Here is a 57,671-nt window from a genome sequence, read left to right as displayed (position 1 = left end):
TTGAGGGGAAACATCTGAAACACATGCCACATTTCGGGCCAGACCTCCAGGCGGCAGGGGACACCGGCCTGGACCAGCCGGTCCCGGAGGCCCTCCGAGTCGGAGAGCAGGATTTCGTTGGCGCCGGCCTGAATCAGGATCGGGGGAAAGGACTGAAAGTCCCCGAAGAGGGGGGAGAGGAGGGGGGCGCGCCAGTCCTGCCCCGGCGCGTAGGCGGCGCGGACGGCCTGGATGTAGTCCATGGTGAGCATGGGGTCGTCCTCCCGGTGCTCCAGGTAGGACTTGCCGCTGGCCGTCAGGTCGGTCCAGGGGGAGAGGAGGACCAGCCGGCCGGGCAGGCGGCGGTTCTCCTCCCGGAGGCGCATGGTGAGCACCAGGGCCAGATTGCCGCCGGCGGAGTCTCCGGCCACCACCACGTCCCGGGCCCCGCAGCCCAGGTGCATCAGGTAGTCCCAGGCCCGCTGGGCGTCCTCCAGGGGGGCGGGAAAGGGGTGCTCCGGGGCCAGGCGGTACTCGAAGGCCAGAACCTCATAGCCGGTGGCGTTGGCCAGCTTGGCGCCCAGGATGCGGGCGTAGCCCAGGTTGCCGCTGGTGTAGCCACCCCCGTGGCAGTACAAGATGACGTGCCGCTTGTCGTGGCCCCGCTCCGGCCGGACCCAGGCGGCGGGCATTCCGTCGATCTGGAAGGGCTCCCAGCTCATACCCAGCATGGGGGCAGCCAGCCGGCCCAGCAGTTCCTGGCCCTTGCGCTGGCGCTCAAGGTCGGCGGGCTCCATCGAGTCCGGCGAGGCGGCGGAGTGAATGGCCTTCAAAGCGCCCATCATGGCGTGAATACGCTTGCGCTCCGCCTCCTGGCGGTCCACCGGGAGACGGAAGAGGCGCTTTTTTTGTTTGTTCGGTTTTTGTTCCATAAAGATTCCTCCATACAGGGGGGATGGCGCTCCGCCGCTACACGGTCGGGCTGGCGCAGGCCTGGCGTTTCCGCCGGCGGACCTTCCGCCGGCGGCGGCTGGAGCCCTTACAGACGTGGATGCGGCCGCTCAGGGCGGCCCGATAGGCCTCCAGCAGGTCCGGCGTCAGGGGCGGCACCGCCACCCGGCCCCGCCAGGCCCCGTCCTCCATGGGCGTCAGGGTCATCCGGCAGAGAAAGCGGCCGTGGGCGGGACAGGAAAAGACCGCCAGGTACTGCCGTCGGGAGGCGCGCTGCCACTGCTGGACCCAGGCCCGCTGGCCACACAGGGGGCAGGCCGGCCGGCGGGCGGGCCGGGCGTCCAGGACCGCCTCCGGGGAGGGGAGGGGCCCCACCCGGAACCGGGGCTGGGCGGGGAAGGGCTCCTCCGAGAACCGGGGCAGCTTTTTCCGGGAGTCCGCCGGATCCGGCACATAGCGCAGGGACTCCTCGCTCAGCCACTCGGAGACGGCGGCGGTGTAGACGGCGTCGTTCAGGGCGTTGTGGAAGGTGAAGGTGTCCGGGATACCGCAGTAGGCCGCCGCCCGCCACAGGGCCACCTGCTGCCCCTGGGCCCCCACCAGATAGCCGAAGGCCCGCTGGAGGTCATAGGTCTGGTGGAGCAGGGGGACCGGGAGACCCCAGTAGTCGCAGTTTTGCTGGAGGACCCGGAAGTCGTCGCCGCCCCAGGCCGCAAACTCCGTCTCTCCGCCGCACCAGTCCAGGAAAGCGGACAGGGCAGTTGCGAAGTCCAGCTCGGATGTCCTGGAGCACTCCAGTTCCGGCAGCACTTTGGCGCCCGGGCCGAAGCGCTTGTGGACCTGGGGCCGGATATAGGCGTTGAAGGTGTCCAAAATGGGGCCGCCCAGCTGTGAAACCCGGACCGCCCCGATTTGAAGAATCTCGTCCAGCGGCTTGTTGTCATAGCCGCGGTTCCACTCGAAATCAATCAGCAGCATCGCATTCCAGTCTTTCTGAGGTAGTTTTTCCGGGGGTACGGGGCCCTATGGGGCGGGGAAGAAGCGCTCCAGGCAGGCCCGGACGGCGTGGTGGGCATTGGAGCAGACCACCGCGCCGGCCACAGCCTTGAGCTCGGGGGCTGCGTTGGCCACGGCCACGCCGGTGCCGGAGCGCTCCAGCAGCTCCCGGTCGTTGGGGGCGTCGCCGATGGCCACCACCTCCGCCGGGTCGATGCCCTCCCGCTCCAGGAGGTAGGCCAGGGCCGTCCCCTTGGAGACGCCCAGGGGCAGAATCTCCAAATAGGTGTCCTCGGAGAAGACCGTCCGGCCCAGGCCGGAGAGCCGGGGGTCCAGCCAGCGGCGGACCTCCTCCAGATAGGCGTGGTCCTCAGTCATCAGGACCTTGTTCCAGGGCTGTGGGGATGCCTCCACCGTGCAGAGGGGCGCCGGACGCCGCTCCTTCTCCACAAGGCCCTCCACCAGCGGAGTCACCCGGAAGGAGAAAAAGCTGTCCAGCCCGTGGTAGGCCACGGCCCCCATCTCCGGGAACCGCTCCAGGACCCCGGCCACCAGGGGCCGGATCTCCAGGGGCAGAACCCAGCTTCGCAGAACCTTGTCCCCGTCCGCCAGGTCCACCACCTGTCCCCCGTTGCCGGTGATGGCCGGGAGGTTGATGCAGGGCAGCAGCTCCGGGAAGACCCGGATGGCCGCCGGAGCCCGCCCGGTAGCCACGGTGAAGAGGCCGCCCCGGCCCACAAAGGTCCGGATGGCCTCCAGATTCTCCCGGCTGAGGCGGGCGTCCTCGTCCAGCAGGGTGTGGTCCATGTCGGAAACCAGCAGACGGTTTTTCACAGGCGGGCCCCTCCTGTCTCGCCCCGCTGGGCGGCCCGGCGGGCCAGCTTGATCCCGGAGAGCAGAATGGCGAAGACGAACCAGAAGATGACCATAACCCGGGGGTAGATCCACAGGTAGTCGGCCATGCAGTCCAGCAGCACCCCCGCTACCCCGGCGGCGGCCCCGATGGTGACGAGGCGCACCTCCCGGGGGCATCGGAGCTTGCAGGCCTTGGCCCCCGCCTTCAGGGTGGAGATCATGGCAGCCAGATAGGATAGGATGCCGATGAGCCCCGTCTCCAGCCAGATCTGGAGGTAGAGGTTGTGGGCATGGACAAAGGGGGCGGCGCCGTGGTATAGGTTCTTGTGGTCCAGGGCCAGCTGCACCGCGTCAATGCCCAGGCCGGCCCCCCGCACCGGCCGCTCCCAGAGCAGGGCCAGGGCCGCCTGGTAGAGGGGGAAGCGGCTGGAGGTGGAGGTGTCCTCCAGGTTGAAGATGGTGAGGATGCGGTTGAAGATGGTGTCCGGCAGCACCGGCAGGGAGCAGATCCCCAGCAGCAGCAGGCCGGGGATGAGCTTCCGGTTCCAGAGGAAGACAAAGACCACCAGGGCGAACACCAGACCAATATAGCTGGCCCGGGAGTAGGTTATGGCCAGGGCCACGGTCCCCACGCCGGCGGCGCAGAGGGCCCCCAGCCTCCCCCACAGGGAGCGGCTGCCCAGCGCCAGGGCCAGCCCCAGGGGGATGAGCATCACCAGCACCTCGGCAAAGGAGTTGGGGTTCTCATAGACCGAGAAGACCCGGCCGGGCATTCCCTCGTTCAGGGACATATCCACATAGGAGTAGTTGATCTCCACCCCCTGGATGCGCTGAACCACCCCGTAGGCCGAGGTGCAGAACATGGCGAAGGATGCAAAGCCCGCCAGGCGCACCAGGTCCCCGGTGCGCTCCACAGCGCTCACTGTGACCAGCACGCAGAGCATACAGGTGATGTGGAAGAAGACGAACCGCTGGGAGAGAATGGAGGAGTAGGAGACAATCCAGCTCAAAACCACCGCCCCGGCGAAGATCACCGGGTAGGGCCCCACGCTCCCCAGGTCCAGCCGGAGGGCGCGGTTCCGCATCCCCCCGGCCAGGAAGAGAAGAAACATCAGGGCAAAGCCCAGGAGGGAGTAGCGGTTGTCCCAGTTCTCGTAGGGGATGACCATGATGACCAGCATGAGCCAACCAATGGCCGAGGGGGTCTGTTCCCCCATGCCGAAGGCCAGCTGGGCGAAAAAGCTGTGGTCAAAGAGGGGCTTTCCCTTCCGGTAAATCCAGTGGAGGAGGGCGGCGGGCAGGTTGATCAGGGTCTCCCCCAGCCGGCAGAAGAAGCCGTTCCGCCAGGCCCGGGGGAAGATGCCGTCCCGGACCAGGAGGCTCATGAGGGCGCTGCCGTGGAACCAGCGGCTCCATAAGCCGGAGATGCCCCGCAGCAGGACCCGCAGGGCGCTGCCCTCATACCAGCCGCAGAGGAGCCGCCACAGGGGCAGCAGGAGCCTGCCCAGCAGGCTGTTCTCCAAAATTTCCATGTAAAGGGTCCTCCTCTAAGGGCGGTTTTTGAGGGTGTAGAGCAGGGAGAGCAGGCCAAACCAGCGGCGCCGCACCAGGCCGGCCACCAGCTGCTTGTTCCGCCCCAGGCCCCGGGGCCGGAGCGTGCGGATGGCGCCGGCCATTTCCTTTTCCAGGGTAAAGGCCCGGACCCGCCGGACCTTTTCCCCGCAGGTTGCTGGGTTGCCGGGGGCAAACTCATTGCCGATGGCGATGAGGAGCCCCGCCCAGCAGGTACTCTGCCGCCACTGGGGGTCGTCCCCGTCCAGGCCGTACTGGACCGCCAGGGCCTCCTTGGCCTGGTAGAATTTGCGGAAGGTGTCCATGTAATCCGGCAGGTAGTTCCGGGTCACCGACGCCGGGTTCTGGAGATAGAAGTAGAGGGGCGTGTCCACCATAGCCAGCTTTTCCGCCAGGCAGAAATACTCCAGCAGAAAGAGCTCGTCCTCCAGGTAGGCCCCGGAGAAGCGCAGGCCGTGGCGGACGATGAGGTTCCGGGAGAAGAGAAAGCGCCAGATGAAGCCGTTGAGGACCTCCCCGGGCTTCCCCAGCCGCCGACCCAGGAGGCGGTCCACCACGCCCCTGCGGATCTCCTCCCGGCCATAGACCCCGGCGGGGAGGGCCCCCGGTTCGGCCCACTTGCGGCCGTCAGGGGTGATGTTCCAGTGGGCGCAGCCGGCGGAGTCGGCCCCCGCCCCCTCCAGGGCCTCCAGAAGGGTCTGGCAGGCCTCCGGGGCAATCCAGTCGTCGGCGTCGATGAAGAGGAGATAGTCTCCCGCGGCCTCGGCCATGCCCAGGTTCCGGGCGGAGCTCACGCCCCCGTTGGACTTGTGGAAGACCCGGACCCGGCTGTCCCGGGCGGCATAGCCGTCGCAGAGCTTCCCGCTGCCGTCCGGGGAGCCGTCGTCGATGAGCAGGAGCTCCCAGTCCGGACAGGTCTGGGCCTGGACCGACGCCACGCAGGTCTCCAGCACAGCCTCGGCCTTGTAAACAGGAACAATCACGGAGAGTTTTGGCATAAGCGGTCTCCTTGCAGGCGGTATCCCTGCCTTAAATATCTATCCATATGGGACCATGTCCCGGGGACCGGCCGCAGCGCGGCGGTCCAGCGGACCTTATTATACCGTTCTTTGACAGAGATTGCAACAGGGAGCGCCGAAGAAACCCCCGGGCGGGAGGCTGCGTCCCGTCCGGGGGTGCGGAGATTCTCACTCGAACTGGCTGTAGTAGAGGGCGGCGTAGGCGCCGTTTTGGGCCAGGAGGGTCTTGTGGTCCCCCTGCTCCAGGATGTTGCCGTGGTCCATAAACAGGATCAGGTCGGCGTCCCGGATGGTGGAGAGCCGGTGGGCGATGACAAAGCTAGTGCGGCCGTGCATCAGGGCTGTCATGGCCCTGCCGATCTCCCGCTCGGTGCGGGTGTCCACGCTGGAGGTGGCCTCGTCCAGGATCAGGATGGGCGGGTCACACAGGAAGACCCGGGCGATGGTCAACAGCTGCCGCTGCCCGGCGGAGAGGTTGGCGGCCTCGTTGTCCAGCGGGGTGTCATAGCCCTGGGGCATGGCGCGGATGAAGGCGTCCGCCTTGGCGGCCTTGGCGGCGGCGGAGATCTCCTCCCGGGCGGCGCCGGGCCGGCCATAGGCGATGTTCTCCGCTACGGTGCCGCCGAAGAGCCAGGTGTCCTGGAGGACCATGCCGAAATTCTGACGCAGGCCGGCGCGTGTCATCCCGGCGGTGGACACCCCGTCCAGGGTGATCCGGCCGCCGTCCACCTCATAAAAGCGCATGAGCAGATTGATGAGGGTGGTCTTGCCCGCGCCGGTGGCCCCCACCACCGCCACCTTCTGGCCGGGGCGGACAGTGAAGCTGATGTCCCGCATCAGGGGGCGGTCCGGGTCATAGCCGAAGCTGACGTGCTCGAAGGCAATGGCGCCCCTGGCGTGGGCCAGGGCGGCGGGCCGGGCGGGGTCGGGGCGCTCCTCCTCCTGGTCCAGCAGGTCGTAGATCCGCCGGGCGGAGGCCAGAGCGGCCTGGAGGGCGTTGATCATATAGGATGCCTCGGTGAGGGGCTCGGCGGTCTGGTTGACATACTGGAAGAATGCTTGTACCACCCCCACCGTCATGGTCCCCCGGAGCATGGCCCAGCCGGAGAGGACGGCGATGACCACCTGGGCCATGCGGTTGAGGAGGCGGATGAGGGGGTTGACGCAGTTGAGCAGGAAGTCCGCCCGCTGGTTGGCGGCCTGGTTGGCCTCGGCGGCCCGGACCACCCTGCGGAGGCTCTCCGTCTCACGGTTGTAGGCCCGGATGACGTCCCGGCCGTGGTAGTACTCCTCCACCACGGCGGTGAGGTCCCCCAGGGTCTCCTGCCGCTGGGCGGCCCGGCGCAGGTTCTTCCCGGCCACCACCCGGGTGATGGCCATGTTGACGGACATGAACGCCAGGAAAATGCCGGTGAGGGCCGGACTGTAGCGGAGCATGACCCACAGGGAGCCGAGGATGGTGCCGATGGCCACCACCAGCTTCAGCAGGCCGGTCTGGAGGGTTTCGGAAATTTTATCCAGGTCGCTGGTGACCCGGCTGAGGACCTCGCCGGCCTTGCTCTGGTCGAAGAACCGCAGAGGGAGCCGGTTGAGCTTCCGGGCCACCTGGCTGCGCAGGGAGAGCACCAGACCCTCGGCCACACTGGCCATGAGATAGGACTGGAGGTAGTAAAACAGCCAGGTCAGCAGGTATTGGGCGGTGAGCTGGATAAGCTCCCGGCCCAGGGCGCCGCCGAGGGAGAAGGGGTCACCCTCCCGCCAGGCGTCCTGGACGCGCTGCCACAGGTGGTCCACCACCACGGCACTGAACATGGGATTCCAGATGTTAAAGGTCACATAGAGGACAATGGACGCCGCCACCACGATAAGGCGGGGCCACTGGCCGCAGAGCTCGCCGAAGAGCCGCGCGGCGGTGCTCCGCCTGGGCCGGATGGGGGTCTCGGGCGCCTGGCGCATTAGGCCTCCACCTCCTTGGTCTGGGATTCGTAGATTTCCTGATAGACCTTACAGGTCTCCAGCAGCTCCTCGTGGGTGCCGATGCCCGCCATGCGCCCCTCATGGAGGACGATGATCTGGTGGGCGTGGCGGATGGAGCTCACCCGCTGGGCCACGATCAGCACGGCCGCGTCCCGGGTCTCGGCGGCCAGGGCGCGCCGCAGGGCGGCGTCGGTCTTGAAGTCCAGGGCGGAGAAGCTGTCGTCAAAAATGTAAAGGGCCGGCTGCTTCACCAGGGCCCGGGCGATGGAGAGCCGCTGCTTCTGGCCCCCGGAGAAGTTGGCGCCCCCCTGGGCCACGAAGGCGTTCAGACCGTCGGGCAGGGAGCGGATGAAGTCTCCGGCCTGGGCCACGTCGGCGGCGTGCATCAGCTCGGCGTCGGTGGCCTCGGGCCGGCCATAGCGCAGGTTCTCGGCGATGGTGCCTGAGAAGAGCCAGGCCCGCTGCTGGACATAGGCCAGGTGGTCCCGCAGGTATGCCTGGGTCATCCGGCGAACGTCGGCGCCCTCCAGCTCGATGGCGCCCCCGGAGACGTCGTGGAAGCGGAGGATCAGGGCGGCCACGGTGGACTTTCCGCTGCCAGTGCCGCCGATGACGGCGGTGGTCTCCCCCCGGCGGCAGACGAAGCTCAAGTGGCTCAGGGCGTCCTCCCCGGCGTCCTGGAAGCGGAAGGACACGTCCCGGAAGGCCAGGACCTCCCGGGTCCCGGGGCTGGCCGGGGGATTCTCCGCTGCCAGGTCCACGATTTCCGGGCGGTGGTCCAGCACCTCCTGAATGCGCTGGCAGCACTCCAGGGCCCGGGGCAGGGTGAGAATGACCATCTGGGCCATCATCAGGAAGAACAGGACCAGGATGGAGTATTCGATGACGGCAGTGAGGTCGCCGATCTGGAAGGCCCCCGCGCTGACCCGTCCCCCGCTGAGCCAGTAGACCGCCACAATGAAAAAGTTGATGCAGAAGAAGGAAAGACCGTCCAGATTGGCAAAGAGCCGGTTGGCCTTGATGGCAGTGGAGGCGTAGTCGCGAAAAGCCCCGGTGAGCCGGGCCTCCTCCCGGTCCTCGCTGCGAAAGGCCCGGACCACCCGGACGCCGGTGAGGTTTTCCAGCAGAATGGCGCTCATACGGTCCAGCAGCTTCTGAAGCCGCCGGAACAGGGGGGCGGCGCTGCGCATAATGCCCCAGGCCAGCAGCAGCACGGCGGCCACCACGCACAGCAAAACCCCGCCCATCACAGGGTCCAGCCGGAAGGTCAGGGCCAGGGCCAGCAGGCAGATGATGGGCACGGGGATCACCATTTGCAGGGTGCTGGTGAGGGCAAACTGGAGGGTGGTGACGTCCGAGATGGTCCGGGTGGTGATGGAGGCGGTGCCGAACTGCCGGAAGTCGTAGACCGACAGCTTCAGGGACTTGGCGTAGAGGGCCTCCCGGATGTCCCGGCCCACCCGGGCGGAGAGGGAGGCGCAGGCGTAGCCCCCCAGAATGGCGCACAGACCCGCCGCCAGGGAGACGGCGGCCATCCGCACTCCGGTGTGCCAAATGGCCTCCAAGGAGGCCCCGGAGGTGCCCTGGTTGAGCATCTGGGCTACCATGGTGGGGACAAACAGCCCGCCCGCCACATCCGCGACCAGCAGTACAACAGTCAGGGTGCATAATTTCCAATGGGGCTTGAGAAACCGCAGGATTAGATTCATGGTCCGCTCTTCCTCCTTTAAAAGCACAGAAAATGCGCCCGGGCCTCTCTCGCGACCGAGCGCACTCGACATCTTCTCCGACCCATGTGATTGCGATCACAGGTCCTCCGATGAACCGGCATTGGATTGTTCCAGGGCTCCCAGCAGGGCGGCGGTAAACTGCCGGGTCAGGCCGACCAGGGTCCCCCGGTCCGCCTCCGAAAGGGACAGCCAGGCCGCCGCTTCCGCCGCCTCCGCCCGGGCCAGGGGGCCCGCCAGCAGGCGCTCCCCCGCCTCGGTGAGGCTGGCCCGCTTGCTCCGCTGGTCCCGCTCCAGGGGCTCCAGCCGCACGAGGCCCTTGCCCACCAGTAGCTTGAAGGCCGAGTTCAGGGTCTGGCGGTTGAGGCTGAGCCGCTGGCTGATCTCCCGCTGGGTCTCCACCCCATCGCGGATGAGCATCAGGGACCAGTACTCCGGCTCGGAGAGGCCGCAGGACTTGGCCAGCAGGGCGTAGGCGGCGTCCAGCTCCTTATAGGCGTCCCAGAAGGCATGCAGGTCGGGGAACGCCGGGTGGGGATCGTTGGGCATGTGGGTCAGCTCCCTTCCATAGTCCGATATCATATTTTATGAAATCAGACTGATGGGAAGGGTACCACAGAATTCTGCCCTTGTCAAGGGCAGAATTCCAAAAAAGCGGCGGGCCGGACCCTCCGCCGGGAAGCTGCAAAACAGGCCCGCCTAAAATTTTGTGTAAGGGCCGTATACGGTGCAAAAAGAGCTGCCCAAAGTGACTATCCGAAGTTTACTATGCCTATTATAAGACGGACGTGCCGCTTCCCTGTCCGGCGGGCGCTATTCCAGCGCCGCGTCGCAGTAGGCACAGCAGTTCACCCTCCCGTTCTGCTTCACCAGAGGGGGCAGGTATCCCTCCGACTGGGTGACGCACCGGGGATTCCGGCAGACCGGCCGGACGCCGATCTCCACAGCGCCGGGGTCCATCCGGGGCTGGTTGGCCAGGTCGGTGAGCAGGGCCATCCGGGCGAACATCCCATAGCGGGCCTGGGCGAAGTAGACCGCCCGGGGGTCGTCGTCCACGTCCAGGGCGATCTCGTCCACCCGGGGCAGGGGGTGCATCACCAGCAGGTCCTTCTTGGCCCGGTCCAGCTTCCGACGGGTCAGGACATAGACCCCCTTGTTCCGCTCATACTCCAGGGGGTCCACAAAGCGCTCCCGCTGAATGCGGGTCATGTAGAGCACGTCCAACTGGGGGATCACCGACTCCAGGCCGGTGACCTCGGTGAACCGCATTCCGTTTTCCCGCAGAAAGACCCGGATGTACTCCGGGACGGCCAACTCCCGGGGGGAGATGAGGAAAAACTGGATGCCGGTGAACTTGGCCAGAGCCTTGATGAGAGAGTGGACGGTGCGGCCGTTCTTCAGGTCCCCGCACAGCCCCACCGAGAGGCCGTCCACACTGCCCCGCAGCCGGGTGATGGTGGTGAGGTCGGCAGTGGTCTGGGTGGGGTGCATATGCCCGCCGTCCCCAGCGTTGATGACCGGTACATCGGAGTAGAGGGAGGCCGCCTTGGCGGCCCCCTCCAGGGGATTGCGCATGACTACCACATCGGCGTAACCGGAGACCATCTTAATGGTGTCCTTGAGGGTCTCCCCCTTGGCCACCGAGGAGGACTGGGGATCGGCAAAGCCGAAGACCGAGCCGCCCACCCGGAGCATGGCGGTCTGGAAGGAAAAATTGGTGCGGGTGGAGGGCTCGTAAAACAGGCTGGCCATGACCTTGCCCCGGCAGGCGTCCAAAAAATCAGCGGGGTGGTCCATAATCTCGCTGCAACGCTGGTACAGCGCGTCCCACTCCGCCCGGCTCAGGTCCCCAAAATCAATCAGATGCCGCATATGCTGGCTCCCCTTCAGAATTTTCTCCATTTTATCACATCCCAGGGGATTCCACAAGGGTGGAGTTCCCCCTTTTTCCCGGCGTTTTTCCAGAAAATGTCCGAATGCTTTGGCTTTTCTCTGCCCATGATAAGGCACAGAAGCCAATCGGGGGGAGAAAACCGCCATGAGGGAATGGTTCTGGTATGCCGTGTTCTACAGCTTTTTGGGCTTTCTGCTGGAGGTGGCCTACGCCCGGGCCGCCCGGCTGGACAAGCGGGACCGGAAGTGCTTCTACTTCCTGCCCTTGTGTCCGGTCTACGGGCTGGGAGCCCTGCTGATCCTGGCCCTCGCGCCGCTGCTGGCGGGACGGCCGGTGCTTCTGGCCCTCTGGTCCGCCGCCGCCGCCACCGGGGCGGAGTACGCCATGAGCCTCTTCTACGAAAAACTCCTCCGGGTCTCCTTCTGGGACTACTCCGGGCTGCCCTGGAACCTGGGCGGACGGGTCTGCCTCCCCTTCTCCCTGTGCTGGTGCGGCCTGGGGCTGCTGACCGTCTATGGCCTCCATCCTCTGGCCGCCGCCCTGGCGGCGGCCATCCCGGCCTGGTTGACCCTGCCGGCGGCCCTGCTGCTGGGGGCGGACGCCCTGTGGACGGCGGTGGTCCTTCACCGCACCGGCAGCACCGACGCCCTGCTGTGGTATGCCCGCCGGCCCCGACGGCAGGCTCGAGCGGTCCGTGGAGATAAAAAATCGGGAATTATTGGAATATAATTTTGTTTATTATATCTCCTTATTTCTATCTTGACATATTGCCGTGTGCGGTGCTACACTATAGACAGGTGATCCACATGAATGAACGCATGGAATATAATCCCTATGCCTTTGCCCGCCCGAAGGTCCGGCCCTGCGGGGAGAAGGCGCGGGACCCCTACGACGGCCTGCGGCCCTGGTCCGCCATCACCCACGGGATGGGGGCGGCCCTGGGGGTGTTGGGTACGGTGCTCCTCCTCTGGCGGGTGGCGGCGCTGAACCAGGGGGGCGCCGCCTTTGGGGCTTTCCTCCTCTACGGGCTGAGCATGATCGGCCTCTATACCGCCAGCACCCTCTACCACTGCCTCCGCACGGGGGTGAAGGGCCGCATTGCCCTGCGGAAATACGACCATATCTCCATCTATTTTCTCATCGCCGGGAGCTACACCCCCATCTGCGCCCTGATGCTTGTCCAGGACGGGGGCATCCCCATGCTGGCGGCGGTGTGGACCGTGGCGCTGGCCGGGACGGCCCTGGCGGTGGCTTGGATCAGCGCCCCCCGGTGGCTGACCTCCGCCATTTACCTCCTGATGGGCTGGATGGCCCTCTTCCTGCTCCCCGGCCTGTTGCGGAACATGCCGGTGGAAGGGATGCTTTGGCTGGTACTGGGGGGCGTGCTCTACACGGTGGGGGGCGTGCTCTACGCCGTCAAGTGGCCGGGACGGAACAATCCCCGCTTCGGCTGCCACGAGATTTTCCACGTCTTCATCCTCCTGGGCAGCGTGGCCCATTTCTTCCTGATGTACCGGGTGGTGGCCATTTCCTGACTGCCCGATCAACCGCTCCCATCGGCCCTGTTCACGGCCGGCGGGAGCGGTTTTCTGATGGCTGGAAGGGGGAGGGCGGAACTTCCTCCGCAGGCTTGTCTCGCGCTCCTCTTTATGCTATAATGTGGCGGACGACACACAGAACTGCACCACCGATTGGAGGATTTTCATATGATTCAGATCACCAACACCCCTGTCCTCTACCAGGGCGGGGCCTTTGTCCCCACAGCCCCCCGCCCCGCAGCGGAGCGGACCGGCACCATGGCCCGGACCATTCTGGAGGCCCACAATACCTCCAGCAGCCCCGAGCGGCTGGCCCTGAAATTCGACGCCATGGCCTCCCACGACATCACCTATGTGGGGATCATCCAGACCGCCCGGGCCTCCGGGATGCGGGCCTTCCCCCTGCCCTATGTGCTCACCAACTGCCACAACTCCCTGTGCGCCGTGGGCGGCACCATCAACGAGGACGACCACGTCTTCGGCCTCTCGGCCGCCCGGAAGTACGGCGGAGAGTTTGTCCCCGCACACCAGGCTGTCATCCACTCCTACATGCGGGAGCGGTACGCCGCCCCTGGGCGGATGATCCTGGGCTCCGACTCCCACACCCGCTACGGCGCCTACGGCACCATGGCCATCGGAGAGGGCGGGCCTGAGCTGGCCCGGCAGCTCCTCCAGAAGACCTACGACATCGCCTATCCCAAGGTGGCGGCCATCTACCTCACCGGGGCCCCTCGGCCCGGCACCGGCCCCCAGGACGTGGCCCTGGCCCTCATCGGGGCAACCTTTAAAGCGGGCATCGTGAAAAACGCCGTCATGGAGTTCTTCGGCCCCGGCGTGGCCAGCCTCTCCATGGACTACCGCTCCGGTATCGACGTCATGACCACCGAGACGGCCTGCCTGTCCTCGGTGTGGTCCACCGACGGGATCACCAAGGACCACCTGGAGCGCCTGGGCCGGGGGGACCAGTTCCGGGCCCAGGCTCCCGGGGAGGGGGCCTACTACGACGCCCTCATCCAGGTGGACCTCTCCACCGTGGAACCCATGATCGCCCTGCCCTTCCACCCCTCCAACGCCTATTCCATCCGGGAGTTCAAGGCCAACCTGGCCGACCTGCTCCACCAGGTGGACGTGGACGCCGCCGAGCAGCTGGGCGTCAAAAACGCCCCCTCCCTGACCGAGAAGATTGTGAACGGCCAGTTCCAGGTGGACCAAGGGGTCATCGCCGGGTGCTCCGGCGGCACCTACCAGAACCTGGTCCGGGCGGCCGAGATTCTGGGGCGGCACCCCATCGGCTCCGGGGAGTTCTGGCTCTCCTGCTACCCCGGCTCCATGCCCATCAACCTGGAGCTCACCAAGAAGGGCTACCTCGCCTCCCTGATGGCCGACGGGGCCTCCATCCGCTCCTGCTTCTGCGGGCCCTGCTTCGGGGCGGGGGATGTGCCCGCCAACGGAGCCTTCTCCATCCGCCACTCCACCCGGAACTTCCCCAACCGGGAGGGCTCCAAGCCCGGCGAGGGCCAGATCTCCTATGTGGCTCTGATGGACAGCCGTTCCATCGCCGCCACCGCCCTCCACGGCGGCATCCTCACCGGGGCCGACGAGCTGCCCGACTGCCCCGCCGACCGGCCCGGCGAGAGCTGGGATTACGATGACTCCGCCTACCGGGCCAGGGTTTACTACGGGGTGGGGAAGCCCGACCCCAGCGCCGAGCTGGTCTTCGGCCCCAACATCGCCGACTGGCCGGAGCAGGTGGCCCTGCCGGAGAATCTGCTGCTCACCGTCTGCGCCGCCATCTATGACCCGGTGACCACCACCGATGAGCTCATCCCCTCCGGGGAGACCTCCTCCTACCGCTCCAACCCCCTGCGTCTGAGCGAGTTTGCCCTGAGCCGGAAGGACCCCCAGTATGTGCCCCGGGCCAAGGAGGTTCTGGCGGAGGAGCGCCGCCGCCGGGCGGGGGAGCCCACCGAGGCCCTCCTGGGCCACGACCCCAAGACCACCGGCCTGGGCTCTCTGGTGATGGCCCTGAAGCCCGGCGATGGCTCTGCCCGGGAGCAGGCGGCCTCTTGCCAGCGGGTGCTGGGGGGCTGCGCCAACCTGGCCCAGGAGTACGCCACCAAGCGCTACCGCTCCAACGTGGTGAACTGGGGGATGCTGCCCTTTGTCTGCAACGGTTTGGCCGAGAAAAACATCCGGCCCGGGGACCGGCTCTATCTCCCCGGCATTCGGGCCCTGTTGGAGGGGGACGGAGAGGAGCTCACCGGCACCCTCATCCAGAACGGCGCCGAGACCCCCATTACCCTGAAACTCCCCGGGCTTACCCGAGAGGAGCGGGACATTATCCTGGCGGGCTGTTTGATCAACTACTACGCGAAATAACCTGCGGTCCGCCGGGGCGGTTTCCCGTCCCGGCGGACGTTTTTATTTTACAAATGCCCGGGGATGGGGTATAATAGGGGCGCGACCCCCTTCAACCCCTTTTTTGAGGTGCTTTCGTGAAAAAGATCATGCTTTCCCTGACGCTCTCCGCCCTGCTGACCCTCTCCGCCTGCGGGGGCGGACAGAGCGCTTCCCCGGCCCCGGAGGACGACACCCTCCACATCCTGGCCACAACCTATCCCGTCTATCTCTTCACCACCGCCGTCACCGAGGGGGTGGAGGGGGTGGAGGTCTCCCGGCTCATTCAGCAGGAGATCTCCTGCCTCCACGACTACACCCTGACGGTAAACGACATGAAGGCCGTGGAGGCCGCCGATGTGGTGGTCCTCAACGGCGTGGGACTGGAGGATTTTCTCTCGGACGCCCTGGCCGCCTCCGACGCCCCGGTCATCGACTGCTCGGAGGGGGTGGAGCTCCTGCCCGCCCTGGGCCACGAGGGCCACGACCACGACACGGAATACGACCCCCACATCTGGATGGAGCCCGCCCGGGCGGCCCAGATGGTGGAGAACATCCGGGCGGGCCTGACTCAGGCGGACCCGGACCGGGCGGAGCGGTATGCGGGCAACGCCTCCGACGCCGCTGCCCGGCTCGCCAACGCCGGGACGACGCTGCGGGAGATTACCGCCTCCGGCCAGCCCGGCCTCCCGCTCCCCCAACGGGAGCTTATCACCTTCCACGACGGCTTTCAGTATTTCGCCGAAGCTTTCGGCCTGGACCTGCTGAAGGCCATTGAGGAGGAGGAGGGAAGCGAGGCCAGCGCCGCCGAAATCAAGGAGATTGTGGGGCTGGTCCGGGATTTTGACATCCCCGCCATCTTCACCGAGAAAAACGGCTCCGACGCCACCGCCCAGGCCATTTCCCGGGAAACCGGCTGTCAGGTCTGCCAGTTGGACCTCATCATGAGCGGGGACGGCCAGGGCCTGGACCCCTACCTCACCGCCCTGGAGGGAAACGTGGAGACCATCGCCAACGCCCTGGGGGAGGGCCAGGTCCAGATGAATGGGGGGAGCGCACACAGCCATGAGCGTACACAAGCACGATGATCTCCCCGCCGGGGCCGGCTGTTCCAGGGCCTGCTGCCTGCGGGCGGAGGGCCTGGGGGTCACCGCTGGGGACCAGGTCATCCTCCACGATGTGGACTTCCACCTCCACTGCGGGGAGATCACCGCCCTCATTGGCCCCAACGGGGCGGGGAAGTCCACCCTGTTCAAGACTGTCCTGGGCCAGATTCCCCACACAGGGACCATCGACTTCCAGCCGGCGGGGGGCGGGCACACCCGGCCCCTCATCGGCTATGTGCCCCAGTCCCCCTCCTTTGACCGGGGGGACCCGGTGAGCGTGCTGGACCTCTTCGCCGGGGCCATCTCAAGCTGGCCGGTTTTCCTCCCCATTCCCCAGCGGCTCCGGGAGCGGGTGGCCGCCTGCCTGCGCCGGGTCCACGGGGAGGGACTGCTGGACAAGAGGGTGGGGGCCCTCTCCGGCGGGGAGCTCCAGCGAGTGCTGCTGGCCATGGCCCTTGAGCCCGTCCCCCACATCCTCATCCTGGATGAACCCCTCTCCGGGGTGGACATCGAGGGAGAGAAGCAGCTTCTGGACATGCTGGATGAGGTCCGCACCCAGTACGATCTCTCCATCCTCCTGTCCACCCACGACTTCGCTACCCTGGAGGCGTATGCCGACAAGGTCATCCTCCTCCAGGGCGCCGTGCTCAAGGCGGGGAAGCCTTCTGAGGTCCTGGCCTCCCCGGAATTTCAGCAGGTCTTCCACCTGACCCTGGGAAGGGGGCAGCGCTGATGGCCCTCTGGAACCAGCTGGTGGGGGCTCTCCCCTTTGACTGGGCCTCCTATGAATTTATGCGCTGGGCCTTGCTGGCGGTGCTGGTGATCTCCCCCCTCTTCGGCCTGCTCTCCACCATGGTGGTGGAGAGCAGGATGTCCTTCTTCTCCGACGCCCTGGGCCACTCGGCCTTTACCGGTATGGCGGTGGGCACCCTGGCGGGGACGGCGGTCCCCCTCCTTTCCCAGGCAGACCCCCTGTGGTTCGCCGCAGTCTTCGCGGTGGTCTTCGCCCTGCTCTTCACCTTCGTGCGGCGGCGGACCAGCCTGGCCAGCGATACCGTCATCGGGGTCTTCTCCTCCACCGCCGTGGCTCTGGGCATCTTCCTGGCCACCTTCGGCGGGGGCAGCTTCACCCGATTCAACGCCCTGCTCATCGGGGACATCCTCAGCGTGGAGCCGTCCCGGATCGGCCTGCTGGCTGTCATCCTGGTGCTGGTGGTCCTGCTGTGGCTGCGCTCCTTCAACCAGCTCATGCTCGCCTCGGTCCACCCGGCCCTGGCCGACAGCCGGGGGGTCCGGGTCTTCTGGCAGGAGGCACTCTTCTCCGCCGCCGTGGCGGTGGTGGTGACGGTGGCCATGACCTGGGTGGGCCTGCTGGTCATCAACTCCCTGCTGGTGCTGCCGGGGGCCGCCGCCCGGAACGTGGCCCGGAACATGCGGCAGTATCACCTCATCTCCCTCCTCTCCGCCCTGGCGGCGGGGGTGGCAGGGCTGATGACGTCCTACTACATCGGCCCCTCGGCGGGGGCCTCCATCACGCTGTACCTGGCGGTTCTCTTCGCCGTTACCTTCTGCTTCCGCAAAAAGAGACTGTGAATTGCTGGGTGTACGTAAGACAGTATTGCGCTAAGATTGACGAAGCGGCACGAAACCGCATGGAGCTGATCGTGCCGGAGCTGGCGAAGCGAAACGGCGTGACCGAACAGCTGAAAGCCGAAAATCAGATGGAGTGGGTGCGGCAGATGAACGCTTGCAAGGCACAGGCAGAGGAGATTGTGAAAGCGGAATTGATTTACGATTGAGCGAGGAAGTCCGGGCAGAAAACTGTTCGGACTTTTCTCATATAGTCCAAAGTTGCGGTAGAAATGTTCACAAGTTTTATGGTATAATTTGAATATGAAATTGAGCAATAAATCGGGATTTGTCAAACACAATGCCTCTCCCAACTGAAGGTTGAGTTTGATAATTCTACTTACGGTTCGTGTACAAAAATTGATAGAAATTGTAGAGTAAATCATGAAAGGAGGCATATTTTCATGAATCAAATTGATACAGGAAAGTTTATTGCTGGTTGTAGAAAAGAAAAAGGTTTGACACAAGCGCAATTAGCAGAAAAGTTAAATATTACTGACAGAGCTGTTTCCAAATGGGAGACAGGAAAATGTATGCCTGATTCATCTATCATGTTGGAACTTTGCAATATTTTAGGTGTTACGGTTAACGAATTGTTGAGTGGGGAGAGGATAGAAATGAATAATTACGAAGAGAAGGTCAATGAAAATCTCATTGAATTAAAAAGAAAAGATGAGAACAACATGAACAAGAATGCAATAATATCAACAATATACACAATCACTATGATAATTGGCATTATGGTATGTTGCATATGTGATATTGCCATTTCGGGAACATTGACATGGTCATTAATTGTGCTTAGTTCTATATTGGTTACATGGATCGCATCGTTTCCGGTTATATTGTTGGGAAAAAGGGGAGTGCTGGTGGCGATGATTGCTATTACTATAATTATAGTACCATTTATGTACATATTAAGTATTTTGATAAAAGTGAATGAGGTGTTCAGCATAGGTGCGATTATGTCGATTATCTCACTTGCATTTCTTTGGATAATTTATGCTTTATATTATCGACTTAAAGAACGAAAGTTTTTGGCAACAGGAATCACATTCTTGTTTGCTATTCCATTTACACTTTTGATAAATAGTATATTATCAAAAATGATTGGCGAGGCGGTAATTGATATTTGGGATATATTATCTATATTTATTTTGTTGATTATAGCAGTTGCTTTTATAATTGGAGATTATGCTCGAAGAAAGGGGCATATAAGATAAGACTTTAGTTACACCTAAATTCTTGTTTGGCGAACTGATAAAATCCCTTTAGGAACTAAAGGGCGCACTTCTATACTCTCCTATCGGGAGTATCGTGCGTCCTGCGGAGCTTCATTCTCCGTCAGCAGAAGAAAACTGCTTGACCGAGAATGTTGCGTCACTTCGTTCCGTCAAGGTGGCTACACCCCCTTGCGCCGCTAAAGCGGCTATCCCCTGTGGACTTGCCGTCCGCAAACGGTTTTGACAAACCGTTTGCCGCCAGCAAGTTTGAAGATTAGACATAAACAAATCCTCCGCATGGTCTAAGCCATACGGAGGATTAACTGTTTTACGGACACCCGTCTATATTAGGGCTTGTTTGAAAAATGTCAACATGCCCAATCAGCGGGTCTTTTGCCCCCCGGACGGCGCAATTTTTCCTTGAAATCCGCCAGGATTCCTGCGAAAAAATTGCTTGCCGGCGGCCCAAAATCCCTCGCTGCCGGACACATCGCCAATTTTCAAACAAGCCCTAGGGCTTGCCATGGCAGCGCTGCTGTTTCAGGGGCACGCATCAAAAAACCGGGCGGCGGCCAGACAAGGCGGCCGCCCGGTTTTTTGTGGGCGGGAGGGGTCACACCTTCTGCCAGGCGCCCCGGCTGAAGAGGACCAAAATGGGAAAGATTTCCAGTCTTCCCGCGATCATACACAGAGAGAGCACCAGCTTGGACAGGTGGGAGAACTCGGAAAAGTTCCCCATGGGGCCCACCTTTTCCAGGCCGGGGCCCACATTGCCGATGCAGGTGATGACGGCGGTGAAGGTGGTGCCAAAGGAGAAGTTGTCCAAGGCCACCACCAGCATGGCCATCAGGGCCAGGAGCACATAGGCCCCCAGGAAGACCATGACGGTGTGGAGGGTCTTCTCGTCCACCACCCGGCCGTCCAGCTTCACCACGCTGACCGAGCGGGGGTGGAGGATCTGGCGGACCTCCCGCCGGACGCACTTGAGCAGCAGCAGGGCCCGGGAGCACTTGACGCCGCCGCCGGTGGAGCCGGCGCAGGCGCCGCAGACCATCAGGATCACCAGCAGCATCCGGGAGAACTCCGGCCACTGGTCGAAGTCCACGCTGGAGAAGCCGGTGGTGGAGATGATGGTGGTCACCTGGAAGAAGGCGTGGCGGAGAGAGACCAGGAAGGAGCCGTACATGCTGCTGATGTTGACGGCGATGAGGAGGACGGACGCCGTCACCACCCCGGCGAAGAACCGAAGCTCATCGCTCTTCAGGGCCTGCTTCCACTTGCCGCAGAGGATGAGGAAGTAGAGGGAAAAGTTGATGGAGAAGACCACCATAAAGATGCCCAGAATGACCTCGAAGACGGGGTTTTGGTAGCCGCCGATGGAGGTGTTCAGGACGGAGAAGCCCCCGGTGCCCGCCACGGCGAAGGAGTTGACCAGGGTGTCGTAGAGGGGCATTCCCGCCAGCAGCAGGCACACAATCATGACCACGGTGAGGACGAAGTAGATGGCGTAGAGGATTTTGGAGGACTGGGAGGCCCGGGGCACCAGTTTGCTGACGATGGGTCCGGGGGACTCGGCCTTCATGACGTGGAGGGTCCGGCCTCCCAGGGATGGGAGGAGGGCGATGGTGAGGACCAGGATGCCCATGCCCCCCAGCCAGTGGGAGAAGGAGCGCCAGAAGAGGATGCCCTTGGGCAGGCCCTCCACGGCGGGGAGGATGGAGGAGCCGGTGGTGGTAAAGCCGGAAATGGACTCAAAGAAGCAGTCCACGAAGCTGGCGAAGTCGCCGCAGAAGTAGAAGGGGAGGGCGCCGCTGACGCCGGCCAGCACCCAGATGAGCCCGGCGGAGAAGAAGCCCTCCCGGGCGTGGAAGGCGGTGTCCGACTTCACCAGGGACAGCAGCAGACCCACCACGGCGGTGATGCCGATGGCCAGCAGGAAGGGCATGGGGTCCTCCCGGTAGAGGAGGGCCACCACCAGCGGGAGCGCCATACAGGCGGCCTCCACCAGCAGGGTCTTGCCCGCCAGCCGGAGGACAAGCTTAAAGTTCATCGCTCCATCCCCCGCGTCAGGACAGAGTCGTCAAAGATGTCGTTGATGTCCAGAATGGCGCGGCCGCTGGACACCAAAATGACGGCGTCGCCCAGCTCCATGGCAGAGGAGCCCTCAGGGATGATGGTACGGCCCTGGTGGATGATGACGGCCACCAGGATGCCCTTTTTCAGGGGCAGGTCCTTCAGGGGGGTGCCCAGATGGCGGGTGGTCTGGTTGACGGTGAACTCCATGGCCTCAGCGCCCCCCTCGCCGATCTTGTAGAGGGTGTTCATCACGCTGCCCTTGGTGTTCTGCCGGCCCCGGACGATCTGGAGAATCTGGTTGGCGATGAAGAGCTTGGGGGAGATGACGCTGTCCAGGCCCAGGTCCCGGACGATGGAGATGTAGTTGCGGCGGTTGCACTTGGCCACCACCTTGAAGATCTTCCGCTGGAGGGCGTAGAGGGAGATGATGAGGTTGTCCTCGTCCCGGTCGGTGAGGGCCACAAAGGCGTCGGACTCGGCCAGGTTCTCCGACTCCAGCAGCTCCTGGTCGGTGCCGTCCCCCTGGATGATGAGGCTCTTGGGCAGGTCCTCGGAGAGCTGGCGGCAGCGCGCCTCCCGCTGTTCCACGACCTTCACGCGCATGTTCATCCGCTCCAGGATGGCGGCCAGGTAGTAGCCGATGCGCCCGCCCCCCACCACAAAGACGCTGCGGACCTGGGGGGCATAGCGCCCGATGTGCTGGAAGAACTCATGGACGCCCAGGGGGGCGCCGATGACATAGATGCGGTCCCCCAGCTGGGGGACGAAGGATCCGTCGGGGATGATGACCGCCCCGTCCCGGTCGGCGGCGCAGAAGAGGATGGGCAGGCCCTTGACCCGATCGGAGAGGGCGGAGAGGGGCTGGCCCAGGAAGAAGTCCCCCTCCCGGGCCCGGAAGCTCATGAGCTCCACCCGGCCCCGGTAGAAGGTCTCGATGTTGGCGGCCGGGGGGAAGCGGAGCAGCCGGGCGATCTCCAGGGCGGCGGCCCGCTCCGGGTTGATGAGCAGGTCGATGCCCATGTCCCGCTTGAGCCGGCTGCTGTCGGCGGTGTACTCGATGTTGCGGACCCGGGCGATGGTGAACTGGGTGCCCAGGTGCTTGGCGGTAAGGCAGGAGACCATGTTGATTTCGTCCATGCTAGTGGCGGCGATGAGCAGGTCGGCGTGTTCGGCCCCGGCCTCCCGCAGGGCGGCGGCCGACGCTCCGTTGCCCTTGACGCACATGACGTCCAGGGCCTCATCCGCCTTGCGCAGCGCCTCGTCGCTGGTGTCCACAATGGTGACGCTGTGCCCCTCCAGGGAGAGCTGCTCCGCCAGGGTGTAGCCGACCTTTCCGTCGCCTACAATGATGATATCCACACAATCCATCTCCTCTTGTTTTAAACTCTTCCAGTCCTTTCAACAGAGCAATCCTCCCCTACTATAGCGCATTGCCTGACAGAGTGCAAGGGGGAATCCGCCAAAAGACAAGATGGTCCGCCTGGGTGCGCTCAGTCCCGCCACAGCCGCACCAGGCCGCAGTCGTGGAGGGCCTTTAAAAGGACGGCGCCCAGGGGGGCGAGTACCATCCCCGCCACCCCAAATGCCTGAAAGCCCACATACATGGCCAGCAGGGCGGCCAGGGGCGGGAGCCCCGTCCGGGTCCCGGTGAGCTTGGGCTCCAGCAGGCTCCGCACCACGGAGACCAGGGCGTAGAGGGCCAGCAGCCCCAAGGCGGTTCGGACCCGGCCGGTCAGGAGCTCCACAGCGGCCCAGGGCAGGAGGACGGCGCCGGTACCAAAGACGGGCAGGGCGTCCACCAGGGCGGTGAGGGCGGCCAGCAGCAGGGCCAGCTCCTCCCCCAGCAGCAAAAAACCCGCCGCCAGGGTTCCAAAGGTCACCAGCATCAGGGTCCCCTGGGCCAGGAGCCAGCCCCGCAGGGCCCCCCGCAGGCGCTCCAGCCCGGCGCGGACCCTGGGCCGCCACCGGGCCGGCACCTGCCGCCGGAGGAAGGCCAGGAGGGCGGGCCGCCCGGCGGAGGAGAAGTAGGTGGCCAGGGCGGTGGTGAAGAGGAAGAGCCCCCACTGGGGCAGGGCGGCCAGGACGCCGGCCGCCCACGCGGCGGCCCAGTCGTAGAGCAGGGCGGGCAGGGCGGCGGCCCGGTCCAGCAGGGACTCCAGGGCCTGCCACAGAAAGTCCTGAAGGTCCGGCGGGGCGGCGATGATATAGCGGTAGGCCCAGTCCTCGGCCTGATCCCCCAGGGAGGGCAGGGAGGCGATCAGCCGGGGGAGCTCCTCCAGCAGGAGGGAGGCCTCGTACCACAGCCGCCACAGCGCCAGCAGCAGAGCGCCCGAGAGGAGGAGCACCAGCAGGAGGGTACACCCGGCGGCGGCGGCCCACCGGGGCAGGGAGAGCCGGGCGCTCAGGAAGCCCACCGGCCCCTCCAGCAGGGCGGAGAGGGCCAGGGCGATGAGAAAGGGGAGGGTCCAGGGCACCAGAAAGCGGAGGGCAAGCCAGAGGGCCAGCCCCCCCAGGGCCGCCCCGGCGGCGGCCGTGAGAAGCTGCGGACGCTTGTCAGACTGCATGGCAGACCTCCGTTCCAAAAGGCTGGCGGGCCCCGGGCTCCGGGCCGGGACTGTGGTGACAATGACGGAATCCCTCCCCCCGGCGGGGGGAAAAATCGTGGGATGTTCTGTCGATTGGCCCTTGCGCCGGGCCGGCGGCTGTGCTACAATAGACACCACATGCGGACAAATGCCTTTGTTACAAGGACAGTGGCCGCTTTTTCAGGGGAGAGGAGGGGCTCGCCGTGGGAAATCCGCCCAAGTATTTCATCGTGGAGGCCGGCGCCCTGCCGGAGATTTTCCGAAAGGTGGCCCAGGCCAAGCGGATGCTGGAGCTGGGGGAGGCGGAGACCGTCCACCAGGCCGCCGAGCTGGCGGGCATCAGCCGCAGCGCTTTTTATAAATATAAGGACGCGGTGCGGCCCTTCAACGACGTGCTCCACGGCAGAATCGTTACCTTTCAGGTGCGCCTGCGGGACGAGCCGGGGGTCCTCTCCTCGGTCCTCAATAGCTTTGCCCTCTCCGGCGCGAATATTCTCACCATCAACCAGGGGATTCCCACAGAGGGCTGCGCCCTGGCCACCATCGGGGCGGAGACCTCCGGCCTTCAGATTCCGGTGGAGGAGCTGCTCAGCCGCACCACGGGCCTGGAGGGGGTCCTGAGATGTGAGATTCTGGCGGGCTGATGCCGCTATGAAAAAGAGAAGGAGTGTGCGACCTTATGGTGAACGTAGCGATTCTGGGCTTTGGGACTGTGGGCTCCGGCGTGGCCGAGGTGCTTGCGAAGAACGCCGAGCACATCGACCAGAAGGTGGAGACCCCCGTCCGGCTCAAGTATATTCTCGACGTCCGGGACTTCCCCGGCAGCCCCTTTGAGGACAAGGTGGTCCATGATTTCTCGGTCATTGAGAACGATCCCACGGTGGAGATCGTGGTGGAGACCATCGGCGGGGCCACCGTGGCCCTGGACTACACCCGCCGGGCCCTGAGCGCCGGCAAGAGCGTGGTCTCCTCCAACAAGGAGCTGGTGGCCGAGCACGGGTATGAGCTCCTCCAGCTGGCCGCCCAGAAGGGCGTGAGCTACCTCTTCGAGGCCAGCGTGGGGGGCGGCATCCCCATCCTGCGGCCCCTGTCCCAGTGCCTGGCTGCCAACGAGCTCACCGAGGTCTGCGGCATCCTCAACGGCACCACCAACTATATCCTCACCCGGATGATCCGCTCCGGCCTCACCTTCGAGGCCGCCCTGAAGGAGGCCCAGGCCAACGGCTACGCCGAGAAGGACCCCACCGCCGACGTGGAGGGCCGCGACGCCTGCCGGAAGATCTGCATCCTGGCCGCCATCGCCTTCGGCCGCCACATCTACCCCCAGCAGGTGCCCACCGAGGGCATCTCCGGCGTGACCCTGGCCGACGTGGCCTATGCCGAGTCCTGCAACCGGAAGATCAAGCTCCTGGGCCGGGCCGTGAAGGAGCCCGACGGCCGGGTGTGCGCCTATGTGGCCCCCCATCTGGTGGACGCCGAGGCCCCCCTGGCCGGGGTGGAGGACGTCTTCAACGCCATCATGGTCAAGGGGGACGCCATTGGGGACGTAATGTTCTACGGCCGGGGGGCGGGGAAGCTCCCCACCGCCTCGGCGGTGGTGGCCGACGTCATGGACGCCGCCCGGCACATCCAGTCCCGGAAGCACATCGAGTGGGGTCCCGGCGGGGAGGACGTCACCGTCTCCCCAGACCAGTTCCCCTTCCGGTGGTATGTCCGGGCGGCGGGCAGCGCGGCGGCCGTCCGAACCGCCTTCCCGGGGGCGGCCCTTCTGTCCCGCCCGGGGGCCCCTGCGGAGGAGGTGGCCTTCCTCACCGCCGGCGCCATGACCCGGGCCCAGCTGGACGCCGCCCTGGGGGACCTGCGGCCCCTGTCCGTGTTCCGGGTGCTGGCGTGACGGCATAGGATGCCTTGGGGCGGAGCGGGCGTCGGCCCTGTCCCCTCCGCCCGCCGGAGCCCGCCCGGGGCGGTGGGCTCCCCCGGGACGCCCTCCGGCGATCCCACACGCAACTCGTTTAGGGGGTAGAGATACATGGCACTCATTGTACAGAAATTCGGCGGAACCTCGGTTGCGGACGCCGACCGCATCCGCAACGTGGCCCGCATCATCACGGAGACCTACCGCCGGGGCCACAGCCTGGTGGTGGTCCTCTCCGCCCAGGGGGACACCACCGACGACCTCATCGCCAAGGCCGGGGAGATCAACCCCAGGGGTTCCCAGCGGGAGATGGACATGCTCCTGTCCACCGGGGAGCAGATCTCCTGCGCCCTGTGCGCCATGGCCATCGAGGCCATGGGCTACCCGGTGGTCTCCCTGACGGGCTGGCAGGCGGGCTTCAAGACCAACTCGTCCTACGGCGCCGCCCGGATCAAGTCCGTCCGCACCGAGCGCATTCTGGCCGAGCTGGACAAGCGGAAGATCGTCATTGTCACCGGCTTCCAGGGTATCAACAAGTACGGCGACATCACCACCCTGGGCCGGGGGGGCTCGGACACCTCGGCGGTGGCCCTGGCCGCCGTCCTCCACGCCGACCTGTGCCAGATCTACACCGACGTGGACGGGGTCTACACCGCCGACCCCCGGTGCGTCAAGGGGGCCAGGAAGCTGGACGAAATCACCTACGATGAAATGCTGGAGCTGGCCACCCTGGGGGCCCAGGTCCTGCACAACCGCTCGGTGGAGATGGCCAAGCGCTACAATGTGGACCTGGAGGTCCTCTCCAGCTTCACCGGACGGCCCGGAACCAAAGTCAAGGAGGTTGCGAAAACCATGGAAAAGCCCTATGTCAGCGGCGTGGCCAAGGACAAGAACATTGCCCGCCTGGCCCTGGTGGGCCTGCCGGACCAGCCGGGCACCGCCTTCCGCATCTTCTCCACCCTGGCCAAGCACAGGATTAACGTGGACATCATCATCCAGTCCATCGGCCGGGGCAGCACCAAGGACATCAGCTTCACCATCGCCCGGGACGATATGGAGGAGGCCTGCCGGATTCTCGAGGAGGTCCGAGACGCCCTGGGCTTCGACCATATCGACGTCACGGACGATATCGCCAAGGTCTCCATCGTGGGGGCGGGCATGGTCCACAACCCCGGCGTGGCCGCCCTGATGTTCGAGTCCCTCTACAACGCCGGCATCAACATCCATATGATCTCCACCAGCGAGGTGAAGGTCTCGGTTCTGGTGGACAAATGCGACGCCGACAACGCCGTCCAGGTGGTCCACGACCGCTTCTTCGAGGAATACGGAACCCTTTAAGCAGAAAAAACGCCGTTCCCCTCCGGGCCAAGGGCCGGGCGGGGAACGGCGCTTTCGCGTTTTGGGGGACGATCAGGGCAGGAAGACCGGGGAGGTGGTCCACTCAGCGGCGCCGGTCCGCGGCCGGGGGAAGCACAGGCCGTAGAGAGCGGTGCAGCGGTCCTCCAGGGCGAAGAGGGCCTGGGCCTCGGGCCCCAGCCGCCGGATGTGGGCGGGCTTGGCCACCACGGGGACCTGGCTGCGCCGGCCCATCTCCCGCAAAACCGCCCGGCCCCGCCCGGTGAGGCCCAGGACCCGGAGATAGGGAAGCTCCGCCGGCCGATCCGCCGCCTCCAGGCCCAGAAAAGCCCACAGGGCCAGCCGCCGGACCCGGGCGTGGGCGTAGCGCTTGGTCTTGACCAGGCGGTAGAGCCCCTCCAGATCCTCCGCCTCCCGGGCAGCGTCCAGGAGCCGCCGGGCCAGGCCCTCGCCGCTGTCGGGCAGGCGCTGGGCCTCCTCCAGGGTCATGGACCGCAGCCGGGAAAGTACCGCCCGCTCGATCCAGGCCATGGAGGCGATGTCCCCCTGCCAGGGTTCGGGGAGAAAGGGCTCCGCCCGGGCGCTCTGGCCCTGCCGCAGCCAGCCACGGATGGCCGAGGCCGAGGCGAAGCCCCCCGCGCCCTCCGCCCCGTCGTGGGGGACTCCCATCCGGGGGACGGCCAGGGCCCCCATCCCCGGCGGCAGTGCCCGGAGGTATTCCACCCCCAGGTTGTCGTTGGGATTGGCCAGGCAGGCGGCGGCCTCCTCCCCCAGGAGGGCCCGGACTGCGGCGTGGCGGCAGGCGGCGAAGGGCCTCCCCGCATCCAGAAAGCGCCGGAGCTCCCCCCGGTAGACCTCTGAATCCAGGCAGGCCGCCGCCGCCCGGAGCCGGTCTAAGTCCCCGGACTCGCTGCCGAAGGAGAGGGTGTCCACCACCCCCGCAGCGGTCAGGATCCCCACGCCCCCCCGGGCGAAGGGCTCCGCCGAGGTGCAGGCCCAGGGGGTGGGGATCTCCAGCACCAGGTCAGCCCCGCCCCGAAGAGCCATGGCCGCCCGGGCCCACTTGCCGGTGAGGGCGCACTCCCCCCGCTGGACCCAGTGGCTGCTCATGGCGCAGACCACAGCGCAGTCCGGCCCCAGAGCCCGCCGGGTCTGGGCGATGTGCCAGGCGTGCCCCCGGTGGAAGGGGTTGTATTCGGCTATTATGCCCGCAATGCGCATGGACGCCGCCTCCTTGAAAAAGCGGAAAAGTTTTGAAAAATAGGTTGTCCTTTTGAAGAAAAGGGTCTATAATGTATTCTGTCATTATATCGGCTTTGCCGCCTTCCTGCAAGGCGAAATGAAGAAAAGGAGCGGAATGAAAATGAACGTACTCGTGATCAATGCCGGAAGTTCCTCCCTCAAGTACCAGCTGATGGACCCCCAGACCAAGGAGGTCCTGGCCAAGGGCCTGTGCGAGCGCATCGGAATCGACGGCCGCCTGACCCACAAGGTCCCGGCCACCGACGGCAAGTATGAGTTCGACATCCCTATGCCCACCCACTCCGAGGCCATTCAGGCGGTGCTGGACGCCCTCACCAGCCCCGACCACGGCGTCATCAAGAGCATGTCCGAGATCGACGCGGTGGGCCACCGGGTGGTCCACGGCGGCGAGCAGTTCTCCTCCTCCGTCCTCATCGACGACAACGTAATGCAGGCCATCCGGGACTGCGTGCCTCTGGCCCCCCTCCACAACCCCGCCAACATCACCGGCATCGAGGCCTGCCAGAAGGCCATGCCCGGGGTGCCCATGGTGGCCGTCTTCGACACCGCCTTCCACCAGACCATGCCCAAGTCCCACTATATGTACGCCATCCCCTACGAGTACTATGAGAAGTACAAGATCCGCCGCTACGGCTTCCACGGCACTTCCCACAAGTATGTCTCCCAGCAGGCTGCGGAGATGATGGGCCGCCCCATTGAGGAGCTGCGGCTGGTGTCCTGCCACCTGGGCAACGGCTCCTCCATCTGCGCCATCAACCGTGGCAAGAGCTTCGACACCTCCATGGGCTTCACCCCCCTGGACGGCCTGCCCATGGGCACCCGGGCCGGCAACGTGGACCCCGCCATCATCGAGTTCCTGATGGAGCACGAGCACCTCTCCGCCGCCGAGGTCATTGACATCCTCAACAAGAAGTCCGGTATGCTGGGCATCTCCGGCGTATCCTCCGACTTCCGGGACCTGGACACCGCCGTGGACGAGGGCAACGAGCGGGCCATCCTGGCCAAGGACATGTTCAACATCTCCGTCAAGAAGATGATCGGCTCCTACATCGCCGAGATGGGCGGCGTGGACGCCATCATCTTCACCGCCGGCGTGGGTGAGAACGACCGCTCCGTCCGCTGGGACATCTGCGAGAACATGGAGTATCTGGGCGTCAAGATCGACCCGGAGAAGAACAAGTACAAGGGCCGTCAGATGGACATCTCCATCGACTGGGCTCGGGTCCGGGTGCTGGTCATCCCCACCAACGAGGAGCTGATGATCGCCCAGGACACCGCGGAGATCGTCTCCAAGCTGAAATAAGAATCAACCGTGGAAAAGGGCCGCCCGGCTGGGCGGCCCTTTTCAGTTGGTCAAAGGGGGGAGCCCTTTGTTCTTTCCCCGGAGGAACTGCCAGACCTGCACAGGACTGGCGGCGTCGTCAGAGGGTTCCTCTCCTTCCAGAAGTTCTGACTTGCCGAAGGCGCGGAATTTCGCTATGATTTTGCCACAGCCGGCGCATCGGCCCCCAGCCGGGGGCCCGCCGGAGAGTTTACACACAAAGGAGCATCACCATGCGCAAGATCCCTGCCGCCCTTCTGGCCCTGACCCTGACCGCCTCTCTGACCGCCCCCAGGGCGGCCGCCGCCCCCTCCGGCAGCACCCTGCCGGAGCTGGACGGCCACTGGAGCCAGGCCGCCTTTCAGCGGTGGCACGGCTACGGCATCGTGGAGGGGGACGATCGGGGGATGCGCCCCGACGACGCCATGATGGTCAGCGAGTTCGCCGCCCTTCTGAGCCGGACCATGGGCTATTCCAAGACGGTGGAGAACCCCTATGCCGACCTGAAGGGCGACGAGTGGTACGCCCCCTACATCCTCCGGCTCACCGCCGCCGGCATCCTGGAGGGCGACGGCGTCAACTGCAACGCCGACGAGCTCATGAGCCGGGAGCGGGCCACCGTCCTCCTGGCCCGGGCCCTGGGCATCCGGCCCTCCCAGGACCCCGACCTCAGCGGCTTCGTGGACGGTGACACCGCCGCCGCCTGGTCCGCGGGCTATGTGGACGCCCTGGCCCGGGCCGGCATCCTCCAGGGGGTGGGCAACCACACCCTGGCCCTGGGGGACAACATCACCCGGGCCTCTGTGGTCACCGTTCTGGATAAGGCCGTGGCCGCTTACGCCGGGGAGGAGGGCGCCCAGGTCACCGGGGCGGTGGACGGCATCCTGCTGGTGGCCGCCGGCGGCGTCTCCGTGAAGGACGCCCGGATTTCCGGCGGCGTCCTGGTCTCCCCCAAGGCTGGGGAGTCCGACCTGACCCTGGAAAACACCGTTCTGGAGAGCCACCTGCTGGTGGCCGCCAGCGGCAGCTCCGTGACCCTCACCGGCACCCGCGTGGAGGGGGAGGCGGTCCTCTCCGGGGACCGGAACGCCCTGACGCTGGCGGGGGCCTCCCATGCGGCGCAGGTGACGGTGGAGGGCGCGGAGAACACCGTCGCCCTGGAGGCGGAGGCCTCCGTGGACACCCTCACCGCCCAGGCCGCCGTGGCGGTGGATAACCAGGGGACCATCACCATAGCCGAAATCCAGGCCAGCGGCGTGGTGCTGGACGGCAGCCGGCCCGGCAGTATCCAGGTGTCCGAGGGCGTGGACGCCCCCACCAACAGCGCGGGGGACCCGGTACTTGGCGACCAGGACCAAGACCAGGATCAGGACCAGGATCAGGGTCAGGACGGCGCGGAGGAGGTCTCCGGCGTGGTGGGCGTTTCCTCTGTGGACCAGGACAGCCCCGAGGCCCCGCTGCCCCAGGTGACCGCCCAGGCCACCCAGACCGAGGGTGAAGAGTTTGTGCGGGTGGCCCTGTCCACCCAGGATATCGTGCCCATCCACCAGAGAGAGGACGGCGGAAAGGGCGCCTGGGTGGGGCTGGCCATCCAGGCCCCCCAGGACTATGCGGAGGAGACCTTCCGCTACTCCCTTGGCGTCCAGGAGAGCGAGACTGCCCAGCACACCGCCAGCCTTACCGAGAACGCGGACCTTGGCGCGGGCAAGTACGCGGTCCTCTTCCTCAACGCCAGCGCCCTGGAGCCCCAGACCCACATCACCCTCCAGTGGGGGGAGGAGACCGTCCGCTATGTGGTGGACCTGTCCGGGGTAAAGACCCCCACTGTGGTGCTGGAGGGCGTGACCGTCTCCACTCACCAGCTGCCTGACGGGGTGGCGTCCACCGCCGAGGGCCTGTCCCTGGACGAGAGCACTGCTCTGGTCCAGAACGGCGGCGCCGGCACACTGACCCAGGAGCAGGTCTCCGGCATGGGCGGCGGCGGGGAGTACACCGTCTACTACGCCGTGCCCCAGGCCCTGGGGGAGGACACCCTCCAGTTCGCCAAGATTGCCCGCTCCATCAACGGCGGGGCCTGGAACACCTGGGCCATTTCCAGCCAGACCGGGGCCCAGGAGGGGGCCGGCTGGTGGACCAAGGACGAGAGCCATTACTGCTTCAAGTGGGGCGCCGTCTTTGCCCGGCAGCAGGAGGAGGTCTGGCAGCTGGTGGACGGCGGCCGCTATGACTACACCCTCTCCTTCCTGGACGAGGCGGACAACGTGGTGGCCACCTGTACCTTCTCCATCGACCTGAGCGGCTATACCATCGCCCCGGAGTCCGGCGAAGCGCTGGAGTAACGGCCCGGGAACACCGCGCCGCCCGGGGGGCAAAATCCCCCGACCTGGACATATGGAACGGGTCCCGGCAGCGTACCAAAAAGCTCCCCCTGGGAGGCCCTGCGGCGCGGAGGCCTCCCAGGGGGAGCTTTGCTTTCTCAGCTCAGGCACTCCAGAAGCGCCAGGCGTTGAAGAGGCTGATGAGGGTGATGAGGACCATTAGGCCCAGGAAGAGGCGCTCCACCTGGCGGTCGTCGATGTGCCGGTTGATGTTCCGGCCGGCCATGCCGCCGGTGATACCCCCAACCACCATGGGGACCAGCCAGCTCAGCTGGAAGGGAGGGACCGCCCCGGTGAGCAGGGTGGTGCCCAGGCTGGTGATCTGGGAGAGGAGGATGATGTAGAGGCTGTTCTGGGCGGCTGTCTTGGTGGGCATGGAGAAAAAGTAGTAGAGCACCACCAGGTTGATGGGCCCGCCGCCAATGCCCAGGAAGCTGGAGAGGAGCCCCAGCCCCAGGCCCACCGCCACGCAGGGCAGGGGGTGGGTCAGGCGGTGGGTGCGGATGCGGCGCTGGAAGAGGGTGTAGCAGATGGTCATGAAGGTCAGAACCGCCAGGCACATGGATTGGCAGAGGCCCACACTCTGCTGGGAGAACAGGGCGGTGAGGGCGGAAAAGAGGCTCTTCCCCGCCACGCCCCCCGCAGCGGCCCCCAGGGCCAGGGGGGTCCCGGTTTTGAAGTCCACCAGACTCTCCCGGGCGGCCAGGGCCCGCCCCACAGAGTAGCAGGACATGCTCAGCACTGTACAGCCGGACAGAAAGCTGATGGTGGACACGCCGGCCAGATTCAGGGCGTCCAGGGCGGGCTTGATGATCACCCCGCCGCCGATGCCGCAGATGGCCCCGCCCACCGAGGCGAGAAAGCTGACAAGCAATAAAAAGACCGCCATGGCCCCATCCTCCGTCTCCGGCGTCCTTGCCGATCAAAGTTCTGGAAACAGGATACCACATCCTCCGGGGAAACGCAACCGGGATGTGGGGTTATGTCCAGGTCTTCCACACCTCTGGGCAAAAGCCCACAGTGGCCTGCCGGCCGTTGCGGACGATGGGAGTCCGCAGCAGCCGGGGCTCCTCCAGCAGCTTTTCCAGCTTGTCCTCGTCGTAGGCCAGATAGGCTGCCAGGGGGGCGTCCGGGTGCTTTTCGTTGAGCAGGGCCTCCAGTCCCACAGCGTTCTTCACACTTCGGAGTTCCCCCGGGCTGATGCCGTATTTGGCCAGGTCCACAAACTGGAAGGGGATGCGCCGCTCCTTGAAGTACCGCTGGGCCTTTTTGGTGTCAAAGCACTTGGAGGTGCCGAAAATCTGAATGTTCATGGCGTGCGCCCTCCTTCAGAGAGACGAAGCGGGGCCCGGAGCGGTCGGCTCCGGGCCCCCGGTGGTTACGGTTGGGCGGATGGCTGCTTCCGGCAAGGGCGGGGAGGATGCCTCTCAGCCGCTCTGCTTAATAAACATCTGCACCCAGTACAGCGTGCCGTTATACTCCACGCAGCCCACGCCAATAGTGTCAAAGCTGGTATTCAAAATGTTTGCCCGGTGGCCCTGGGAGTTCATCCAGGCGTCCATCACCGCCTCCGGGCTGCGCTGGCCATAGGCGATGTTCTCCCCGGCCCGGGAATACGAAACGCCGTATTCGTCCAGAATGGTGAAGCATTCAGTGCCGTCCGGCCGGGTGTGGGAATACAGCTCCACCTGTTCCTGAGCCCGCTCCTGGGCCGCCTGCTGGAGCTGGCTGTTGACCGACAGGGCAGACAGGCCGTTCTCAGCCCGCTGCTGGTTGACCAGCGCCACCACCTGGTCGGCCAGGTCCGTCCGGTCCACGGCGACGTTAGGGGTAGGTGTGGGAGTAGGTGTCGGGGTGGGCGTTGGCGTCGCTGTCGGGACCGGCGTGGGCGTTGACGGCGGCGTGGGGGCCGGCGTGGGCGTTGACGGCGGCGTGGGGGCCGGCGTGGGCGTTGACGGCGGCGTGGGGGCCGGCGTAGGCGTTGACGGCGGCGTGGGGGCCGGCGTGGGCGTTGACGACGGCGTGGGGGCCGGCGTAGGCGTTGACGACGGCGTGGGGGCCGGCGTAGGCGTTGACGACGGCGTGGGGGCCGGCGTGGGCGTTGACGACGGCGTAGGGGCCGGCGTGGGCGTTGACGACGGCGTAGGGGTGGGCGTCCGGGTGGAGAGCTTGACAAACATCTGCACCCAGTACAGCGTGCCGTTATACTCCACACAGCCCACGCCGATGGTGTCAAAGCCGGCGTTCAAAATGTTTGCCCGGTGGCCCGAGGAGTTCATCCAGGCGTTCATCACCGCCTCCGGGCTGCGCTGGCCGTAGGCGATGTTCTCCCCTGCGCCGGAGTAGTCAATGCCGTACTCCTCCAAAATGGTGAAACAGCGGGTGCCGTCCGGCCGGGTGTGGGAATACAGCTCCACCTGCTCCTGAGCCCGCTCCTGGGCCGCCTGCTGGAGCTGGCTGTTGACCGACAGGGCGGACAGGCCGTTCTCAGCCCGCTGCTGGTTGACCAGCGCCACCACCTGATTGGCCAGCTCCGTCCGGTCCACGACGACGTTGGGGGTGGGCGTCGGGGTAGGGGTCGGAGTAGGCGTGGGGGCCGGCGTGGGGGTGGGCGTTGGCGTCGGGGTGGACGTCCGGGTGGAGAGCTTGACAAACATCTGCACCCAGTACAGCGTGCCGTTGTACTCCACGCAGCCCACGCCGATGGTGTCAAAGCCGGCGTTCAAAATGTTTGCCCGGTGGCCCGAGGAGTTCATCCAGGCGTTCATCACCGCCTCCGGGCTGCGCTGGCCGTAGGCGATGTTCTCCCCTGCGCCGGAGTAGTCAATGCCGTACTCCTCCAAAATGGTGAAACAGCGGGTGCCGTCCGGCCGGGTGTGGGAATACAGCTCCACCTGCTCCTGAGCCCGCTCCTGGGCCGCCTGCTGGAGCTGGCTGTTGACCGACAGGGCGGACAGGCCGTTTTCGGCCCGCTGCTGGTTAACCAGCGCCACCACCTGATTGGCCAGGTCCGTCCGGTCCACAACGACGTTGGGGGTGGGCGTGGGGGTCGGCGTCGGCGTAGGTGCCGGCGTCGGGGTAGGCGTAGGTGTCGGGGTAGGCGTAGGTGTCGGGGTAGGCGTAGGTGTCGGCGTCGGGGTGGGCTCCACCGGGGCGTATGTAGTGAAGAGGTCGTCCGCCCGGTTCATCACCACCGCCCCCTGGGCGCGGGTCATGTAGCCGTCGCCGCGGAAGGTGCCGGCGGAATCGGTGCCCACAATGAGGCCCAGGGAGTAGGTCACCCGCACCGCATCCCGGTAATCGTCGGAGATCTGGTCCCAGTCAGGGATGGTCCGCGCCGCCTGGCTCTCTGTGAGGATGCTGTCCATACCGTCCAGGTCTGCGTCCTCCACCGCGTTGGACAGGAGCACGGCCATCTGACTGCGGTTAATGGGCTCTTCCAACACGGCGGTGCGGCTCAGCTCGCCGGTCAGCAGCCCGTGGCTGGACGCCGCCTGCACATAGGGCTGGTACCACACGGCCCCGGTCTGGGCGCCGCCGATCTCCTCGGGGTAGAAGGCCCGGACCAGCATGGTGACAAACTCCACGCCGGTGACCTGCCGGTCAGGCATAAAGCGGCCGTCTCCCGCACCGTTGACCAGGCCCCTGTCCACGGCGGTCTGGATCTGTTCATAGGCCCAGTGGTTCTCCGGCACGTCGCTGAAGGGCTCGGCCGCGCTGGCGGCGATCAGGGAAGCCAGAAGGGTGACCGCCAGCAGAAGGGCGGTCAGCGGCTTGGCCATGCCTCGGGCCCTCCGCCTGGCGGGCCGTCTCTCCGCCTCGCCAGTCGGATGGGAGGCCGGCGGGCGTCCTGTGTCCTTTTTCATATGGTTCATCCTCCTTCTTCTAGGGCTTGTTTGAAAAAAGTCAACATGCCCAACCGGCGGGGCTTTTGCCCCCCCTGGACGGCGCAGTTTTTCCTTGAAATCCGCCAGGATTCCTGCGAAAAAATTGCTTGCCAGCGGCCCAAAATCCCTCGCTGCTGGACACATCGCCATTTTTCAAACAAGCCCTAGTACTCTACCAACAAGTTAGAAATTGCAGATTGGATTTCGAGCGGAATTTTTGCAGAACAAGGCAGAGGACGCCGGTGGGCTGACGCCCATCAAGGACGATAACGAAGGGATGCGGAAATTCCGCCGAAAGGCAAATGCAAGGTTCTGGCTTGGTGGAGTACTAGTGCTCCAGGGTTGATATGTTCATTATAGTCACCGGATGGATGGCTTGTCAAGGAGAGACGGCAGGAAAAAGTTATCGGTTGAGCTGGTGGATGCTCAGGCCCAGGGCGGCCTCGGCGGCCTCGGAGATGCCCTCGGAGAAGGTGGGGTGGGGGCGGACCACGGCGGAGAGTTCCTCCAGGGTGCGGCGCTCCGCCACAGCAGTGGTGAAGGCCCCCACCAGGTCGGTGGCCCGCTCACACAGGAGCTGGGCCCCCAGCACCACCCCGGTGCCGGCGTGGCTGACCACCTTGATAAAGCCCCGGCCGGCCCCGGCGATGAGGCTCCGGCCGTTGCCGCTCATGAGGTACTTGCCGGTCCGCACCGGGATGCCCTCCTCCTTGCACCGGGCCTCGGTTCTGCCCACCGAGGCCAGCTCCGGCTGGGTGTAGACGCAGGCGGGGATGGCCGAGAGGTTCATGGGGGGCTCCCGCCCGGCCATGAGGCTCACGGCGTTGATCCCCTGGGCGGAGGCGGCATGGGCCAGCTGGATGCTCCCCGCCGCCGCGTCCCCCACAGCATAGACGCCGGGGAGGCGGGTCTGGAAGCGCTCGTTCACCGGGATGGCCCCCCGTTCCAGCCCCAAGTCCACCCCGGGGGCGCACAGGCCCTCAGTGTTGGCCCGCCGGCCGGTGGCCGCCAGCACGGCGTCGGAGACCACGACCTCCTGCCGCCCCTTGAGGGTGTAGCTGCACCGGAGGCCCTCCTCCGTCCGCTCCACGCGCTCCACGGCGGCGCCGGGGCACAGCTTCACCCCCCGTTTTTTCAAAAACATGCCCAGGCTCTGGGAGAGCTCCTTGTCCAGGGTGGGCAGGATGCGCTCGGCAGCCTCCAGGACAGTGACCTCCGCGCCCAGGGCGCTGTAGAGACTGGCAAACTCCATGCCGATGACCCCCCCGCCGATGATGGTCAGCCGGGGGTAGAATGCCTCCCCGGTGAGCAGGTCGTCGCTGGTGAGGACCCCCGGGAGGTCCAGGCCGGGGATGGGGGGCAGCGCGGGCCGGGCCCCAACGGCCAGGAGGATATTTCTGGCCTCATGGAGGGTCTCCCCCACCCGGACCCGGCCGGAGCCCTCCAAAACGGCGGAGCCGGCGAGCACCTCCACCCCGTTGCCCTTCAGGAGGCCCTGGACGCCGGTGCAGAGCTGGTCCACCACCTGGTCCCGGCGGGCACACATGGCGGCGTAGTCGAAGCCCACCTCCCCGGCCCGGAGGCCGAAGGCGCCGCAGGAGCGCATCTCCTGGTAGAGCCCGGCGCTGTGGAGCAGGGCCTTGGTGGGGATACAGCCCCGGTTGAGGCAGGTACCCCCCACCGCCTCCCGCTCGATGAGGGCGGTCTTGAGGCCCAGCTGGGCGGCCCGGATGGCGGCAGCATACCCGCCGGGGCCTCCGCCCACCACAATGAGGTCCAGGCTCATGGCTGGACCTCCGGCGGGCGGTACCGCAGGACGGGGTGGCGGGCGGCCTGGACTTCATCGGGCCGTCCGATGGGGGTGGTCACCGGGGCGGCGTGGAGGGCGGCGGGGTCGGTGTCCGCCTGGGCCCGGATGGCCTTGAGCACCGCTGCGGCGTGGTCCAGGGTCTCCCGGGACTCGGTCTCGGTGGGCTCGAACATCAAGGCCTCCTCCACGATGAGGGGGAAGTACATGGTGGGGGGGTGGATGCCCTGGTCGATCAGGGCCTTGGCCACGTCCAGGGCGGAGACCCCCGTCTCCTTTTTCAGCTTCTCCAGGGTGAGCACAAACTCGTGCATACAGGGGCCCTCTCCGTAGGCGATGTCGTAGGTCCCCCGGAGCTGCTCCCGGAGGTAGTTGGCGTTGAGCACCGCCCCCTGGGCGGCCTGGGGGATGCCCTCCGCCCCCAGGGTGAGGAGGTAGGCCAGGGCCTTGACCACCACGGTGAAGTTGCCGCAGAAGGCCTTGACCCGGCCGATGGTCTTCTCCGGGTCCCGGAGCTCCAGGCCCCGGGGGCCCTCCTCCACATACCCGGCGGGCAGGTAATCCCGGAGGAAGTCCTTACAGCCCACGGGGCCGGAGCCCGGTCCGCCCCCGCCGTGGGGGGTGGAGAAGGTCTTGTGGAGGTTCAGGTGAACCAGGTCGAAGCCCATGTCCCCGGGCCGGACCACCCCCATCACGGCGTTGAGGTTGGCCCCGTCGTAGTAGCACAGTCCCCCGGCGTCGTGGACGATCTGGGTGATTTCCAGAATGTTGGGGTCAAAGAGGCCCAGGGTGTTGGGATTGGTGAGCATCAGGGCGGCGGTATCCGGCCCGGCGGCGGCCCGCAGGGCCTCCAGGTCCACCCCGCCCTGGGGGTTGGAGGGCACGTTCACCACAGTGAAGCCGCACATGGCGGCCGAGGCCGGGTTGGTGCCGTGGGCGGAGTCGGGGGCCAGAATTTTGGTGCGGCCGGCATCCCCCCGGTCCAGGTGGTATTTCTTCACCATCAGCAGGGCGGTCAGCTCCCCGTGGGCCCCGGCGGCGGGCTGGAAGGTCATGGCGTCCATGCCGGTGATCTCGCACAGCAGCTCCTCCGCCAGGCGCAGGACCTTCAGACAGCCCTGGACATCCGCCGGGTCCTGGCTGGGGTGGACCCCGGCGAAGCCCGGCAGGGCGGCGAGCTCCTCGTGGAGCCTGGGATTATATTTCATGGTGCAGGAGCCCAGGGGGTAAAAGCCGTTGTTGACCCCGTGGGCCCGGCGCTCCAGGGCGGAATAGTGCCGGGAGAGCTCCACCTCGGAGAGCTCCGGCAGGTCCAGAGGGGCCTCCCGGCCCATGCCCTCCATCAGATGGGCGGGGGGCACGTCCAGGGGGGGCAGCAGGTCGCAGCCCCGGCCCTTCCGGCTCTTTTCAAACAGCAGTTCCACTTTATACCACCTCCCGCAGGGCTTGCTCCAGGGCGTCGATTTCGCCCTTTGTGTTGACCTCTGTGGCGCACCACAGCAGGTTGCCGTCCTCCAGGGGGAGCCCCCCCAGAATGCCCCGCCGGGCCAGGCCCTCCAGCACCCGGGCCGGGTCTCCGGGACAGGTGGTGACGAACTCGTGGAAGTAGGGCCCCGGATAGACCAGGTCGAAGCCCCTCACGGCGCAGATGCGCTCGGCGGCGTACCGGGCGTGGGCCATACAGCGCTCGGCGGCCTGCCGGAGGCCCCGGGGCCCCATGGCGGCCAGGTATACGGCGGCGGTCATGGCGCACAGGGCCTGGTTGGAGCAGACGTTGGAGGAGGCTTTTTCCCGGCGGATGTGCTGTTCCCGGGCCTGAAGGGTCAGGACGTAGGCCCGGCGGCCCTGGTGGTCTGTGGTCTCCCCCACGATGCGGCCGGGGAGCTTCCGGGCCAGGGCGGAGGTGGCGGCCATAAAGCCCAGATAGGGCCCGCCGAAGCTCAGGGGGAGGCCCAGGGGCTGGCCCTCTCCCACGGCGATGTCGGCCCCGCACTCCCCCGGGGTCTTGAGGAGGGCCATGGCGATGGGGTTGACCCCCATGATGAATTTGCCTCCAGCGGCGTGGACGGCCTCCCCCAGCGCCCGGGCCGCCTCGATGCGGCCGTAGTAGTTTGGCTGCTGGAGGTAGAAGCAGGCCACGGTGCCGTCCAGCATCTGGGCCAGGGCCTCCGCGTCGGTGAAACCGTTCTTTGTGGGCACCGTCTTCACCGTCATGCCGTTTCCGAAGCAGTAGGTCTCCACCGTCCGGCGGACCATGGGGTGGGCGGCGGCGGAGAGCAGCACGGTGCTGCGCTTCCGGTCCCGGCACATGGCCACAGCCTCGGCGGCGGCGGAGGCCCCGTCGTAGACCGAGGCGTTGGAGGCGTCCAGGCCGGTGAGGGCGCAGATCATGGTCTGGTACTCAAAGATGGACTGGAGCACCCCCTGGGAGAGCTCGGCCTGATAGGGGGTGTAGGCAGTGACGAAGGTCTCCTTGCTGGCGACGCTCTTGACGATGGCGGGGATGTAGTGACGGTAGGCCCCCGCCCCCCGGAAGACGGCGGGGAAGACGGTATTCCCGGCGGCCAGGCCCTCCAGGATGCGCCGGACCTCCAGCTCGCTTTTGCCCTCCGGAAGGTCCAGCTTCTCCAGGCGCATCTCCGGGGGCACCTGGGCGTAGAGCGCCTCAATGCTGCGGCAGCCGATGGCCTCCAGCATGGCCCGGCGCTCCTCAGCGGTGGACGGCAGATAGCCTCCCATGGCGCTTCCCTCCTTTCTGTGTTCCGCAGCCCATGGTCAGTCCTCCTGGGCGCACAGAGCCTGGTAGGCGGCGGCGTCCAGGAGCTCCTCCTGGCCGGTGATTCCCTCCACCTCCACCAGCCAGGCGCCGTAGGGGTCGGCGTTGATGGACTCGGGGGCGTCCAGCAGGTCCTCATTGACGGCCTTCACCGTGCCGGTCACCGGGCTGTAGATGTCGGAGACGGCCTTCACCGACTCCACATCCCCCAGGGTCTCGCCGCAGGTGAGGGCGTCCCCCACCTCCGGAAGGTTGACGAAGACCAAATCTCCCAGGGCCTCCTGGGCGTGGTCCGTGAGGCCCACCTTGGCGGTGCCGTCACCGGCAAAGAGAACCCACTCGTGGGATTTGGTATAGCGCAGATGCTCCGGGGTATTCATGACAAAAAACCTCCTTCAAATCATCAATAGACCAGTGGTTGTGCGTTTCACTGCTTGTAGAAGGGCAGATCCACCACTTTGCAGGGGACCCGGCGGCCCCGGACGTCCACCTCCACCGCCGTTCCAAGGGCGGCGTCCTCCGGAGAGAGGTAGGCCATGGCGACGGCCTTTCCCAGGAAGGGGGCGTGGGTGCCGGAGGTGGTCTGTCCCGCCAGCCGGTCCCCGATGTAGATGTCCTGGTGCTCCCGGACGATACCCCGGCCTGTGACCTCCAGGCCCACCCGGGTCCGCTGGAGGGGCAGCCGGGCCTCCAGGCCCGCCTTCCCCACAAAGTCAGGCTTGCCCAGCTTCACGGCGAAGTCCAGCCCGGCCTCCAGGGGGCCGATATCCTCGGTGAGCTCGTGGCCGTAGAGGGGCATGGCGGCCTCCAGCCGGAGGGTGTCCCTGGCCCCAAGGCCGCAGGGAAGGAGTCCCAGGTCCCGGCCGGCCTCCAGCAGCAGATCCCACAGCTTTTCCGCACCGGCGTTGGCGCAGTAGAGCTCATAGCCCAGCTCTCCGGTGTACCCGGTGCGGGAGATCAGGCACGGAACCCCAGAGACATCCGCCTCCCGGACGAAGCTGTAGTACTTCTTGGGCAGGGTCTCCTCCGGCAGGAGCCGCAGGAGGATTTCCTTGGCCCTGGGTCCCTGGAGGGCCACCTGGGCCAAGGAGTCGGAGCGGTCCTCCATCTGGCAGTCCCCAGTGAGGCGGGCGGCCATCCAGGCGGCGTCCTTCTCCCGGTTGGCGGCGTTGACCACCACCAGATAGACCCCCTCCCGGACCTTGTAGACGATGAGATCGTCCACACAGCCCCCGGATTCGTTACACATGGGGGAGTAGCGGACCTGTCCGTCGTACATGTTGGTGAAGTCGTTGGTGAGCAGGTGGTTGAGGTTGTCCAGGGCGTCAGGGCCGGTGAAGACCAGCTCCCCCATATGGGAGACGTCAAAGAGCCCGGCGGCGGTGCGGACGGCCATGTGCTCGGCGATGACCCCGGCGGGGTACTGCACCGGCAGGAGATAGCCGGCAAAGGGGACGATCTTTCCCCCCAGGGCCACATGGCGGTCATAGAGCGGCGTCTTTCTTTCCATTCGGCATCCCTTCTTTCTCACAAAAATGGAATCGGTAGGACCAAAACAGGCAGACGGAGGCGCACCAAAAAAAGGCGCGCCTCCGTCTGTTTACCTGAAAGATTCTCCGCCCCACTTCCGGGACAGGTTGCTTCTTCGGTCCGCCGGGGCCGGTGGCCCCTTTGGTCTTCGGAGTTCCGTCCGGCATCGGTACGTTTGCCTGAGAGTTTCTTGCCAAGCCCCTTCGGCGCCGCAAGCGCGGTCTCTCCCGATGCCATCATCCGCCGGTTCACTTTTCCAACCCCAGTATAACCCACCCGGCGGCATTTTGCAAGGGCGGATTTTTCCCCAACGCATATCCCCGGCCCGGGGCCCATACGCTTGGAAAAAGGAGGTGTCCACGCTGACCTTTTCCGGCTTTCTCGCCCAGCTCTCCGACCCAAGCTTCCGGCTGGTGGTTCTGCTGACCCTGGGGGTCCTCCTGGTCAACGGCTGGACCGACGCCCCCAACGCCATCGCCACCACCGTCTCCTCCGGGACCCTCTCCTACCCCTCCGCCGTGGCCCTGGCGGCGGGGTGCAATCTCCTGGGGGCGGCGGTCACCGCCGCCCTCCGTCCCGCCGTGGCCTGGAGCATCTACAGTCTGGCCGACTTCGGCCCTCGGCCTGGGGCTGCTCTGTGCGCCCTGTGCGCCGCCCTGGGGTCTGTGGTGCTGTGGGCCGCGGCGGCCTGGGTCCTTGGCATCCCCACCAGCGAGAGCCACGCCCTGGCGGCTGCCCTCACCGGAGCCGCTGCCGCCCTGGGCGGGGGACTCTCCAACGTCAACGGGCGGGTGTGGGCCGGCCTGCTGTGGGGGCTGATCCTCTCGGTGGGGCTGGGCTTCCTGCTGGGCCGGAGGCTGGGGCGGCTCCGAACCCGGCGGCGGGGGGCCGCCTTCTACCGCCGGGCCCAGGCCGCCGGAGCCGCAGCCATGGCCTTCCTCCACGGGGCCCAGGACGGGCAGAAGTTCCTGGGGGTCTTCCTCCTGGGGACCGCCCTGGCCCAGGGCCAGCGGGAGAGCGGCCCCATGGCTCTCCCCTTCTGGCTCCTGGCCCTGTGCGCCCTCACCATGGCCCTGGGCACCTGCCTGGGGGGGCGGCGCATCCTGGACACCCTGGGCCGGGACATGGTCCGCCTGGACCCCCGGCAGGGCTGCCGGGCCGACCTGGCCGGGGGGATCTGCCTGCTGCTGTGCACCCTGCTGGGCCTCCCTGTCTCCACCACCCACGCCAAGACCGCCGCCATGCTGGGGGTGGGGTCCGCCGGGGGCTCCGCCGGCTGGCGGACGGCCCGGGCCATTGGCCTGACCTGGCTGCTCACCTTCCCCGGCTGCGCCCTGCTGGGCTTTCTCCTGGCCAAAGTCCTTCTTCGCTTCTAGGGCTTGTTTGAAAATTGGCGATGTGTCCGGCAGCGAGGGATTTTGGGCCGCTGGCAAGCAATTTTGACCCAGGAATCCTGGCGGATTGCAAGGAAAAATTGCGCCGTCCAGGGGGCAAAAGCCCCGCCGGTTGGGCATGTTGACATGTTTCAAACAAGCCCTAGCGCTCCATCCGGTCAGAATCTTACATTCGCGCCTGGGCAGGCTGAGCGTCTGAGCCCCAGTGCGCACCCAGAGGCAAGACAAGTTTGAAACCCCCTTTTCATCCGTCGAAAAAACGTATATAATGACAAAAGCGCCCCGGTTAGGGGCCCATCTGATACGACGGAGGAACGACCATTATGGAGAGACTTGTGGGCACAGTATCCAGGGGCATCCGCGCCCCCATCATCCGGGAGGGGGACGACATCGCCCAGATTGTTGTGGACAGCGTGCTGGCCGCGGCGGAGCAAGGGGGCTTTTCTCTGGGGGACCGGGACGTGGTGGCCGTCACCGAGGCCGTGGTGGCCCGGGCCCAGGGCAACTACGCCACCGTGGACCAGATTGCCGCCGATGTGCGGGCCAAATTCGGCGGACACACCGTGGGCGTGGTCTTTCCCATCCTCAGCCGCAACCGCTTTGCTATCTGCCTGCGGGGCATCGCCACCGGGGCCAAAAAGCTGGTGCTTCTGCTCAGCTATCCCGCCGACGAGGTGGGCAACCATCTGGTGGACCTGGACCTGGTGGAGGAGAAGGGGGTGGACCCCTTCCGGGACGTCCTCAGCGAGGCCCGGTACCGGGACCTTTTCGGCTTCCCCAAGCACGTTTTCACCGGCGTGGACTACCTAGCCTACTACAAGGAGCTTATCCAGACCTGCGGCTGTGAGGTGGAGGTGGTGCTGGCCAACGACTGCCGGGCCGTTCTGGACTACACCCAGCACGTCCTCTGCTGCGACATCCACACCCGGGCGCGTTCCAAGCGCCTGCTCAAACAGGCCGGGGCCGCGCAGGTGCTGGGCCTGGACGAGCTTCTGACCGCCCCGGTGGAGGGCAGCGGCTATAACGAGGCCTACGGCCTTCTGGGCAGCAACAAGGCCACTGAGGACAAGGTCAAGCTCTTCCCCCGGGACTGCCGGCGGGTGGTGGAGGACATCCAACAAAAGCTGGAGGCCCGGACCGGGGCCCATGTGGAGGTCATGATCTACGGCGACGGCGCCTTCAAAGACCCGGTGGGGAAGATCTGGGAGCTGGCCGACCCAGTGGTCTCCCCCGCCTACACCGCCGGGCTGGAGGGCCAGCCCAGCGAGGTCAAGCTCAAGTACCTGGCGGACAACGAGTTCGCCCACCTCTCCGGCGAGGCCCTGCGGGAGGCCGTCTCCGACTATATCCGCCACAAGGACGCCGACCTGGTGGGGCAGATGGTCTCCCAGGGCACCACGCCCCGCCGCCTCACCGACCTCATCGGCTCCCTGTGTGACCTCACCTCCGGAAGCGGCGACAAGGGTACGCCCATTGTCCTGGTCCAGGGCTACTTTGACAACTACACAAAATAGGGGAAACAGAGGCAGGGCGCCGGAGGATGTTCCGGCGCCCTGGCGCGTCTATGGGTTCTTCGGGAAGGTTCTTACTGCTCCGGCAGATAGATCAGCGGGTCCACGCTCTCCCCGTCCTGGATCATCTCCAGGTGGAGATGGGGGGCCCGGGCCAGCTCGGCCACGGCGGTGGTGCCAATGGCCCCGATGACGTCTCCGGCGTCCACATGATCCCCCGCCTCCACCGTGGGGATCTCCCCCAGGTTGGCGTAGACGCTGGAGAGACCCTGGGCGTGGGCGATGGTCACGGTGGTTCCCATGAGGTCGTCCTGCTCCACGCTGGCCACGGTGCCGGCGGCGGCGGCCATCACCTGGGTCCCCACGGGGGCGGCGATGTCCACGCCGGAGTGGGTGCGCCAGTCGCCCATGGTCTCGTCATAGGCCAGCACCTCCAGAGACCAGTCGGCCACCACCTGGCCCCGGACGGGCCAGACAAAGATGGAGACCGTGGGAGTGGCCTCAGGGGTGGGCTCCGGCGTGGGCGACGGCGCGGCCGGGGCCGAGGGCTCCGGCGTGGCCGAGGGACGGACCGAGGGCGAGGGCGCCGGGTTCACCGACGGCTTCACCGCCTGTACGGTGGGAGAGGGGGTGACCACCACCTGGGTGGGCGCCGCCACGGCGGCGTCCCCGCCCCCCAGGTCCAGAGAGGAAAAGAGATAATAGCCCGAAATTCCGATTGCGGCGACGCAAAGGAACAGGACTATGTAGAAGCCCTTCCCCTCCATAAAGTCGCCGAGCCGTTCCAGCATCGGTTTCTTTTTCATCGTTAGCCTCCATGTTCACAATTCAAAATGGCGGAGGGCCGGCGGTCTTGTCCTCCGAACCGCTCCACCCCTATTGTGGACATCTCTCTGGGCTTTTATACCGTATCATTCCACTTTTTCTTTTTTTATCCTTACGCGGATGGTTTGGACCCCGGCGGGGGCTGTCCGGCCGGATTCCGTCCGGTCTGGGGGGGGCGGCACGTCCCACCGGAAAACCGGGAAGCCCCGCCGCAGAACGCGGCGGGGCTTCCTTGGGGAAAATGGCAGGTTTTGTCCTGTTGCGAAGAATCAAACGGAGTTTAGGCGTTGACAGACTCCACGATGGCGGTGGCCAGGGTGTCCAGCTCCACAGCCTTGCTGTCGTTGAGGGCGGAGGCCAGGCTCAGACGCTCGTTGAGGACGGTCATGTTCTTCATTTCCTCGTCCACGAACTTCTGCATCAGGTCCCCGGACTTGCAGGCCCAGGAGCCGTTCTCGATGATGGCGAAGGTCCGGTGCTGGAGGTTCAGGGCCTTGAGGTGCATCAGATAGTCGTGCATGACGGGGTAAATGCCCAGGTTATAGGTGACGCTGGCCAGAACGATGTGGCTCAGGCGGAAGGACTCGCTCACCAGCTGGGAGACATGGGTGTTGGACACGTCGTAAACCCACACGTTGGTGACGCCCTTCTCGCAGAGCTTGGAGGCCAGGGCCTGAGCGGCGGCCTCGGTGTTCCCGTACATGGAGGCATAGGCGATCATCACACCCTTCTCCTCGGGCTCGTAGCGGCTCCACTTGTCGTACTTGCCGATGAAGTACATCAGGTCCTTCCGCCACACGGGACCGTGAAGGGGGCAGATGTACTTGATCTGGTCCAGAATGCCGCTGGCCTTCCCCAGCAGGAGCTGGACGTGAGGGCCGTACTTGCCCACGATGTTGGTGAGGTAGCGCCGGGCGTCGTCGATCCAGTCCCGGTCAAAGTTCACCTCGTCGGCGAAGAGCTTGCCGTCCAGAGCGCCGAAGGAGCCGAAGGCGTCGGCGGAGAAGAGGACGCCGTTGGTGGTGTCGAAGGTCACCATGGCCTCGGGCCAGTGGACCATGGGGGCGGCCACAAAGGTGACCACATGCTTGCCGAAGGACTGGGTATCCCCCTCCTTCACCTCGATGAGCTCGTGGCTGTCCACATGGAAGCCGAACTGCCGCATGAGCATGAAGGACTTCTCGGTGGAGATGACCTTCACCTCCGGCCAGCGGATGAGGATCTCCTCGATGGAGGCGCCGTGGTCGGGCTCCATGTGGTTGATGACCAGGTAGTCCAGGGGCCGGCCGTCCAGCAGATGCTCGATGTTCTCCAGGAGCTGCCGGCAGACAGACCAGTCCACCGTATCAAAAAGGGCGGTCTTCTCGTCCAGGAGCAGGTAGGAGTTGTAGCTCACCCCCCGGGGAATGGGGTGGATGTTCTCGAAGAGGTGGAGCCGGTGGTCGTTGGCCCCCACCCAGTAGAGGTCTTCCGTCACATTACGCACACAGTACATGGTCGCTTCCTCCTTTACGCTTCAATAAACATGTCCTTGCCCTCGGCGCACTCGGGGCAGACCCAGTCCTCAGGCAGGCTCTCGAAGAGGGTGCCGGGGGCGATCTCAGCGTCCTCGTCGCCCAGCTCGGGGATGTACTCATAGCCGCAGCCGCCGCAGACATACCGCTTGCCGATGGGCTCGGGCTTGGGCGGAGTGGGGCGCTTCATCTTCACCATGGGCGGAGCGGGCTGCTTCTCCCCGGTGTCCAGGGCCTTGGCCAGCAGGGGCAGGATCTCATTGACATCCCCCACAATGCCGTAGTCGCAGTTCTTGAAGATGGGGGCCCCGGCGTTCTTGTTGATGGCCACAATGGTGGAGGCATCCTTGATGCCCTTGAGGTGCTGCACCGCGCCGGAAATGCCGCAGGCGATGTAGAGGTTGCCGGTGAACTTCTGGCCGGACATGCCCACATAGCGGTCCAGGGTGACATACTTGAGGGTCTCGGCCACCGGGCGGGAGGAGCCCACGGCGGCGCCGGCGGCCCGGGCCAGGTCCTCGATGAGCTTCATGTTCTCCTTGCTCCCGATGCCCTGTCCGGCGGAGACCACCCGTTCGGCCCGGGGAATGGGGGTGTCCATGGGGATGCCCACAGTGAAGTCGTAGCCGTCCTTCTGGAGGCAGGCCACCAGCTCGGCCACCTTCTCCTCCGCAGAGCCCTCCCGGAGGATGTGCTTCTTGCGGATGCCGGTGATGGGAGCGGGCTTCTTGGGCCGGCTGGAGGAGCCGCCCTCGCTCTTGGGGGGCTTGCCCATGATGTGGGAGGCGATGACCACACGCTGAATCTCGTTGGTGCCCTCGTAGATGGTGGTGATCTTGGCGTCCCGGTAGGCCCGCTCCACCTCCATGCCCTTCATGAAGCCGGCGCCGCCGTGGATCTGCAGGGCGTCGTTGGTAACCTCCAGGGCGATGTCGGAGGCGTACATCTTGGCCATGGCGGCCTCCATGGCGTAGGGCTCATGGTGCTCCTTGAGCTCGGCGGCGGAGTAGACCAGGAACCGGGCGCAGCGCAGCTTGGTGGCCATGTCGGCCAGCTTGAAGGAGATGGACTGCTGGAAGCCGATGGGCTTGCCGAACTGGATGCGCTCCTTGGCATACTCCACAGCGGCGTCGTTGGCCCCCTGGGCGATGCCCAGAGCCTGGGAGGCGATGCCGATGCGCCCGCCGTCCAGAGTGGCCATGGCGATCTTGAAGCCGTCGCCCTCCTTGCCCAGCAGGTTCTCCTTGGGCACCTTCACGTCGTTGAAGATGAGCTCGGCGGTGGAGGAGGAGCGAATGCCCATCTTGTCGTAGTGGTCGCCGAAGTCAAAGCCCTTCCAGCCCTTCTCCACGATGAAGGCGGAGATGCCCCGGGTGCCGATGTCGGGGGTGGTGACGGCGAAGACCACATAGGTGTCCGCCTTGGGGGCGTTGGTGATGAAGATCTTGCCGCCGTTGAGGAGGTAGTAGTCCCCCTTGTCCACTGCGGTGGTCTCGGTGCCGCCGGCGTCGGAGCCGGCGTTGGGCTCGGTGAGGCCGAAGGCGCCGATTTTCTCACCCTTGGCCAGGGGCACCAGGTACTTTTGCTTCTGCTCCTCGGTGCCGAAGGCGAAGATGGGCCAGGAGCCCAGGGAGACATGGGCGGAGAGGATGACGCCGGTGCCGCCGTCTACCCGGGAGAGCTCCTCCACGGCGATGGCATAGCTGAGCACGTCCAGCCCCGCGCCGCCGTACTCCTTGGGATAGGGGATGCCCATGAGCCCCAGCTCGGCCATTTTATGCACCGCGTCATCGGGGAACTGGTTCTCCTTGTCCAGGAGGAAAGCGATGGGCTTTACCTCCGTTTCGGCAAAGGCTCTCACCTTGGCCCGGAACTCCTCGTGCGCCTGGGTCGTCTTGAAATACATGCCGTTACCTCCTTTTTTATCTGCCAACGATATGGATGAAGGTGATTCGCTTTATGGGGAGAAAAGAAATCCTCAAGGGGAGGGGACTTGGGCGGGCCCGAAGATCAGGCTGTGGAGGTCGTGGGTCCGCAGCGCCTCGTCCAGCCGCGCCTGGACCTGGGCCAGGCCGCAGTGGATGGCGCAGCCGCCGTGAGCCTCCCGCCAGGGACAGGGATAGCCGGGCTCCATACAGGCGACGATGCCGGCGTCCTCCTCCATGGCAGTCATGAGGTCGTAGAGCGAGACCTGCCGCAGGTCGGCCGCCAGGCGGCAGCCGCCGTCGGCCCCCCGGGTGATGGTGACCAGCCCGCCCCGGCTGAGCTTCTTAATGATCTTGTAGGCGAACTGCCTGGGTACCAGCTGTCCGGCGGCGATCTCCCCCGCCGTGCGCTGCTGGCCGTCCGAGAGGGCCCGCAGTACCCGCAGGGCGTAATCCGTCTCCCGTGTGATGAGTACCATGGCCGCCCCCCCTCTCTTGGACCTAATCATACCGAATCTGGACCGGAAAAGTCAAGTTAAACTTGACCAATTTGATACAGTTTTACCCTTTCCACAAAAACCGGGGCTGTTATTTATGAAAAACGCTCATTGATCTCCCAAAAAACAGGACCTATATTTGTAGAAAACGCCCCCGAACCGGCAGTCCGGGGGCGGGACGGGTCAGGGGCAGGCGGCCCACAGGTCCTCTGGGTAGAGGCCCGCCGCCGTTTTTTCGGCCAGAGCCCGGACCACCGCCGGCTTATCCGCCTGGTAGGTGACGCCGTACCAGCGCTCCCGGCTGCGGAGGACCTTCACCCGGGCCTGGCCCTCCCGGATGAGGGCGCTCACCACGCTGGGGAGGAAGTACTCCCCCTTGAGGGGGTCGGCGGCCAGGGTCTGGTCCAGGAAGGCGGGGAAGCGGGCCAGGGCCTGGTCCAGGAAGCTCCGGGGGAACCCCCACAGGTTCATGGACACCAGAGCGTCCCCAGGGAGGGAGGTCCAGGTGGCGCCGCCGTCGGCGGTGGAGCGGGCGTTTGCCCCATCCTTTTCGATGTGGGTGTGCTCGGTGACGCTGGCCAGGTAGTGATCGGCGGTCTCCCGGCAGATCCCCCGGGAGACGCTGCCGTGCGCAGTGACGGTGTTCTCCAGGAGATAGGCCACCAGGGCGTACTCCTCTGGGCGCACACCGCCGGGATGGGCGGCGAGAAAGCGGTAGATCTCCCCAAACGCCTCGGGGCCGTAGTAGTCGTCGGCGTTGAGGACGGCGAAGGGGCCGTCCACCTGCCGCCGGGCGGCCAGGACGGCGTGGCAGGTGCCCCAGGGCTTGACCCGGCCCTCCGGCACGGCGTAGCCCTCCGGCAGGTCCTCCAGCCGTTGGAAGGCGTAGCGCACCTCCATGGCCCGGGCGAGCCGGTCCCCGATGCCGGCGCAGAAGGCGGCCTTGTGCTCCTCCTTGATGACGAAGACCACCGTTTCAAAGCCCGCCCGCCGGGCGTCATAGAGGGAGTAGTCGAGGATGAGCTGGCCGTGGCCCCCCACGGGGTCCAGCTGCTTGAGGCCGCCGTAGCGGCTGCCCATGCCGGCGGCCATCACCACCAGGACTGGTTTTTCCATCTGTCCAACCTCACTTTTTCCAGGCTCGGAGAGGGGCCCTCTCCGGCGGGGATTTGGCTGCTTCGGAGCCCGCCGCTGGAGGGCCCCGGAACATCGTACCACAGGGGAGTCGGAGATGCAAGGCGGAGCGGGCGTATGTTTTGACTGGGAGGGGAAAGCATGGTATAATGGCCCCTGCGAAACGCGATTTACAAATGGGAGGCGCTTCCATGAAGCTCATGGTCATCGACGGCAATTCCATCATCAACCGGGCCTTTTACGGGGTTCGGATGCTTACCACCCGGGACGGTACACCCACCAACGCCGTCTACGGCTTCCTCACCATTCTGCAAAAGCTCCTGGAGGAGGAGAAGCCGGAGGCGCTGTGCGTCTGCTTTGACCGAAAGGCCCCCACCTTCCGGCACCTGACCTACGAGGGCTACAAGGCCCAGCGCAAGGGGATGCCCGACGAGCTGGCCGTTCAAATGCCCATCCTGAAAGATGTGCTGGACGCCATGAACATCCCCCGCTTTGAGCTGGATGGCTGGGAGGCCGATGACCTTTTGGGCACCATCTCGGTGCGGGACACCGCCGCCGGGTGGGAGACCGTCATCGTCACCGGGGACCGGGACGCCCTCCAGCTCATCACCGACACCGTCCGGGTGAAGCTGGTGAGCACCCGTATGGGCCAGACCACCGAAAAGGACATGACCCCGGAGACCTTCCGGGAACAGTACGGCTTCGAGCCCATCCACATCATCGACCTCAAGGCCCTGATGGGGGACGCCAGCGACAACATCCCCGGGATCAAGGGCATCGGGGAGAAGACCGCCATGGCCCTGGTGCAGCTCTACGGCTCCATCGACCATCTCTATGACCATATGCCGGACATCTGCATCGCCCCCAGCACCCCCGCCAAGCCCGGCGTTGTCAAGAAGCTGGCGGAGGGGGAGGAGACGGCCCGGCTGTCCTACGGCCTGGCCACCATCCGCACCGACGCCCCCGTAGCGTTTTCCCCGGAGGACGCCCGGCAGCGGGAGCCAGACGGCCCCGCCCTCTACCAGCTCCTCCTGAAGCTGGAGTTTGCCAAGCTTATCGACAAGCTGGGTCTCAAGGCCCCCCAGGGAGAGGTCCCGGCGGAGGCGGGAACGGCCCCCGGCGCCGTCTCCGGCGAGGTGGTGGAGGACCCGGCCCGGGCCGGGGCGCTGCTGGACCTCTGGCGGAGCCAGGAGAGTGTGGACCTGCTGGCCCTGCCGGGCCTGGACGCGGTGTGCGTGTCCTGGCGGGAGGAGGGGGCCCTGGGCCGGGCCGCCGTCCTCCGGGCCGATACGCTGGCCAATTACAGCCAGGTGCTGGAGGAACTCCTGGGCGCCGGCATCCGAAAGAACACCCACGACCTCAAGACCCTGCTCTCCCGGCTGCTGAGGGCGGGCCTCCGTGGGGAAGCCTTCGTCTTTGACACCGCCGTGGCCGCCTACCTCCTGGCCCCCACCGACGGCAGCTACGACCTGGAGAAGCTGGGGCTGACCTACTTTAACCGAGAATTCCCCAAGGCCAAGGACACCTATCTGGCCCCGGACGCCTTCGCCCCCCTGGCCGGCGGGGAGGGGTCCCTGGAGGCCCTCATGAGCCACACCGCCCTCATCGGGGCCCTGAAAGGGGTATTGGCCCCCCGGCTGGTGGAGCTGGGGATGCACAAGCTCTGCTATGAGGTGGAGCTCCCCCTGTGCCCCGTCCTGGCCGAAATGGAGCAGGAGGGCTTCCTGGTGGACCGGAAGGCCCTGTCGGCCTTTGGGGAGATGCTCACCCAGGGCATCGCCGGGGACCAGGCCCGGATCTACGAGCTGGCGGGGGAGGCCTTCAACATCAACTCCACCCAGCAGCTGGGGCGTATTCTCTTCGACAAGCTGGGGCTGCCCCCGGTGAAGAAGACCAAGACGGGCTATTCCACCAGCGCCGAGGTGCTGGAGAAGCTCCGGGGCCGGCACCCCATTATCGAGGCCATTCTGGACTACCGGCAGCTCTCCAAGCTCCAGTCCACCTATGTGGAGGGCCTCACCAAGGTCATCGCCCCCGACGGGCGCATCCACACCAGCTTTCAGAACACCGTCACTGCCACCGGGCGGCTGAGCTCCGCCGAGCCCAACCTCCAGAACATCCCGGTCCGCACCGCGCTGGGGGCCGAGCTGCGGAAGATGTTCGTGGCCCCGCCGGGCTGCAAGCTGGTGGACGCCGACTACTCCCAGATCGAGCTGCGGCTGCTCTCCTGCATCTCCGGGGACGAAGCCATGCAGGCCGCTTTTCGGAGCGGGGAGGACATCCACACCGTCACCGCCTCCCAGGTCTTCGGGGTGCCGCTGGAGGCGGTGACCCACGAGATGCGCCGCCGGGCCAAGGCGGTGAATTTTGGCATCGTCTACGGCATCTCCGACTTCTCCCTGGCCCAGGACATCGGGGTTACCCGAGCCGAGGCCCGGGCGTATATGGACAAGTACCTGGAGACCTACCACGGGGTCCGGGACTATATGAAGGCGGTGGTGGAAAAGGCCCGGGAGGACGGCTATGTCTCCACCCTGCTGGGCCGGCGCCGCTGGCTGCCGGAGCTCAAATCCTCCAACTTCAATACCCGCTCCTTCGGCGAGCGGGTGGCCCTGAATATGCCCATCCAGGGCACCGCCGCCGACCTCATCAAGCTGGCCATGATCCACGTCCGGGACCGGCTGGCACGGGAGGGCCTGGAGGCCCGGCTGGTGCTCCAGGTCCATGACGAGCTCATTGTGGAGTGTCCAGACGCCGAGGTGGAGCAGGTGAAGGCCCTGCTGACCCAGGAGATGGAGGGGGTCCTGGACCTGCCGGTACCCATGCGGGCCGATTCCGCCGCCGGCCAGAGCTGGGCCGAGGCCAAGGAGTAGGACGGCAGCCTGGAGTCTTGGAAAGGGCGCCGCAGGAAGTGCAGGGGGATTGGCTCTTTCAGCCCCAAACCCCTGCACCTGAACAAAGCCGAAAGCCTTGTTTTTCAAGGCTTTCGGCTTTGTTCTGTACGCATTGCCATAGGCGCCGGCAGGTCCCGGAGCGCCTCCAGGGAAATGGGGCGCTCCAGGGTGGCGGTGGGAGAGACGGCCTCCCCCTCCCAGACGGGGAAGAGCAGAACCAGGTCGGTCTCGGTGAGGTAAAAGCCGTCTGTTGTAAAGGTTTCCGCATCGTAGGTCCGGCCGGAGCCGTCTGGACCGGACGCCTCCTCCAGGAGGTCCAGCAGAGCGGGGCGGAATTCCTCCACCGGGACCTGGAAGAGGTCCTCCAGGGTGAGGGCGCTGCCGGTCTCCAGGTCATAGAGGGCGCCGGAGACCGTGACGGCCGGCTCCCCCGCCAGCTGTTCTCTGCGTTCATAGCGGAGGCTGAGGAGGTTGTCGCACCGCTGGACGGTAAAGCCGCTCTCCACGGCGTAGTCTCCCCCGGGCTCCAGCCCCGGCACACCCCAGTATTCCCGACCCTGTTGCAGCCACGCCTCCCCCTGGGCAGCGAAGGTCTCATTCAGGCTCTGCCAGACGGCGTTGTCTCCGGCGTTCTCTATCAACGGCATGACAAAGCGCAGGGAGACCACCACGCCCTCCGGGGTCTCCGCGTGGGACTCCTCACCGGCGTAGTTCCGCTGGAATACCTGTTCTCCCCACACAGGGTCGGTCCCGGCGGCAGGCGAGGGCCCTGGGCTGCCGGTCTCCGGCGGCGTGGTCTGCCGGTGGGAGCGGAGATGCCAGTCCTCCCCGTCCCGCTGAAAGACCACCTCCCAGCGGGTCCCGTCCCCGGCCGTCTCGGTCCACAGCCGGGCGGTCTCCCCGTCGCTCTCGCCCCCTGCGCAGAGGAATTCTCCGGGGCCAAAGTCGCTGGTGAAGGTGTAGTAGGCGTCGTAATCCTCCAGGTAGAGCACCCCGTCTGTGCTTTGCAGGTCTTCCGTGGTGACGCCCGCCCATTCCTCCAGGGTGGCGTCCACCGAGCTGCGGAGGATGCGGTGAACTGGCACCGGCAGGTCGGAGGGGCTGGTCCACCGCCCACTGGCGTACGCCTCCGCAAAGAACGCTCCGGGGAGGGCGGCCAGGGCCGCAAATTCCTCCTGATCCGCGTCTTCCAGGTATCCGTCACCGGGGCAGTAGGACAGGAAGGCCGCGAAGTCCAGCTCCGTCACGTCATCGTATGCGCTGAGAAAGAAGCCGTTCCAGGGCGCGGCCCGGACGGTACCGCCCTCCTGCACCATGGCGGCGAAGGCGTCATTGGCCCGGTCAATCTCCGCCTGGGTCAGAGGGACGGGCCCCTCTGCGGACAGGCCGCAGGCCCCCAGGGTCAGGCACAGGCAGAGGACGATTGGAACCATCAGCCGGTGTTTCATGGGTTTTCCCACCTTTCCTGATATCATTCTACCAAATGGAACCGCCGAAAACGTTACAGGGCGGTGTCTTTTGGGCAACAGAGACGTGACAGTCTCTTATTCCGCTGTCCGGGTGATAGAGAAGGTCTGGGAAAAGGTCTGCTCCTCTCCCTCTACAGGGACAAGATAGGCGTCCCCGACGACCTCGTAGCCGCTATACGCCGTCTCATTGGTGACGGTGAGGCCGGCCACGGTAAAGGTTCCGTCCTCAAAGGGAGCCCCCATGCGGGCGGACGCCTCCCCCACCAGGCTCAGCCAGTTCAGGAGGCCGGCCTCCGGCTGAGCCGCCAGCATGGCCAGGAGGGCGGCGGTCTGCTGGGTCTCCGCCCCGCTCCCAAAGAGGTCCGGCGGGGTGTGGTACAGGAAGGAGAGTCCGGTAAGGGTACCATCCACGGCGGTGGTATAGCGGAAGCTGGGGGGCGGCCCGTCCAGATCGAGGACCCCCTCCGGCGTCACCCACTGCCCTGCCGGGTCCAGGGTGAGGCTGCTGAACTCATACTGCCGGATGATGTCGTTGTAGTTCCGGGCGAAGCCGGCCACCGTCAGGCCGCTCCGCACCGGGGGCATGGTCAGATTGACCGTGACCAGAGCGGCCAACCCCAAATCCAGGGCCGCCGCGGCCAGCCAGATCGCCCCCCGCCAGGGCTTGGCGTCCCGGAGGGTGTAGGCCAGCCCCTCGTCCCAGGGCAGCACCTCCCCATCGGCGCAGGCCCGGTAGTTTTTATAATTACGGTAGAGGTTATAAAAGGGGATGCCATAGCCCTCCCCGCAGCGGAAGAGACTCCCCAGGCGGCGGACAGCCTCCCAGAAGGTGAGCTTCCCCCCGGCGGCATTACGGACCCGCAGGCCGAAAATCCATTTCCCCGGGGTGGTTCCCCAGGTGGAGAGCAGCAGGGGCTCCGCCAGAAACTGGAGGCCCCAGATCAAATAGTTCTGGAACAGCTCCCAGAGGAGCCCCTCCCCCGGCCGCCAGCGCAGAACCAGGGACGGCAGACCCAGAACCAGGAGGGTGAGCAGGGCCCGGTCCAGGGTCCGGGCGAGGAACCGCCGCCAGGGGCAGGGGGCGAAGGGGAGGCTGTCGGCGGCGGGGGGCTGGAGCCAGACCCCCGCCCGCTCCAGCCGGGAGAGTTCTTCCAGGTATGGCCTCGCCTCCAGCTCCCGGTAGGCCACCCCCTCCCCCTCCAGGGTCCGGCACAGGGAGAGGGCGGCCTCCCGCTGCCGCCGCTCCCGGCGCAGCCGGTCCTCCTGGGCCCGGAGGGCGGCGGGGAGATCCAGGACCCCGGCCTGGAGGGCCTTGATGTCCTCCAGGGGAAGCCCCAGAGCCCGGAGGAGCTTGATGCGCCGCAGGGTCTCCAGGTCCTCCTCCGAGTAGTCCCGGTAGCCGTTGTCCAGCCGCTCCGGGGTGAGAAGCCCCTCCTTTTCATAAAAACGGATGCTGGACCGGGATAGCTCCAGGGCCGCCTCCAGCTGGGCGATGTGCATATGCCGACACCTCCTGTCGGGTCCAGTATAAGGGGTAATGCAGGTCTACAGTCAAGGCTTTTTCGCAAAAAAGCGGAAAACTCCCCAGAGGCGGCTGCCGGTCAAGGGCCGTCCGGCCTCCGCGCTGAGGCCGGAAAAACGAAAATAGAAATGGAGAATTCCAGCGTATAAGGGCGTATGAAGAAGAAAATAGGAGTTTTCATTTTATAAATCAAAAAAGTTCGGAAAATCCGTTGACACATCCTGGCATGTGGGTTATAATACAAAACGCTCCACGCCCCTCGCGTGGGGCGTCAGTTGTGTTCGGACCAAATTTCTCATAGAAGTACAAATTGGAGGTTAGACCATGTCCACTTTTATGGCCAACAAGGGCAACATCGTCCGCAAGTGGTACATTCTGGATGCGGCGGGCAAGCCCCTGGGCAAGACTGCCGCCACCGCTGCCACTCTGCTGCGCGGCAAGCATAAGCCAGAGTACACCCCGCACGCGGACTGCGGCGACTTCGTCATCATCATCAATGCCGAGAAGGCCGTCCTCACTGGCAAGAAGCTGGAGCAGAAGTACTACCGCACACACTCCGGATATCCCGGCGGCCTGCACGAGACCAAGTACCGCCTGCTGATGCAGAGCAAGCCCGAGCTGGCCATGCGGCTGGCCGTCCGCGGCATGATGCCCCGGAACATCATCACCAAGGACTCTCTCACCCGTCTGCGGATCTTCCGGGGCGCCGAGCACACCCATGCCGCCCAGAAGCCCGAGACCTGGACCCAGGAATAAGGAGGAAGTTGGAACATGTATAAGAGCAAGAAGCCCTATCACTACGGCACTGGCCGCCGGAAGTCCTCTGTGGCCCGGGTCCACCTCTTCCCCAATGGCACCGGCTCCATCACCATCAACGGCCGGGACATCGACGATTATTTCGGCCTGGAGACCCTGAAGCTCCTGGTCCGTCAGCCTCTGGTCACCACCGACACCGTGGGCAAGGTGGACATCGTGGCCACCGTTGTGGGCGGCGGCGTCACCGGCCAGGCCGGCGCCATCCGTCACGGCGTCTCCCGGGCCCTTCTCCAGATGAACGAGGAGTTCCGCCCCGCCCTGAAGTCCGCCGGCTTCCTTACCCGCGACCCGCGGATGAAAGAACGGAAAAAGTACGGCCTCAAGGCAGCACGTCGTGCTCCGCAGTTCAGCAAGCGCTGATTTCAGTTCAAAACAGCTCAAAAACCCCGAAACCATGCGGTTTTCGGGGTTTT

The 57,671-nt window shown here is 65.7% G+C and carries 46 protein-coding genes, 1 pseudogene and 1 riboswitch (2 of these 48 only partly in view); of the genes and pseudogenes, 19 read left to right on the top strand and 28 right to left on the bottom strand.

Annotation, left to right across the window (positions count from 1 at the left end):
- Positions 1-4: the 3' end of a hypothetical protein gene (locus Q0K09_RS00235; protein ID WP_294471346.1), read on the top strand. Its footprint begins 689 nt before the window's first position; only the last 4 of its 693 coding nucleotides appear in the window; its start codon lies beyond the left edge, outside the window; it ends in the stop codon at positions 2-4.
- Here the strand turns inward: Q0K09_RS00235 and Q0K09_RS00230 are convergent.
- From Q0K09_RS00230 to pyrB, 9 genes are all read right to left on the bottom strand, one after another.
- A protein-coding gene (locus Q0K09_RS00230; RefSeq protein ID WP_294471343.1) for an alpha/beta hydrolase crosses the window boundary here: on the bottom strand, positions 1-911 show its 5' portion. The gene continues 55 nt to the left of window position 1, outside the view; only the first 911 of its 966 coding nucleotides appear in the window; it begins with the start codon at positions 909-911; its stop codon lies beyond the left edge, outside the window. The genes Q0K09_RS00235 and Q0K09_RS00230 overlap by 59 nt on opposite strands.
- Positions 912-948: 37 nt before the next feature.
- Entirely contained in the window at positions 949-1,908 is a 960-nt protein-coding gene (locus tag Q0K09_RS00225; RefSeq protein WP_294471342.1) for a 3'-5' exonuclease, read from the bottom strand.
- Positions 1,909-1,953: 45 nt separating this feature from the next.
- On the bottom strand, positions 1,954-2,760 hold the full coding sequence (locus tag Q0K09_RS00220) for an HAD family hydrolase (protein WP_294471339.1): 807 nt from the start codon (positions 2,758-2,760) through the stop codon (positions 1,954-1,956).
- On the bottom strand, positions 2,757-4,313 hold the full coding sequence (locus Q0K09_RS00215; protein ID WP_294471335.1) for an O-antigen ligase family protein: 1,557 nt from the start codon (positions 4,311-4,313) through the stop codon (positions 2,757-2,759). Before Q0K09_RS00215 ends, Q0K09_RS00220 begins: the two co-directional genes overlap by 4 nt.
- A 15-nt stretch (positions 4,314-4,328) precedes the next feature.
- Positions 4,329-5,351, bottom strand: coding sequence for a glycosyltransferase (locus tag Q0K09_RS00210; protein ID WP_294471331.1), 1,023 nt, complete (start codon positions 5,349-5,351; stop codon positions 4,329-4,331).
- A 189-nt stretch (positions 5,352-5,540) separates the two neighbouring features.
- On the bottom strand, positions 5,541-7,328 hold the full coding sequence (locus tag Q0K09_RS00205) for an ABC transporter ATP-binding protein (RefSeq protein WP_294471329.1): 1,788 nt from the start codon (positions 7,326-7,328) through the stop codon (positions 5,541-5,543).
- Positions 7,328-9,058, bottom strand: coding sequence for an ABC transporter ATP-binding protein (locus Q0K09_RS00200; protein ID WP_294471326.1), 1,731 nt, complete (start codon positions 9,056-9,058; stop codon positions 7,328-7,330). The genes Q0K09_RS00205 and Q0K09_RS00200 overlap by 1 nt, the downstream gene beginning before the upstream one ends.
- A 96-nt stretch (positions 9,059-9,154) precedes the next feature.
- Positions 9,155-9,625, bottom strand: a complete 471-nt coding sequence (locus Q0K09_RS00195; RefSeq protein WP_294471323.1) for a MarR family transcriptional regulator — start codon at positions 9,623-9,625, stop codon at positions 9,155-9,157.
- Positions 9,626-9,889: 264 nt separating this feature from the next.
- Complete coding sequence (pyrB, locus tag Q0K09_RS00190; protein WP_294471320.1) at positions 9,890-10,978, bottom strand: aspartate carbamoyltransferase; 1,089 nt, start codon at positions 10,976-10,978, stop codon at positions 9,890-9,892.
- Positions 10,979-11,114: 136 nt separating this feature from the next.
- Here pyrB and Q0K09_RS00185 point away from each other — a divergent pair, with 136 nt between their 5' ends.
- The 8 genes and pseudogenes from Q0K09_RS00185 to Q0K09_RS00150 all read left to right on the top strand — a co-directional run bounded on the left by Q0K09_RS00185 (position 11,115) and on the right by Q0K09_RS00150 (position 18,863).
- On the top strand, positions 11,115-11,699 hold the full coding sequence (locus tag Q0K09_RS00185; RefSeq protein WP_294471317.1) for a putative ABC transporter permease: 585 nt from the start codon (positions 11,115-11,117) through the stop codon (positions 11,697-11,699).
- A 77-nt stretch (positions 11,700-11,776) separates the two neighbouring features.
- Positions 11,777-12,505: a hemolysin III family protein gene (locus Q0K09_RS00180; protein WP_294471314.1), complete on the top strand. Its 729-nt coding sequence runs from the start codon at positions 11,777-11,779 to the stop codon at positions 12,503-12,505.
- Between the two features lie 171 nt (positions 12,506-12,676).
- Positions 12,677-14,887 (top strand): hydratase, encoded by a 2,211-nt coding sequence (locus Q0K09_RS00175; protein WP_294471311.1) that lies wholly within the window; start codon positions 12,677-12,679, stop codon positions 14,885-14,887.
- Positions 14,888-15,003: 116 nt separating this feature from the next.
- Positions 15,004-15,993 carry a metal ABC transporter substrate-binding protein gene (locus Q0K09_RS00170; RefSeq protein WP_294471309.1) on the top strand — a complete coding sequence of 330 codons (990 nt, stop codon included), beginning with the start codon at positions 15,004-15,006 and terminating at the stop codon, positions 15,991-15,993.
- The gene (locus tag Q0K09_RS00165) at positions 15,971-16,744 is read left to right on the top strand and encodes a metal ABC transporter ATP-binding protein (protein ID WP_294471306.1); all 774 of its coding nucleotides are present in this window, start codon (positions 15,971-15,973) and stop codon (positions 16,742-16,744) included. Before Q0K09_RS00170 ends, Q0K09_RS00165 begins: the two co-directional genes overlap by 23 nt.
- Positions 16,744-17,604, top strand: coding sequence for a metal ABC transporter permease (locus tag Q0K09_RS00160; RefSeq protein ID WP_294471304.1), 861 nt, complete (start codon positions 16,744-16,746; stop codon positions 17,602-17,604). Before Q0K09_RS00165 ends, Q0K09_RS00160 begins: the two co-directional genes overlap by 1 nt.
- A gap of 20 nt (positions 17,605-17,624) precedes the next feature.
- Positions 17,625-17,810 (top strand): annotated as a pseudogene (locus Q0K09_RS00155) (TnpV protein); the annotation flags it as partial.
- Positions 17,811-18,044: 234 nt separating this feature from the next.
- Positions 18,045-18,863 carry a helix-turn-helix domain-containing protein gene (locus Q0K09_RS00150; RefSeq protein ID WP_294471302.1) on the top strand — a complete coding sequence of 273 codons (819 nt, stop codon included), beginning with the start codon at positions 18,045-18,047 and terminating at the stop codon, positions 18,861-18,863.
- 613 nt (positions 18,864-19,476) lie between these two features.
- On the opposite strand, the gene Q0K09_RS00145 is transcribed toward Q0K09_RS00150, so the two are convergent.
- The 3 genes from Q0K09_RS00145 to ytvI form a co-directional block, all read right to left on the bottom strand.
- On the bottom strand, positions 19,477-20,913 hold the full coding sequence (locus tag Q0K09_RS00145; RefSeq protein WP_294471300.1) for a TrkH family potassium uptake protein: 1,437 nt from the start codon (positions 20,911-20,913) through the stop codon (positions 19,477-19,479).
- Positions 20,910-22,298: a Trk system potassium transporter TrkA gene (gene trkA, locus Q0K09_RS00140; RefSeq protein ID WP_294471297.1), complete on the bottom strand. Its 1,389-nt coding sequence runs from the start codon at positions 22,296-22,298 to the stop codon at positions 20,910-20,912. Before trkA ends, Q0K09_RS00145 begins: the two co-directional genes overlap by 4 nt.
- A gap of 131 nt (positions 22,299-22,429) precedes the next feature.
- Complete coding sequence (gene ytvI / locus Q0K09_RS00135; RefSeq protein ID WP_294471294.1) at positions 22,430-23,503, bottom strand: sporulation integral membrane protein YtvI; 1,074 nt, start codon at positions 23,501-23,503, stop codon at positions 22,430-22,432.
- A 224-nt stretch (positions 23,504-23,727) separates the two neighbouring features.
- On the opposite strand from ytvI, the gene Q0K09_RS00130 reads away from it, so the two are divergent.
- The 3 genes from Q0K09_RS00130 (at position 23,728) to Q0K09_RS00120 (ending at position 26,777) form a co-directional block, all read left to right on the top strand.
- Positions 23,728-24,168 (top strand): ACT domain-containing protein, encoded by a 441-nt coding sequence (locus tag Q0K09_RS00130; protein WP_294471291.1) that lies wholly within the window; start codon positions 23,728-23,730, stop codon positions 24,166-24,168.
- Positions 24,169-24,203: 35 nt separating this feature from the next.
- The gene (locus Q0K09_RS00125) at positions 24,204-25,418 is read left to right on the top strand and encodes a homoserine dehydrogenase (protein ID WP_294471288.1); all 1,215 of its coding nucleotides are present in this window, start codon (positions 24,204-24,206) and stop codon (positions 25,416-25,418) included.
- Positions 25,419-25,553: 135 nt separating this feature from the next.
- Complete coding sequence (locus Q0K09_RS00120) at positions 25,554-26,777, top strand: aspartate kinase (protein ID WP_294471285.1); 1,224 nt, start codon at positions 25,554-25,556, stop codon at positions 26,775-26,777.
- Between the two features lie 72 nt (positions 26,778-26,849).
- Here the strand turns inward: Q0K09_RS00120 and Q0K09_RS00115 are convergent, their stop codons facing one another.
- Positions 26,850-28,016, bottom strand: coding sequence for a nucleotidyltransferase family protein (locus tag Q0K09_RS00115; RefSeq protein WP_294471283.1), 1,167 nt, complete (start codon positions 28,014-28,016; stop codon positions 26,850-26,852).
- A 142-nt stretch (positions 28,017-28,158) separates the two neighbouring features.
- Between Q0K09_RS00115 and Q0K09_RS00110 the strand changes: the two genes are divergently transcribed.
- Together Q0K09_RS00110 and Q0K09_RS00105 are read left to right on the top strand one after the other, a co-directional pair.
- On the top strand, positions 28,159-29,361 hold the full coding sequence (locus Q0K09_RS00110) for an acetate kinase (RefSeq protein ID WP_294471282.1): 1,203 nt from the start codon (positions 28,159-28,161) through the stop codon (positions 29,359-29,361).
- A 251-nt stretch (positions 29,362-29,612) separates the two neighbouring features.
- Entirely contained in the window at positions 29,613-31,718 is a 2,106-nt protein-coding gene (locus Q0K09_RS00105) for an S-layer homology domain-containing protein (protein WP_294471279.1), read from the top strand.
- Positions 31,719-31,860: 142 nt separating this feature from the next.
- Here Q0K09_RS00105 and Q0K09_RS00100 read toward each other — a convergent pair whose 3' ends face one another.
- The 8 genes from Q0K09_RS00100 to gcvT form a co-directional block, all read right to left on the bottom strand.
- Positions 31,861-32,646: a sulfite exporter TauE/SafE family protein gene (locus Q0K09_RS00100; protein WP_294471276.1), complete on the bottom strand. Its 786-nt coding sequence runs from the start codon at positions 32,644-32,646 to the stop codon at positions 31,861-31,863.
- Between the two features lie 91 nt (positions 32,647-32,737).
- Positions 32,738-33,070, bottom strand: a complete 333-nt coding sequence (locus tag Q0K09_RS00095) for an ArsC/Spx/MgsR family protein (RefSeq protein ID WP_294471274.1) — start codon at positions 33,068-33,070, stop codon at positions 32,738-32,740.
- A 114-nt stretch (positions 33,071-33,184) separates the two neighbouring features.
- On the bottom strand, positions 33,185-35,539 hold the full coding sequence (locus Q0K09_RS00090) for a CAP domain-containing protein (RefSeq protein ID WP_294471272.1): 2,355 nt from the start codon (positions 35,537-35,539) through the stop codon (positions 33,185-33,187).
- Between the two features lie 508 nt (positions 35,540-36,047).
- Positions 36,048-37,430: a dihydrolipoyl dehydrogenase gene (gene lpdA / locus Q0K09_RS00085; protein ID WP_294471266.1), complete on the bottom strand. Its 1,383-nt coding sequence runs from the start codon at positions 37,428-37,430 to the stop codon at positions 36,048-36,050.
- Positions 37,427-38,875 carry an aminomethyl-transferring glycine dehydrogenase subunit GcvPB gene (gene gcvPB, locus Q0K09_RS00080; RefSeq protein ID WP_294471261.1) on the bottom strand — a complete coding sequence of 483 codons (1,449 nt, stop codon included), beginning with the start codon at positions 38,873-38,875 and terminating at the stop codon, positions 37,427-37,429. The genes lpdA and gcvPB overlap by 4 nt, the downstream gene beginning before the upstream one ends.
- Position 38,876: 1 nt before the next feature.
- The gene (gcvPA, locus tag Q0K09_RS00075) at positions 38,877-40,190 is read right to left on the bottom strand and encodes an aminomethyl-transferring glycine dehydrogenase subunit GcvPA (protein ID WP_294471258.1); all 1,314 of its coding nucleotides are present in this window, start codon (positions 40,188-40,190) and stop codon (positions 38,877-38,879) included.
- Positions 40,191-40,226: 36 nt separating this feature from the next.
- On the bottom strand, positions 40,227-40,607 hold the full coding sequence (gene gcvH / locus Q0K09_RS00070; RefSeq protein ID WP_294471254.1) for a glycine cleavage system protein GcvH: 381 nt from the start codon (positions 40,605-40,607) through the stop codon (positions 40,227-40,229).
- A gap of 47 nt (positions 40,608-40,654) precedes the next feature.
- Complete coding sequence (gene gcvT / locus Q0K09_RS00065) at positions 40,655-41,737, bottom strand: glycine cleavage system aminomethyltransferase GcvT (protein WP_294471252.1); 1,083 nt, start codon at positions 41,735-41,737, stop codon at positions 40,655-40,657.
- Between the two features lie 177 nt (positions 41,738-41,914).
- Positions 41,915-41,997, bottom strand: a riboswitch (glycine riboswitch).
- Positions 41,998-42,110: 113 nt separating this feature from the next.
- Here gcvT and Q0K09_RS00060 point away from each other — a divergent pair.
- Together Q0K09_RS00060 and Q0K09_RS00055 are read left to right on the top strand one after the other, a co-directional pair.
- Positions 42,111-43,133 (top strand): inorganic phosphate transporter, encoded by a 1,023-nt coding sequence (locus Q0K09_RS00060; protein ID WP_365930988.1) that lies wholly within the window; start codon positions 42,111-42,113, stop codon positions 43,131-43,133.
- 341 nt (positions 43,134-43,474) lie between these two features.
- Positions 43,475-44,665, top strand: a complete 1,191-nt coding sequence (locus tag Q0K09_RS00055; RefSeq protein WP_294471249.1) for a coenzyme F420-0:L-glutamate ligase — start codon at positions 43,475-43,477, stop codon at positions 44,663-44,665.
- A 71-nt stretch (positions 44,666-44,736) separates the two neighbouring features.
- Here Q0K09_RS00055 and Q0K09_RS00050 read toward each other — a convergent pair whose 3' ends face one another.
- The 5 genes from Q0K09_RS00050 to Q0K09_RS00030 all read right to left on the bottom strand — a co-directional run bounded on the left by Q0K09_RS00050 (position 44,737) and on the right by Q0K09_RS00030 (position 50,539).
- Positions 44,737-45,468, bottom strand: a complete 732-nt coding sequence (locus Q0K09_RS00050) for a M23 family metallopeptidase (protein WP_294471247.1) — start codon at positions 45,466-45,468, stop codon at positions 44,737-44,739.
- Between the two features lie 299 nt (positions 45,469-45,767).
- Complete coding sequence (locus tag Q0K09_RS00045; protein WP_294471244.1) at positions 45,768-46,982, bottom strand: FprA family A-type flavoprotein; 1,215 nt, start codon at positions 46,980-46,982, stop codon at positions 45,768-45,770.
- A 14-nt stretch (positions 46,983-46,996) separates the two neighbouring features.
- A complete protein-coding gene (locus tag Q0K09_RS00040; protein WP_294471242.1) occupies positions 46,997-48,907 on the bottom strand; it encodes an acyl-CoA dehydrogenase family protein in 1,911 nt (636 codons plus the stop codon).
- 72 nt (positions 48,908-48,979) lie between these two features.
- Complete coding sequence (locus tag Q0K09_RS00035) at positions 48,980-49,405, bottom strand: Rrf2 family transcriptional regulator (protein WP_294471239.1); 426 nt, start codon at positions 49,403-49,405, stop codon at positions 48,980-48,982.
- 201 nt (positions 49,406-49,606) lie between these two features.
- On the bottom strand, positions 49,607-50,539 hold the full coding sequence (locus Q0K09_RS00030) for an NTP transferase domain-containing protein (protein WP_294471237.1): 933 nt from the start codon (positions 50,537-50,539) through the stop codon (positions 49,607-49,609).
- A 209-nt stretch (positions 50,540-50,748) separates the two neighbouring features.
- Here Q0K09_RS00030 and polA point away from each other — a divergent pair, with 209 nt between their 5' ends.
- Positions 50,749-53,430 (top strand): DNA polymerase I, encoded by a 2,682-nt coding sequence (polA, locus tag Q0K09_RS00025; RefSeq protein WP_294471233.1) that lies wholly within the window; start codon positions 50,749-50,751, stop codon positions 53,428-53,430.
- Between the two features lie 104 nt (positions 53,431-53,534).
- Here the strand turns inward: polA and Q0K09_RS00020 are convergent, their stop codons facing one another.
- On the bottom strand, positions 53,535-54,899 hold the full coding sequence (locus Q0K09_RS00020; protein WP_294471229.1) for a hypothetical protein: 1,365 nt from the start codon (positions 54,897-54,899) through the stop codon (positions 53,535-53,537).
- Between the two features lie 96 nt (positions 54,900-54,995).
- Positions 54,996-56,420 (bottom strand): MerR family transcriptional regulator, encoded by a 1,425-nt coding sequence (locus Q0K09_RS00015; RefSeq protein ID WP_294471226.1) that lies wholly within the window; start codon positions 56,418-56,420, stop codon positions 54,996-54,998.
- Positions 56,421-56,766: 346 nt separating this feature from the next.
- Here Q0K09_RS00015 and rplM point away from each other — a divergent pair, with 346 nt between their 5' ends.
- Positions 56,767-57,198, top strand: coding sequence for a 50S ribosomal protein L13 (gene rplM / locus Q0K09_RS00010; protein ID WP_294471223.1), 432 nt, complete (start codon positions 56,767-56,769; stop codon positions 57,196-57,198).
- Positions 57,199-57,213: 15 nt separating this feature from the next.
- Complete coding sequence (gene rpsI, locus Q0K09_RS00005) at positions 57,214-57,618, top strand: 30S ribosomal protein S9 (RefSeq protein ID WP_294471220.1); 405 nt, start codon at positions 57,214-57,216, stop codon at positions 57,616-57,618.
- The last annotated feature ends 53 nt before the right edge of the window (positions 57,619-57,671 follow it).

It is taken from the genome of uncultured Intestinimonas sp. (assembly GCF_944387725.1).
GTDB lineage: Bacteria > Bacillota > Clostridia > Oscillospirales > Oscillospiraceae > Intestinimonas.
This window is presented reverse-complemented; position numbering and strand designations above follow the sequence as displayed.

Excerpts from the sequence above, each read along its gene's own strand:
- Q0K09_RS00225 (WP_294471342.1), bottom strand. The coding sequence starts at position 1,908 with ATGCTGCTGATTGATTTCGAGTGGAACCGCGGCTATGACAACAAGCCG.
- Q0K09_RS00215 (WP_294471335.1), bottom strand. The coding sequence starts at position 4,313 with ATGGAAATTTTGGAGAACAGCCTGCTGGGCAGGCTCCTGCTGCCCCTG.
- Q0K09_RS00210 (WP_294471331.1), bottom strand. The coding sequence starts at position 5,351 with ATGCCAAAACTCTCCGTGATTGTTCCTGTTTACAAGGCCGAGGCTGTG.
- Q0K09_RS00205 (WP_294471329.1), bottom strand. The coding sequence starts at position 7,328 with ATGCGCCAGGCGCCCGAGACCCCCATCCGGCCCAGGCGGAGCACCGCC.
- Q0K09_RS00200 (WP_294471326.1), bottom strand. The coding sequence starts at position 9,058 with ATGAATCTAATCCTGCGGTTTCTCAAGCCCCATTGGAAATTATGCACC.
- Q0K09_RS00195 (WP_294471323.1), bottom strand. The coding sequence starts at position 9,625 with ATGCCCAACGATCCCCACCCGGCGTTCCCCGACCTGCATGCCTTCTGG.
- pyrB (WP_294471320.1), bottom strand. The coding sequence starts at position 10,978 with ATGGAGAAAATTCTGAAGGGGAGCCAGCATATGCGGCATCTGATTGAT.
- Q0K09_RS00185 (WP_294471317.1), top strand. The coding sequence starts at position 11,115 with ATGAGGGAATGGTTCTGGTATGCCGTGTTCTACAGCTTTTTGGGCTTT.
- Q0K09_RS00180 (WP_294471314.1), top strand. The coding sequence starts at position 11,777 with ATGAATGAACGCATGGAATATAATCCCTATGCCTTTGCCCGCCCGAAG.
- Q0K09_RS00175 (WP_294471311.1), top strand. The coding sequence starts at position 12,677 with ATGATTCAGATCACCAACACCCCTGTCCTCTACCAGGGCGGGGCCTTT.
- Q0K09_RS00165 (WP_294471306.1), top strand. The coding sequence starts at position 15,971 with ATGAGCGTACACAAGCACGATGATCTCCCCGCCGGGGCCGGCTGTTCC.
- Q0K09_RS00160 (WP_294471304.1), top strand. The coding sequence starts at position 16,744 with ATGGCCCTCTGGAACCAGCTGGTGGGGGCTCTCCCCTTTGACTGGGCC.
- Q0K09_RS00150 (WP_294471302.1), top strand. The coding sequence starts at position 18,045 with ATGAATCAAATTGATACAGGAAAGTTTATTGCTGGTTGTAGAAAAGAA.
- Q0K09_RS00145 (WP_294471300.1), bottom strand. The coding sequence starts at position 20,913 with ATGAACTTTAAGCTTGTCCTCCGGCTGGCGGGCAAGACCCTGCTGGTG.
- ytvI (WP_294471294.1), bottom strand. The coding sequence starts at position 23,503 with ATGCAGTCTGACAAGCGTCCGCAGCTTCTCACGGCCGCCGCCGGGGCG.
- Q0K09_RS00125 (WP_294471288.1), top strand. The coding sequence starts at position 24,204 with ATGGTGAACGTAGCGATTCTGGGCTTTGGGACTGTGGGCTCCGGCGTG.
- Q0K09_RS00120 (WP_294471285.1), top strand. The coding sequence starts at position 25,554 with ATGGCACTCATTGTACAGAAATTCGGCGGAACCTCGGTTGCGGACGCC.
- Q0K09_RS00115 (WP_294471283.1), bottom strand. The coding sequence starts at position 28,016 with ATGCGCATTGCGGGCATAATAGCCGAATACAACCCCTTCCACCGGGGG.
- Q0K09_RS00110 (WP_294471282.1), top strand. The coding sequence starts at position 28,159 with ATGAACGTACTCGTGATCAATGCCGGAAGTTCCTCCCTCAAGTACCAG.
- Q0K09_RS00105 (WP_294471279.1), top strand. The coding sequence starts at position 29,613 with ATGCGCAAGATCCCTGCCGCCCTTCTGGCCCTGACCCTGACCGCCTCT.
- Q0K09_RS00100 (WP_294471276.1), bottom strand. The coding sequence starts at position 32,646 with ATGGCGGTCTTTTTATTGCTTGTCAGCTTTCTCGCCTCGGTGGGCGGG.
- Q0K09_RS00095 (WP_294471274.1), bottom strand. The coding sequence starts at position 33,070 with ATGAACATTCAGATTTTCGGCACCTCCAAGTGCTTTGACACCAAAAAG.
- Q0K09_RS00090 (WP_294471272.1), bottom strand. The coding sequence starts at position 35,539 with ATGGCCAAGCCGCTGACCGCCCTTCTGCTGGCGGTCACCCTTCTGGCT.
- lpdA (WP_294471266.1), bottom strand. The coding sequence starts at position 37,430 with ATGAGCCTGGACCTCATTGTGGTGGGCGGAGGCCCCGGCGGGTATGCT.
- gcvPA (WP_294471258.1), bottom strand. The coding sequence starts at position 40,190 with ATGGGAGGCTATCTGCCGTCCACCGCTGAGGAGCGCCGGGCCATGCTG.
- gcvH (WP_294471254.1), bottom strand. The coding sequence starts at position 40,607 with ATGAATACCCCGGAGCATCTGCGCTATACCAAATCCCACGAGTGGGTT.
- gcvT (WP_294471252.1), bottom strand. The coding sequence starts at position 41,737 with ATGGAAAGAAAGACGCCGCTCTATGACCGCCATGTGGCCCTGGGGGGA.
- Q0K09_RS00055 (WP_294471249.1), top strand. The coding sequence starts at position 43,475 with ATGGAGAGACTTGTGGGCACAGTATCCAGGGGCATCCGCGCCCCCATC.
- Q0K09_RS00050 (WP_294471247.1), bottom strand. The coding sequence starts at position 45,468 with ATGAAAAAGAAACCGATGCTGGAACGGCTCGGCGACTTTATGGAGGGG.
- Q0K09_RS00045 (WP_294471244.1), bottom strand. The coding sequence starts at position 46,982 with ATGTACTGTGTGCGTAATGTGACGGAAGACCTCTACTGGGTGGGGGCC.
- Q0K09_RS00040 (WP_294471242.1), bottom strand. The coding sequence starts at position 48,907 with ATGTATTTCAAGACGACCCAGGCGCACGAGGAGTTCCGGGCCAAGGTG.
- Q0K09_RS00035 (WP_294471239.1), bottom strand. The coding sequence starts at position 49,405 with ATGGTACTCATCACACGGGAGACGGATTACGCCCTGCGGGTACTGCGG.
- Q0K09_RS00030 (WP_294471237.1), bottom strand. The coding sequence starts at position 50,539 with ATGGAAAAACCAGTCCTGGTGGTGATGGCCGCCGGCATGGGCAGCCGC.
- polA (WP_294471233.1), top strand. The coding sequence starts at position 50,749 with ATGAAGCTCATGGTCATCGACGGCAATTCCATCATCAACCGGGCCTTT.
- Q0K09_RS00020 (WP_294471229.1), bottom strand. The coding sequence starts at position 54,899 with ATGAAACACCGGCTGATGGTTCCAATCGTCCTCTGCCTGTGCCTGACC.
- Q0K09_RS00015 (WP_294471226.1), bottom strand. The coding sequence starts at position 56,420 with ATGCACATCGCCCAGCTGGAGGCGGCCCTGGAGCTATCCCGGTCCAGC.
- rplM (WP_294471223.1), top strand. The coding sequence starts at position 56,767 with ATGTCCACTTTTATGGCCAACAAGGGCAACATCGTCCGCAAGTGGTAC.
- rpsI (WP_294471220.1), top strand. The coding sequence starts at position 57,214 with ATGTATAAGAGCAAGAAGCCCTATCACTACGGCACTGGCCGCCGGAAG.